The organism is Paraburkholderia sp. GAS33 (assembly GCF_050436645.1).
Taxonomy (GTDB): Bacteria; Pseudomonadota; Gammaproteobacteria; order Burkholderiales; family Burkholderiaceae; genus Paraburkholderia; species Paraburkholderia phenazinium_B.
On the sequence record NZ_JBNDMP010000023.1, the window covers coordinates 1 to 57,671 of the forward strand.

The 57,671-nt window shown below is 63.1% G+C and carries 48 protein-coding genes; 21 read left to right on the plus strand and 27 right to left on the minus strand.

Annotated elements, in window-relative coordinates:
- Positions 1-99 precede the first annotated feature (99 nt).
- On the plus strand, positions 100-429 hold the full coding sequence (locus P3T24_RS37075) for an NAD(P) transhydrogenase subunit alpha (protein WP_074262435.1): 330 nt from the start codon (positions 100-102) through the stop codon (positions 427-429).
- Positions 426-1,880, plus strand: coding sequence for an NAD(P)(+) transhydrogenase (Re/Si-specific) subunit beta (locus tag P3T24_RS37080; protein WP_074262434.1), 1,455 nt, complete (start codon positions 426-428; stop codon positions 1,878-1,880). Before P3T24_RS37075 ends, P3T24_RS37080 begins: the two co-directional genes overlap by 4 nt.
- Positions 1,881-1,925: 45 nt before the next feature.
- On the opposite strand, the gene P3T24_RS37085 is transcribed toward P3T24_RS37080, so the two are convergent.
- From P3T24_RS37085 to P3T24_RS37120, 8 genes are all read right to left on the minus strand, one after another.
- Positions 1,926-2,612, minus strand: coding sequence for a helix-turn-helix transcriptional regulator (locus tag P3T24_RS37085; RefSeq protein WP_074262433.1), 687 nt, complete (start codon positions 2,610-2,612; stop codon positions 1,926-1,928).
- Positions 2,613-2,794: 182 nt separating this feature from the next.
- A complete protein-coding gene (locus tag P3T24_RS37090) occupies positions 2,795-3,181 on the minus strand; it encodes a VOC family protein (RefSeq protein ID WP_074262432.1) in 387 nt (128 codons plus the stop codon).
- A gap of 140 nt (positions 3,182-3,321) precedes the next feature.
- On the minus strand, positions 3,322-4,608 hold the full coding sequence (locus P3T24_RS37095; RefSeq protein ID WP_429441705.1) for a THUMP domain-containing class I SAM-dependent RNA methyltransferase: 1,287 nt from the start codon (positions 4,606-4,608) through the stop codon (positions 3,322-3,324).
- A 71-nt stretch (positions 4,609-4,679) separates the two neighbouring features.
- Positions 4,680-6,791 (minus strand): site-specific recombinase, encoded by a 2,112-nt coding sequence (locus P3T24_RS37100; RefSeq protein WP_429441706.1) that lies wholly within the window; start codon positions 6,789-6,791, stop codon positions 4,680-4,682.
- Between the two features lie 148 nt (positions 6,792-6,939).
- Complete coding sequence (locus P3T24_RS37105; RefSeq protein ID WP_429441707.1) at positions 6,940-7,710, minus strand: PqiC family protein; 771 nt, start codon at positions 7,708-7,710, stop codon at positions 6,940-6,942.
- Positions 7,707-9,365: an intermembrane transport protein PqiB gene (locus P3T24_RS37110; protein WP_074262428.1), complete on the minus strand. Its 1,659-nt coding sequence runs from the start codon at positions 9,363-9,365 to the stop codon at positions 7,707-7,709. Before P3T24_RS37110 ends, P3T24_RS37105 begins: the two co-directional genes overlap by 4 nt.
- Entirely contained in the window at positions 9,362-10,069 is a 708-nt protein-coding gene (locus tag P3T24_RS37115) for a paraquat-inducible protein A (RefSeq protein WP_429286578.1), read from the minus strand. The genes P3T24_RS37110 and P3T24_RS37115 overlap by 4 nt, the downstream gene beginning before the upstream one ends.
- A gap of 6 nt (positions 10,070-10,075) precedes the next feature.
- Positions 10,076-10,783 carry a paraquat-inducible protein A gene (locus P3T24_RS37120; protein ID WP_074262426.1) on the minus strand — a complete coding sequence of 236 codons (708 nt, stop codon included), beginning with the start codon at positions 10,781-10,783 and terminating at the stop codon, positions 10,076-10,078.
- A 413-nt stretch (positions 10,784-11,196) separates the two neighbouring features.
- On the opposite strand from P3T24_RS37120, the gene P3T24_RS37125 reads away from it, so the two are divergent.
- Both P3T24_RS37125 and P3T24_RS37130 read left to right on the plus strand, forming a co-directional pair.
- The gene (locus P3T24_RS37125) at positions 11,197-11,757 is read left to right on the plus strand and encodes a cytochrome b (RefSeq protein ID WP_074262425.1); all 561 of its coding nucleotides are present in this window, start codon (positions 11,197-11,199) and stop codon (positions 11,755-11,757) included.
- An 8-nt stretch (positions 11,758-11,765) separates the two neighbouring features.
- Positions 11,766-12,329: a YceI family protein gene (locus P3T24_RS37130; protein WP_074262424.1), complete on the plus strand. Its 564-nt coding sequence runs from the start codon at positions 11,766-11,768 to the stop codon at positions 12,327-12,329.
- 128 nt (positions 12,330-12,457) lie between these two features.
- Here the strand turns inward: P3T24_RS37130 and secF are convergent, their stop codons facing one another.
- From secF to queA, 5 genes are all read right to left on the minus strand, one after another.
- The gene (secF, locus tag P3T24_RS37135; RefSeq protein WP_074262423.1) at positions 12,458-13,408 is read right to left on the minus strand and encodes a protein translocase subunit SecF; all 951 of its coding nucleotides are present in this window, start codon (positions 13,406-13,408) and stop codon (positions 12,458-12,460) included.
- A gap of 18 nt (positions 13,409-13,426) precedes the next feature.
- A complete protein-coding gene (gene secD / locus P3T24_RS37140) occupies positions 13,427-15,472 on the minus strand; it encodes a protein translocase subunit SecD (protein ID WP_074262422.1) in 2,046 nt (681 codons plus the stop codon).
- A 145-nt stretch (positions 15,473-15,617) separates the two neighbouring features.
- A complete protein-coding gene (yajC, locus tag P3T24_RS37145) occupies positions 15,618-15,941 on the minus strand; it encodes a preprotein translocase subunit YajC (protein WP_074262421.1) in 324 nt (107 codons plus the stop codon).
- A 289-nt stretch (positions 15,942-16,230) separates the two neighbouring features.
- Positions 16,231-17,466, minus strand: coding sequence for a tRNA guanosine(34) transglycosylase Tgt (gene tgt, locus P3T24_RS37150; protein ID WP_429441708.1), 1,236 nt, complete (start codon positions 17,464-17,466; stop codon positions 16,231-16,233).
- 173 nt (positions 17,467-17,639) lie between these two features.
- Positions 17,640-18,689, minus strand: a complete 1,050-nt coding sequence (queA, locus tag P3T24_RS37155; RefSeq protein WP_074262419.1) for a tRNA preQ1(34) S-adenosylmethionine ribosyltransferase-isomerase QueA — start codon at positions 18,687-18,689, stop codon at positions 17,640-17,642.
- Between the two features lie 155 nt (positions 18,690-18,844).
- Here queA and recG point away from each other — a divergent pair, with 155 nt between their 5' ends.
- The 8 genes from recG to ubiA all read left to right on the plus strand — a co-directional run bounded on the left by recG (position 18,845) and on the right by ubiA (position 26,633).
- A complete protein-coding gene (recG, locus tag P3T24_RS37160) occupies positions 18,845-21,136 on the plus strand; it encodes an ATP-dependent DNA helicase RecG (protein WP_429441709.1) in 2,292 nt (763 codons plus the stop codon).
- A 146-nt stretch (positions 21,137-21,282) separates the two neighbouring features.
- Positions 21,283-22,242: a LysR substrate-binding domain-containing protein gene (locus P3T24_RS37165; RefSeq protein WP_074265836.1), complete on the plus strand. Its 960-nt coding sequence runs from the start codon at positions 21,283-21,285 to the stop codon at positions 22,240-22,242.
- A gap of 181 nt (positions 22,243-22,423) precedes the next feature.
- Positions 22,424-22,561 carry a hypothetical protein gene (locus P3T24_RS37170; protein ID WP_167379403.1) on the plus strand — a complete coding sequence of 46 codons (138 nt, stop codon included), beginning with the start codon at positions 22,424-22,426 and terminating at the stop codon, positions 22,559-22,561.
- A gap of 100 nt (positions 22,562-22,661) precedes the next feature.
- On the plus strand, positions 22,662-24,113 hold the full coding sequence (locus P3T24_RS37175) for a catalase (protein ID WP_429441711.1): 1,452 nt from the start codon (positions 22,662-22,664) through the stop codon (positions 24,111-24,113).
- A 147-nt stretch (positions 24,114-24,260) separates the two neighbouring features.
- Complete coding sequence (locus tag P3T24_RS37180) at positions 24,261-24,419, plus strand: hypothetical protein (protein ID WP_167379402.1); 159 nt, start codon at positions 24,261-24,263, stop codon at positions 24,417-24,419.
- Between the two features lie 67 nt (positions 24,420-24,486).
- Complete coding sequence (dps, locus tag P3T24_RS37185) at positions 24,487-24,972, plus strand: DNA starvation/stationary phase protection protein Dps (protein WP_074265834.1); 486 nt, start codon at positions 24,487-24,489, stop codon at positions 24,970-24,972.
- A gap of 127 nt (positions 24,973-25,099) precedes the next feature.
- A complete protein-coding gene (locus P3T24_RS37190; RefSeq protein ID WP_074265833.1) occupies positions 25,100-25,588 on the plus strand; it encodes a Dps family protein in 489 nt (162 codons plus the stop codon).
- Positions 25,589-25,769: 181 nt separating this feature from the next.
- Positions 25,770-26,633, plus strand: coding sequence for a 4-hydroxybenzoate octaprenyltransferase (gene ubiA / locus P3T24_RS37195; RefSeq protein ID WP_074265832.1), 864 nt, complete (start codon positions 25,770-25,772; stop codon positions 26,631-26,633).
- Between the two features lie 132 nt (positions 26,634-26,765).
- Here ubiA and proC read toward each other — a convergent pair whose 3' ends face one another.
- The 6 genes from proC to P3T24_RS37225 all read right to left on the minus strand — a co-directional run bounded on the left by proC (position 26,766) and on the right by P3T24_RS37225 (position 33,898).
- Positions 26,766-27,581 (minus strand): pyrroline-5-carboxylate reductase, encoded by an 816-nt coding sequence (gene proC, locus P3T24_RS37200; RefSeq protein ID WP_074265831.1) that lies wholly within the window; start codon positions 27,579-27,581, stop codon positions 26,766-26,768.
- 16 nt (positions 27,582-27,597) lie between these two features.
- Complete coding sequence (locus P3T24_RS37205; protein WP_074265830.1) at positions 27,598-28,296, minus strand: YggS family pyridoxal phosphate-dependent enzyme; 699 nt, start codon at positions 28,294-28,296, stop codon at positions 27,598-27,600.
- Between the two features lie 74 nt (positions 28,297-28,370).
- Positions 28,371-29,597, minus strand: a complete 1,227-nt coding sequence (gene glcF / locus P3T24_RS37210; RefSeq protein WP_074265829.1) for a glycolate oxidase subunit GlcF — start codon at positions 29,595-29,597, stop codon at positions 28,371-28,373.
- Positions 29,598-29,604: 7 nt separating this feature from the next.
- Positions 29,605-30,693, minus strand: coding sequence for a glycolate oxidase subunit GlcE (gene glcE, locus P3T24_RS37215; protein ID WP_074265828.1), 1,089 nt, complete (start codon positions 30,691-30,693; stop codon positions 29,605-29,607).
- 194 nt (positions 30,694-30,887) lie between these two features.
- Positions 30,888-32,381, minus strand: a complete 1,494-nt coding sequence (locus P3T24_RS37220; RefSeq protein WP_074265827.1) for an FAD-linked oxidase C-terminal domain-containing protein — start codon at positions 32,379-32,381, stop codon at positions 30,888-30,890.
- Between the two features lie 101 nt (positions 32,382-32,482).
- The gene (locus P3T24_RS37225; protein WP_074265826.1) at positions 32,483-33,898 is read right to left on the minus strand and encodes an FAD-binding oxidoreductase; all 1,416 of its coding nucleotides are present in this window, start codon (positions 33,896-33,898) and stop codon (positions 32,483-32,485) included.
- A gap of 184 nt (positions 33,899-34,082) precedes the next feature.
- Between P3T24_RS37225 and P3T24_RS37230 the strand changes: the two genes are divergently transcribed.
- Complete coding sequence (locus P3T24_RS37230) at positions 34,083-34,637, plus strand: cob(I)yrinic acid a,c-diamide adenosyltransferase (protein ID WP_074265825.1); 555 nt, start codon at positions 34,083-34,085, stop codon at positions 34,635-34,637.
- Between the two features lie 59 nt (positions 34,638-34,696).
- Here P3T24_RS37230 and P3T24_RS37235 read toward each other — a convergent pair whose 3' ends face one another.
- From P3T24_RS37235 to P3T24_RS37260, 6 genes are all read right to left on the minus strand, one after another.
- Positions 34,697-35,029, minus strand: coding sequence for a helix-turn-helix domain-containing protein (locus P3T24_RS37235; protein WP_074265824.1), 333 nt, complete (start codon positions 35,027-35,029; stop codon positions 34,697-34,699).
- Positions 35,026-35,370, minus strand: coding sequence for a type II toxin-antitoxin system RelE/ParE family toxin (locus P3T24_RS37240; protein ID WP_074265823.1), 345 nt, complete (start codon positions 35,368-35,370; stop codon positions 35,026-35,028). Before P3T24_RS37240 ends, P3T24_RS37235 begins: the two co-directional genes overlap by 4 nt.
- Positions 35,371-35,603: 233 nt before the next feature.
- Complete coding sequence (aroG, locus tag P3T24_RS37245) at positions 35,604-36,677, minus strand: 3-deoxy-7-phosphoheptulonate synthase AroG (RefSeq protein WP_074265822.1); 1,074 nt, start codon at positions 36,675-36,677, stop codon at positions 35,604-35,606.
- Positions 36,678-36,996: 319 nt separating this feature from the next.
- Positions 36,997-38,463 (minus strand): metalloprotease TldD, encoded by a 1,467-nt coding sequence (tldD, locus tag P3T24_RS37250; protein WP_074265821.1) that lies wholly within the window; start codon positions 38,461-38,463, stop codon positions 36,997-36,999.
- A gap of 97 nt (positions 38,464-38,560) precedes the next feature.
- Positions 38,561-39,403 (minus strand): carbon-nitrogen hydrolase family protein, encoded by an 843-nt coding sequence (locus tag P3T24_RS37255; protein WP_074265820.1) that lies wholly within the window; start codon positions 39,401-39,403, stop codon positions 38,561-38,563.
- 128 nt (positions 39,404-39,531) lie between these two features.
- Positions 39,532-43,725: a YhdP family protein gene (locus P3T24_RS37260; protein ID WP_074265819.1), complete on the minus strand. Its 4,194-nt coding sequence runs from the start codon at positions 43,723-43,725 to the stop codon at positions 39,532-39,534.
- A 175-nt stretch (positions 43,726-43,900) separates the two neighbouring features.
- Here P3T24_RS37260 and glnE point away from each other — a divergent pair, with 175 nt between their 5' ends.
- Positions 43,901-46,693, plus strand: a complete 2,793-nt coding sequence (glnE, locus tag P3T24_RS37265) for a bifunctional [glutamate--ammonia ligase]-adenylyl-L-tyrosine phosphorylase/[glutamate--ammonia-ligase] adenylyltransferase (protein WP_429441716.1) — start codon at positions 43,901-43,903, stop codon at positions 46,691-46,693.
- Between the two features lie 33 nt (positions 46,694-46,726).
- Here the strand turns inward: glnE and recN are convergent, their stop codons facing one another.
- A complete protein-coding gene (gene recN, locus P3T24_RS37270; protein ID WP_074265817.1) occupies positions 46,727-48,424 on the minus strand; it encodes a DNA repair protein RecN in 1,698 nt (565 codons plus the stop codon).
- 101 nt (positions 48,425-48,525) lie between these two features.
- Positions 48,526-49,428, minus strand: a complete 903-nt coding sequence (locus P3T24_RS37275; RefSeq protein WP_074265816.1) for an NAD kinase — start codon at positions 49,426-49,428, stop codon at positions 48,526-48,528.
- 308 nt (positions 49,429-49,736) lie between these two features.
- Here P3T24_RS37275 and hrcA point away from each other — a divergent pair, with 308 nt between their 5' ends.
- The 7 genes from hrcA (at position 49,737) to dnaJ (ending at position 57,646) form a co-directional block, all read left to right on the plus strand.
- Positions 49,737-50,756 carry a heat-inducible transcriptional repressor HrcA gene (hrcA, locus tag P3T24_RS37280; RefSeq protein ID WP_074265815.1) on the plus strand — a complete coding sequence of 340 codons (1,020 nt, stop codon included), beginning with the start codon at positions 49,737-49,739 and terminating at the stop codon, positions 50,754-50,756.
- Between the two features lie 212 nt (positions 50,757-50,968).
- Positions 50,969-52,039: a ferrochelatase gene (hemH, locus tag P3T24_RS37285; protein ID WP_074265814.1), complete on the plus strand. Its 1,071-nt coding sequence runs from the start codon at positions 50,969-50,971 to the stop codon at positions 52,037-52,039.
- An 81-nt stretch (positions 52,040-52,120) separates the two neighbouring features.
- A complete protein-coding gene (locus P3T24_RS37290; protein ID WP_074265813.1) occupies positions 52,121-52,528 on the plus strand; it encodes an RNA-binding S4 domain-containing protein in 408 nt (135 codons plus the stop codon).
- A gap of 472 nt (positions 52,529-53,000) precedes the next feature.
- A complete protein-coding gene (grpE, locus tag P3T24_RS37295; RefSeq protein ID WP_074266210.1) occupies positions 53,001-53,579 on the plus strand; it encodes a nucleotide exchange factor GrpE in 579 nt (192 codons plus the stop codon).
- Between the two features lie 56 nt (positions 53,580-53,635).
- Positions 53,636-54,061 (plus strand): thioredoxin family protein, encoded by a 426-nt coding sequence (locus P3T24_RS37300; RefSeq protein ID WP_074265812.1) that lies wholly within the window; start codon positions 53,636-53,638, stop codon positions 54,059-54,061.
- Positions 54,062-54,276: 215 nt separating this feature from the next.
- A complete protein-coding gene (dnaK, locus tag P3T24_RS37305; RefSeq protein ID WP_074265811.1) occupies positions 54,277-56,238 on the plus strand; it encodes a molecular chaperone DnaK in 1,962 nt (653 codons plus the stop codon).
- A gap of 268 nt (positions 56,239-56,506) precedes the next feature.
- Positions 56,507-57,646: a molecular chaperone DnaJ gene (dnaJ, locus tag P3T24_RS37310; protein WP_074265810.1), complete on the plus strand. Its 1,140-nt coding sequence runs from the start codon at positions 56,507-56,509 to the stop codon at positions 57,644-57,646.
- Positions 57,647-57,671 lie beyond the last annotated feature (25 nt).

Consider the following 57,671-nt stretch of genomic DNA (forward strand, 5'->3'; position numbering starts at 1 on the left):
GAAGGCGCACTCAACATCGATCTCGCGGACGACATCGTCGCGGCCACGCTGCTGGCCCGTGACGGCGAAGTCACGCGCAAGGCATAACTGGAGCCGGCGATGGAAGTCATCAACCATACGGTCATCAACCTGATCATCTTCATCCTGGCGATCTACGTGGGCTACCACGTGGTCTGGAACGTCACACCGGCACTGCATACGCCGCTGATGGCCGTGACCAACGCGATTTCCGCGATCGTCATTGTGGGCGCGATGCTTGCGGCCGGCCTGACGGTGGGCGGCACAGGCAAGTTCTTCGGGACCCTGGCGGTCGGGCTGGCAGCGGTCAACGTGTTCGGCGGCTTCCTCGTCACCAGGCGAATGCTGGAGATGTTCAAGAAGAAAGAGCCGAAGAAGCTCCCCGCAGCGGCAAAGGAGAAGGCGCAATGAGTCTGAACGTCGTCACGCTGCTTTATCTGGTTGCTTCGGTCTGCTTCATTCAGGCGCTCAAAGGGCTCTCGAATCCGAAGACCGCGCGCATCGGCAATACGTTCGGTATGGCCGGGATGGCGATCGCGATCCTCACCACCATCGCGTTGATCCTCAAGCAGGCGGCCGGACTCGGCTCGAATCTCGGGCTGGGCCTCGGACTGCTGTTCGCGGCGCTGGTGGTAGGCGGCGCGATCGGAGCGTTCGTCGCCGCGCGCGTCGAGATGACCAAGATGCCCGAACTGGTCGCCGCCATGCACTCGCTGATCGGTCTCGCTGCCGTGTGCATTGCCTATGCGGTCGTCTCGGAGCCATCGGCGTTCGGCCTCGTCGATCCGGACAATCCGATCCCGGGGTTTCTGCCGTACGGCAACCGGATTGAGCTCTTTATCGGCACCTTCGTCGGGGCGATCACGTTCTCCGGTTCAGTGATCGCGTTCGGCAAGCTCTCGGGCAAATACAAGTTCCGCCTGTTTCAGGGCGCGCCGGTGGTGTATCCGGGTCAGCATCTGATCAACCTGATGCTGGCGATCGGCATGATCGGCTTCGGCGTAATCTTCTTTCTGACGCAAGCGTGGCTGCCGTTCATCATCATGACGCTGATCGCGTTCGCGCTGGGCGTGCTGATCATCATCCCGATCGGCGGCGCGGATATGCCGGTGGTCGTGTCGATGCTCAACTCGTATTCGGGCTGGGCGGCGGCGGGCATCGGGTTCTCGCTGAATAACCCGATGCTGATCATCGCAGGCTCGCTGGTGGGGTCGTCCGGTGCGATCCTGTCGTACATCATGTGTCACGCGATGAACCGCTCGTTCTTCAATGTGCTGCTGGGCGGCTTTGGCGCGGAGGCGGGCGCGGCGGCTGCGGGCGGAGCCCAGGAACAGCGGCCGGTCAAGTCGGGTTCGGCCGAGGATGCGTCGTTCATGCTGGGCAACGCTGAAACCGTGGTGATCGTGCCGGGGTATGGTCTGGCGGTGGCACGGGCGCAGCATGCGCTGAAAGAACTTACGGACAAGCTGACCGAAAAGGGCATTGATGTGCGGTACGCGATCCACCCGGTGGCGGGCCGCATGCCGGGGCACATGAACGTGCTGCTCGCTGAAGCCGAAGTCTCCTACGACATGGTCTACGAGATGGATGACATCAACAGCGAGTTCGGCCAAGTGGACGTGGTGCTGGTGCTCGGCGCGAACGACGTGGTGAATCCGGCGGCGAAGAACGATCCGAAGTCGCCGATTGCGGGCATGCCGATTATCGAGGCGTACAAGGCGCGTACGGTGATCGTCAACAAGCGTTCGATGGCGGCCGGTTATGCGGGTCTCGACAACGACCTCTTCTACATGGACAAGACCATGATGGTCTTCGGCGATGCGAAGAAGGTGATCGAGGATATGGTGAAGTCGGTGGAGTGAGGTTGTGGCCGCAACGGTATGCGGCCTTGAACTCTGTCGCTGCAGTTAGCGCTGTTTCACCTCGACGTGCCTCAGAAAATCCGCGAGCCGTCTGCCCTCCATATCGGGGAACGGCTCGACTACCTGCAGTTCGCGAATCTCTTCGACGTCGAAATTGCGGAAGTCTCCGCGCAACTCACACCACGCGCCGATGGTCCAGCGCGCACCCCAATAAAAGAGGCCGAGCGGCCAGACGCGCCGCTCGGTTTGCGCGCCTTTGCGATCGCGATACGCAAAACTCACGATCCGGTTGCGGTCGATGGCCAGATGCAGCGCATCGACCTTCTCCGCGAATTCACCCTTGATGTGAAACGAAGGCGCAAAGATCGGCAGCCGGTCGAGCGTCGCGCGCTTGTCAGCGGGCATGGTCGAGGCGATCTTCGCCAGCGCGCCGCGGGCGCCCTTGGCGAAGCTCGCACCACCCCATGTTTCGAGCATGCGTGCGCCGGCGGCGAGCGCAGCGAGTTCGTCGACGGTGAAGGTGAGCGGCGGCAAGCTCGCCGAGCGGTTCAGGCGGTAGCCGATTCCCGCTTCCCCTTCGATCGGCACGCCTGAGAGCTGCAGATCGCGCACGTCCCGGTAGACCGTGCGCGGCGAGATATGCAGCCAGTCCGCGAGCTGTTGCGCGGTAGTCAGACGCCGGCCGCGGAGCAGCTCGGCGATCTGGAACAGGCGGTCGGCGCGGCGCGTCATCGTGGGCGTCTTGTCGTGTTGTAGTAGGGGCGGGGGTGTTGCGATCGCTTCACCCGAAACGGAGTGGCCCGCGTCACGGGGGTTGCGAACCGGCGGCCCGCAAACGGGCATTCCCGAGATCATAGCGCCGCGTGACGCTCATGCGGTGCTGCGTGGCCGTCACCCCTGCGCGGGCCAATCGGTCAACCGTTCTTCGGCGAATGCAGCCCGATGCGGTTACCTTCGGTATCGGTAAAGAACCCGATATAGCCGATATCCTGCGGCAGATCGATGACCGGCCCTTGCACCTTGCCGCCGGCCTTCTCGACGCGGCCCAGCACGGTGTCGACATTCGGCTGCGCGTTCAGGTAAACGACGACGCCATCGCCGGAGGGCCTGGCGTTGGGGCTCTGGATGATACAGCCGCCGGTGGACGGCTCGGTGTACTGGAAAATGCCGATCGGCTCGCCGCCGAAATTTTCACGCCGCAGCGTCGTGCCGAGCGTAGTCTCGTAGAAACGTGCGGCGCGCTCGAAATCGGTGACCGGAATTTCGAACCAGGAAATGACGTGGGATGCGGCTGCTGACATGACACTCTCCTTGGCATGACCCGAAGGCCCATGTGATGCGCCGGATGGCGTGATCAGGAGTGTGCGGCGGGGCTACTGACAGCGTTCTGTCAGTAGCAATTGGCTGGCTGCGAAATTCTTTCCGGCGTTGACTTGCTGGCTCAAGCCGCCGGCGTATCGTTCGCCGGACGTTGCCTGACGCTGCCCGCGATCAGATCGAAGCGAAACAGCCTGCATTCAAGCGCGCCGTTGAAAAGCGGCGTCTTGGTCGATTCGCGCAACCGCAGTTGTCCCGGCAGCTTACGATCCGACGTCAGAATGAACGCGTGCCATCCGGTGAAACGCTGCTTGAGCGCGTCGCCGAGCGACTTGAAGAATTCGCTGTCCGGTGCTTCTTCCTGAGCGCGGCGAAAGCTGTCGTCATCGCGGCTTTCACGGCCCGTCTCACGAAGTTCGCCACGCGCGTTGCGGCCACGCACTTCGATCCGCTCGCCGTACGGCGGATTGGCCACCAGAATGCCCGGCTCCGACGACGGCGGGGTCATGCCGCGTGCGTCGACCTGCTTGAGCGAGACCGACGACAGACCGGCGCGCTCGAAGTTGGCGCGCGCCTTGACCAGCATGTCACCGGAAATGTCGCTGCCGAAGATCTGCAGATCGGTGCGCGACGTGCGGGCGGCGCGCTTCGCATCCAGTGCCGCGGCTTTCAACGCCTGCCACGCTTTCGCGTCGTACTGCTTGAGATTCTCGAAACCGAAGCGCCGCTCCGCGCCCGGCGCGATATTCAGCGCCACTTGCGCAGCTTCCGCGAGGAACGTGCCGCTGCCGCACATCGGGTCGTACAGCGGTGTGCCGGCGGTCCAGCCAGTCAGGCGCAGGATGCCCGCCGCGAGGTTCTCGCGCAGCGGCGCAGCACCCTTGTCGAGTCGCCAGCCGCGCTTGAAAAGCGGCTCGCCGGACGTATCGAGATACAAGGTGCAATCGGTCGCGGTGAGGAACGCAAACACGCGCACGTCGGGCGCGCTGGTGTCGATGTTCGGACGCGCGCCGCTCACGTCGCGCAGGCGGTCGCAGATTGCATCCTTGACGCGCAGCGTGGTGAATTCGAGGCTACGCAGCGGCGATTTGATGGCCGTGACGTCGACGCGTAGCGTCTCCTGGGCGGAAAACCACTGTTCCCAGCGCTGCTCGAGCGCGAGGTCGTAGATGTCCTGCTCGCTGCGATACGGACGATGCGCGATCTTCAGCAGCACACGGCTCGCGATGCGCGAATGCAGATTGGCCGCCATACCGGCCGCCCAGCCGCCGCGGAAATGCACGCCGCCCGGCACCTGCGCGCCCGCAGTGAACGGTGCTCCGTTCAGATGGCGCGAGGCGATTTCGGCGAGTTCGGCCGCGAGCGCGGCTTCGAGGCCGCGAGGGCAGGGGATGAAAAAATCGAAGGACATTGAAGTTGCCGGGAGGCGTTGAATAAGGCGCTATTGTACGCGGTCGGGGTGTGCTTCCCGCGCGCTGGCGTTCAATGCCCTTCGCGTGATGCGCTGACCGGCCACACCAGATCCAGCGGCCGGTGGAACACCCGGCGCCAGATCGCGCCGCGCAACGAGCGCACATAGTTGCGCCGCAGATCGCGCGAACGCACGGCCATATGAAACGCGAGCGCAAAACTGACGGCCACGTTCAGGATTGCCATGCTGAACGTGCCGGCGATGGCCCACCAGAACTCCGGCAGGTCCAGCGCGCCCTTGCCGAGCACACCGAGTGCGACGCCGATCGAACCCGAACTCAAGGTGACGTGCCGGACTTCGAAGGTGAAAGCGAAGGCGGTGAGGATGGCAGGTACGAGACCAAGCATCAGGCCCAAGGTGATATTGCCCACCACGCCGGCGACGTTGGAGCGGCAGAACCTCGCCAGCCGGGCAGCGCCAGCGACGCCAAGCGTCATTCGCAGGCGGCGGTTGTAGGTCAGCGCGTCCGCGACCCGGTGCAGCACGAACCAGTTGTCGGCCCAGCCCGCGAGCAGGCTCGACGACCACAGCAGCACGCCCGTCAGCGCCGCATAGAGCGGCGTAGGTCCGAGCAGCGAGAACGAATGCAGCGTGGCGTGGGCTTTTTCCGGCGAGATGATGTTCGTATTAAAGACGGCGTGCCACAGCAACTGCACGCCCAGCGACACGGGAAACACCAGCATCACGTTGCCGAGCACGGCGGCAGCCTGGGTGCGGATGAGCGCGACTACCGAGGTCACGAAACTGTTTACCCCTTCAGGTGTACCTGCGCCGTCGAGTTCGCGGGCGATGGTCGGCGCTGTCATGGCCGGCTGCTTGGTGGCGAGCGAGAAATGCAGGAAGTGCATCAGCAGGAAGCTCGCCGCATAGTTGATGCCGGCCAGCAAGCCTTCCAGCATTGCATGCAGATGCAAGCCGGTGATCGCAAACTTGACGCACACCGTCACCACGGTGACGAGGCCGCCGCCTGCCGCCATGCGCAGCATCTTCAGATATTCGGCGCGATCGCGGGCAATGTAATGCTCGCCGGTATCCGCGCTATATTCGACCACCTTGCGCGCCAGCAACGAGAAATTGCTGCGCATCAGATGGGCGATGCTCTGACTCGCGTGATTTGCATTGACCAGTTCGGCGACGAGGCGCGAGCCGGCGTGCAGGTCGTCCGACGCCATCCAGGCGTCCAGCAGATGTTCTGCGCGCTGGATGCGCATACGCATGCGCTCGACCTGAAACACGATGTCGACGCTCACGCCGTTGCGGTACAGGTGGGTAAAGACGTTATCGGTGGCGATACGGCAGTCGTCGAGCAGCACACGCAGATAGTTGACCTCGTGCAGCAATTTGCCCGGCTCTGCGCCGCCTTCAGGCGCCTGATGGGCGGCCTCGACCGCCAGCATGGCTCGTGTGAGCCGGTAGAACGGCTGCTTTTCCATGGCGACGCGCACGTCGGCGTCGCCCAGACGGCTGCGCACCGTTTGCGACAGCCCGGTGGAGCTGATCTGGCAGGTCAGGTTGTGCAGCGCCGCTAGCAGATCGAGCGAGAACGGCGCCGCGTTTCGCTGGTCGCTCGCCTCCTGCCCATAGACGAAAAGCTCGCGGATACGCGTGAGCAGGTCGGTAGGTAGCGCGGCAATCCATTCGGCATCGCGCGCTGACGTGAACATCAACGTGAAGATCGCTGTCAGGTCACGGCGGTTCGGTGCTGGCGGGATCAGCGACGACTCGAAGCGCTCGAACAGGGCGCCGAAAAATGCCGAGTGCACCGGCATGCCGGCATCGCACAGTAGCGAGATGCCGTCGCTTTCGCGCAGCAGCGCGCGCAGAATCCCCGCGACGTTCGCTTTCCACGCCGGGTTGCGATCCAGCACATGCAGCAGATAGCGCAAGCGTGCGTGTTCGCGTACCCGGCGCACGTCGTCTTCGGTCGGGTCCTGCGTGACTGGAGGCACGACCGGCTGCACGCTTCCGTCGCGATGAATCCAGTGAGCCACCTCGATCAGCCATTCGCTGCGGTCCGCATACGGCGCGTTCTGGTCGGCAATCGCCAGCAGCGCATCGAGTTGATGGCCGCTGTTGCGCGACGCGCGCCATTTCTTGACGAAGGTTTTGAGAGAGCGAAACATGGATTGTCAGATGTGTGGCAAGGCGCACTCTTGTGGGCCGAAGCACTCAGGATCGCTAAATACAGAGGATCCCGCAAGCTGGCCGGATGGGATAGTGCGTAGGCTCGCGGGCGACGGTGGAGTTCGCCGCGCGAGCTTCAGGAGCCGGTCAGCCGGTCGTGCGGTTGCCCGCGCCGGCGCTGTCGAGCGCAGCGCTTGGGCCGGTGGGCAACGGGCACGGCACCGTCGGCGGCGTCATGCGCGCTTGCGTGCCGGATGCGCCTTTTGCGGCGGTGCTCGTCGGCATCCGCGGCGCGGCAGCAGCCAAGGCCTTGATGCCGGCGGCGATCTGCGTAGAGATCTGTTGCACGGCCTGCCGATGACCGTCGACCAGCGCGTCATAGCTGCCCGTCACGGGCTCGTTGACGACGCTGCGGCACGTCATGATGGCTTCGCTGCGCACCGCGCGCACGCTCCACACGGCATCGATCAAGGCATGCGAACCCGGCCACGATTCGAACCGTTGCACGTTCACACTGACGCGATAGACCGGCGTACCTTCCGGATACGGCGTGCCATACACATCGATCGTGCCCAGTTGCTGCGTGAGGTCGGTCGACAGCGCGCGGCGAACCTCGTCACCGGGCAACGAGGCCCAACGTTCCTGCTCGAGCACCTGCACCTGGGTCGGGCCAGTCTGAACCACGAGCTGGTTTTTCGCGACCTGGGACGGTACGTCGACCGGCGCTACTTCGATCAGCAGTGAAGGAGCCGAAATCGTGCTCGCGGTGCTTGGCGCGCCATTGGCACCCAGCGTGTAGAAGTGGCTGGGCGGCGACGACGAGCATGCCGCTACCGCCAGCAGTCCGGCACAGGCACCGAGGCACGCGGTGGCGCGGGCAAGCCCGCGCGGCGAACGGGGGAGCCGGGCAAACATCATGGTTTATCTCCTGGTTTTCCGCGCAACAGCGATTCCGGATGGCGTTCCAGATAGTCCGACAGCGCATTCAACGACTGCAGCGTGCGGGTCAATTCCTGCAGCGCCTGATGGACGTCCGATTGCAGCGGCGAGTCCTGCTGCAGCGTCGCCTCGGCCGACCCGAAGGTCTGCTTGGCGGCGGCCAGCGTGTCGCGCGCTTGCGGCACCACCTCGGTATTCAGGCGCGTGAACAACTGGTCGGCGTTCTTTAGCGCGCTGTTCAGGTTGTCGCCGATCTGGTCGAACGGCACCTGATCGAGTTTCTTGGCGATATCGGCCACTTGCACCTGCAACTCGTCGAGCGTATTCGGAATCGTCGGCAGCTCGAGCGGATCGCTATTGACGTCGACTGTAGCCGGCGGCGCCTTCGGGAAGATGTCGAGCGCGACGTACAGCTGACTGGTAATCAGGTTGCCCGTGCGCAGCTGGCCGCGCAGGCCGTGTTGCACCAGACTCTTCAGCAACTGCTGACCGGCCACGCTACCCGGCTCCGGCGCCGTCTCGCGGAAGCGCTTGCCGAGGCGGTCGGGGTACAGGTTCATCGTCACCGGCATGGTGAAGTTGTTGGTCTTCGGGTCGTAGTCGATGCCGATGTTGGTCACCTGACCGAGCTCGATGCCGCGGAAATCGACCGTCGCCCCCACAGACAGCCCGCGCAGCGACTGGTTGAAGGTCATCACCACCCGCAGCGGCACGCCGTCCGGCTCGCGCATGGCGTCCGCTTCGTCGGAACCCAGGCGGAACGTCATGTTGTTCGGCGCCTGCGCTCCGACCGGTTGCCCCGGTGGCGACTGGAACGACAGGCCGCCGACCAGCACGGTCGCAAGCGACTGCGTGTTCAGCTTGAAGCCGCCCGAGTCGAGCCGCAGATCGACGCCGCTCGCATGCCACCAGCGCGTGTTGATCCCGACGTACTGATCATACGGCGCGGCAACGAACACCTGCATGGTCACGCCGGTGCCGTCCTTGTCGAGCGAGAAGCCCACCACCTGGCCGACCTGCACGCGCCGGTAGAAGATCGGCGAGCCGATATCGATCGAGCCGAGCGAGTCGCCATGCAACGTGAACTGATGGCCCTTCTGCCCACCGGTAATTGGCGGGGGCGTTTCAAGGCCGACGAAGTCCTTCTGCGTATCCTGCGAATGACCGGCGTCCACGCCGATGTACGCGCCGGAGAGCAGCGTGCTCAGACCCGAGACGCCGCTCGCGCCGACCCGCGGACGCACCACCCAGAAGCGGCTGTCCTTGACGGCAAAGTTCTCGGCTTCCTTGGTCAACTGGACCTGAATCAGCACGTGTGAAAGGTCTTTCGAGAGCGTGATGGCCTTTACGAGGCCAACGTCGACGTCCTTGTACTTGACCTGGGTCTTGCCCGGCTCGAGCCCTTCGGCATCGTTGAAGCTGATAGTGATCTGCGGCCCTTTCTCGGTCACGGACTTGATCACGAGCGCGACGCCGATCAGTGCGGCGATCAGCGGAATCACCCAGACCAGCGACGGCAACCAGTGGCTGCGCGGCTCGATCTCGGGATCGGGCAGGTTGGGTGGGAGCGTGGGTCCGTTCGAATCGTTGCGCGGCGCGCTGGGAGCGGGCGTCGGTCCTTGCGGGCTAGTCATGTTTGGTCCTGAGTTTGTTGGGTTCCGCTTTTTGCATCTTTGGCGCGGCGGGCGCGCTTCGCATTCTTTGCACTTTCTGAGTTGTCCGCGCCTTCCACGTTGTCCCAGATGAGCCGTGGATCGAACTGCATCGATGCCAGCATCGTCAGAATCACCACCGAGCCGAACGCGATCGCGCCGGGCCCCGCCGTGATCACGGCGAGCGACTTGAATCGCACCAGCGCAACCGTCAGCGTGACCACGAACACGTCGAGCATCGACCAGCGGCCGATGCGCTCCACGATCCGGTACAGCTTCACGCGTTGCGTGGGGCGCCAGCGTGAGCGGCGCTGAGCCGTAATGCAGAGCAGCACGAGGATCGTGAGTTTCAGCATCGGCACCATGATGCTGGCGATAAACACAATGACGGCCAGCGGCCAGTCGCCCGAGGTCCAGAAGTAGACGACGCCGCTCATGATCGTGTCGTCTTCCGAGCCAAGCAACGAGGAGGTGTGCATCACCGGCAACAGATTCGCCGGAATATACAGCAATGCGGCTGCGATCAGTAGTGCCCATGTGCGCATCAGACTGTCCGGATTGCGCCGGTGCAGTACCGCGCCGCAGCGCGCGCAGTGCTGTTTCGTGATCGAGCGGATGCGTGGTGCCACGCTGCCGCACGCGTGGCAGGAAACCAGGCCCGCGCGGCGCGCGGTAATGTAATTCATCGTGCGTTATCCCTGATGGGGCGCGGCGGACTGGCTGTCCACGTTCGCCGTGACCGCAGCTGCCGCGCTGTCGGCAGCCGTGCGCGGCATGGGACGCGCACGCCTTGCGTTCAGCTCGTCGGCGAGATCCCACAAGGTGCGCGGATCGAACGTGACGACCACGGCGAACATCAAGGTCAGCACTCCGAAGGCGAACAGCGCCGCTTCGGGGATCACGCGGGCGAGGCTCACCATCTTGACGATGGTGATCAGCACGCCAAGCATGAACACTTCGATCATGCCCCACGGCCGCACGAACTGGATGGCCCGCAGCACCTGGTTAAAGCCCGGCGCCACGAAGCCCGAGCGGATCGGGATCAGCACGTAGAGGAGCGCGACCAGCTCGGTGAGCGGAAACAGCGTGGTCGCGCAGAACACCATGACCGCGACGATCTGCATGTCCTCGTTCCACAACGCGACGAGCGCGCCGAACAGCGTGGTTTGCGAGGTAATGCCGTTGGCGTCCAGTTCGACGATCGGATAGCCCTGGGCGATCAGAAACGTGATCAGCGCGGCGAGCGTCATGGCGCAGATGGCGTCCAGCCGCCGCGAGATGCCGCGATAGAGCGTCGCGCCGCAACGCGGGCAGCGCGCCACCGTCCGGCTGCCGAGCAGACGCGGTTTGGTGAAAAGGGTATCGCACTCGTGGCACGCGATCAGGTTGTCATGTTCCATACGGCAGAAGGGCAAAACGACATGAGCGGGAGCGTGCATCGAAGGCTTGCACGGTATGGACTGGCGAAAGAATGGCGAAAGCCTGGAGCAATAGTACCAAAGGCGCTCGCTCGTGCGTAACAGGGCTGCTTGTGCGACGTCCGTCAGGCAAAACGGCAGCACCGCGCAGCATACCCTGACAGCTGTCGGACATTTTCCGGCCCCAATTGTTCAATCCTTCTTGTTAAGCTGTATTTGACGCCGCATAGCCCCGTGCGGAACTTGCCAGCCGGCTTTTTCGGCTTGGAGTAGCATGGCGGCCTTGGCGTGCTTCGCTGTTGTCTGCCGACACCTGGCAGCCGCGTTCTGCGCAGTTCGCATAGGGGGACTCCACCCTCGTGCGCCGCTAACCTTTCAGCTTGCGTTGAGCTTTCATGGCACCCAAACCTAACTTCGGCTCCCGCGATTCGTACACGCGAACAGCCATCGCGCTTCACTGGCTGATTGCGTTGCTGATTGTGTGCGGCTTCGCGCTCGGTTGGGTGATGACCGATATCCCCGGCTTCACGCCTACGAAGCTGCGCTATTTTTCCTGGCACAAGTGGATTGGCGTGACGGTGTTCGGGCTTTCGGTGCTGCGCATCCTTTGGCGCGCCACCCATGATGCGCCGCCGTTGCCGCGCCGGATATCGTCGTGGCAACGGGGCGCGGCCCATCTCGTGCATCTGCTGCTGTACGTGCTGATCATCGCGATTCCGGTCTCCGGCTATCTGTACAGCTCCGCGGCCAATGTGCCGGTGGTGTATCTGGGGCTCGTGCCGCTGCCGCGCCTGATTGCGCCCGATCCCGTGCTCAAGGTGTTGCTGAAAAATATCCACATCACGCTCAACTACACGCTGCTCGTCCTGTTCGTGCTGCATGTGGCGGCGGCGCTCAAACATCAGTGGCTCGATCGCGACGGCCTGCTGTCGCGCATGATCCCTTTCCTCAAATAAGGAGCGACATGAAGGTTTCGTTTTATCGCTACATGTTGGCGGCGTTTGCTGCCGCGTCCCTCAGTGCGGCGGGCAGCGCGCTGGCCCAGGTCGACATCGCGAAGAGCACGCTCACCGCGACCTCAAAACAGATGAACGTGCCGGTGGAAGGCAAGTTCGGCAAGTTCAGTGCGGACGTGAAGTTCGACCCGGCGAAGCCGGCCGAAGGCAGCGCGCAGTTCAGCGTCGACGTGAGCAGCTACGATCTGGGTGACGAAAGCTACAACGAGCAGGTGCGCGGCAAGGAATGGTTCGATGCGAAGACGTTCCCGCAGGCGACCTTTGTCTCGAGCGCAATCGCGCCGGCAGGCGGCAACCAGTTCAAGGTGACTGGCAAGCTGACCATCAAGGGTAAATCGCAGACCATGGTCGTGCCTGTGACCGTCACGCAGCAGGGCGGGAGCGAGGCGTTCGATGGGGCGCTGACGATCCAGCGTTCACAGTTCGATATCGGTACCGGCGAGTGGAAGGACACCTCGGTGGTGGCCGACGACGTCGTCATCAGGTTTCATATCGTCGCAGCGCGTAAGTAAGGCGTACTGCGCATCAGCATTGCCGGCAGGCACGCGGACTAGAACGCTCGCACCAAACGACGGCGGTAAACAACAAAGGCCGGTTCCACTGAACCGGCCTTTGCGTTTGTTCCCGACTGTCTCGAACTTCAGACTTGTGCGCCTGCGTTCGGGTCGCTCGGGTCGTGACGTTCCTTCTTTTCCTTGATCAGGTCGTCGCGCTTCACGCCGAGCCACATCGCCAGCGCTGCCGCAACGAACACCGACGAATAGATACCGAACAGAATACCGACCGTCAGCGCCAGAGCGAAGTAGTGCAGCGTTGGACCGCCGAACAGGAACATCGACAGCACCATCATCTGCGTACAGCCGTGGGTGATGATGGTCCGCGACATCGTGCTGGTAATGGCGTGGTTGATGACCTCGATGACCGTCATCTTGCGTTCGCGGCGGAAGGTTTCGCGAATCCGGTCGAAGATAACCACCGACTCGTTCACCGAGTAACCGAGCACCGCAAGCACGGCAGCCAGCACCGACAGCGAGAACTCCCACTGGAAGAACGCGAAGAAACCGAGAATGATCACCACGTCGTGCAGGTTGGCGATCACGCCGGCCACGGCGTACTTCCATTCGAAGCGGAACGACAGGTAGATCACGATGCCGGCCACCACGCAGGCGAGCGCGAGCAGACCGTTGGTGACCAGTTCCTTGCCGACCTGCGGGCCGACGAACTCGACGCGCTGCAACTGCACCTGGGCATCTTCACCCTTCAATGCGCCCATCACCTGATCGCTCTGCTGGGCCGAGGTGAGGCCGGCCTTGACCGGCAGACGGATCAGCACATCACGCGAAGTGCCGAAGTTCTGCACCTGAGCGTCCGGATAGCCGAGTTTGGCGAGTGTGCCGCGCACCGGTTCGAGCGGCACCGTGGTCGGATACTGCACTTCGATGACCGTACCGCCGGTGAACTCCACCGACAGATGCAGCCCGCGATGCAGCAGGAAGAACACGGCAGCAATAAACGTCAGCAGCGAGATCGCGTTGAACACCAACGCCCGCTGCATGAGCGGTAGATCTTTGCGAATGCGGAAAAATTCCATGGTCTTGTTCTCCGGGACTCAGCGGGATGAACCCGGTTTCTGCGGCGTGTTGCCGGGGGCATTGCGACGGCGCACCGTCGGCTTGCCGGCGCGGGCCTGAGCCTGGGCCGCGGCCTTCGGCTTGGCGGCTGCTGCGGTGATGGCCCGTCCTGTGTCGGTTTCGGCATCTTCACTGCCGAGATACGCGGCAGCGGCGGCGCCTTCGACCGCTGCCGGCCTCCACACCTGGCCAATGGCCAGCGACTTCAGCTTCTTCTTGCCGCCGTACCAGAGGTTCACGAGACCGCGCGAGAAGAACACGGCAGAGAACATCGACGTCAGGATGCCGATACAGTGCACGATCGCGAAGCCGCGCACCGGACCCGAGCCGAACGCGAGCAGCGCCAGACCGGCGATCAGCGTGGTTACGTTCGAGTCGAGAATGGTCGCCCATGCATGCGCGTAACCGTTCTGGATGGCCAGCTGCGCCGGCGCGCCGTGACGCAGCTCTTCACGCACGCGCTCGTTGATCAGCACGTTCGCGTCAATGGCCATACCGAGCGCCAGCGCGATAGCCGCGATACCCGGCAAGGTCAGGGTGGCCTGCAGCATCGACAGCACCGCGATCAGCAGCAACAGGTTGACCGACAGGCCAATGATCGAGACCACGCCGAACAGCATGTAGTACGCAATCATGAAGACGGCGATGGCCGTAAAGCCCCAGATCACCGAGTGGAAGCCCTTCTTGATGTTATCGGCGCCGAGGCTCGGGCCGATCGTGCGTTCTTCGATGATGTCCATCGGCGCTGCCAGCGAACCGGCGCGCAGTAGCAGCGCGAGGTCGGCGGCAGCTTGCGGGGTCGGCTGGCCAGTGATCTGGAAGCGGTCGCCCAGTTCGGACTGGATCGTCGCGACCGTCAACACCTGGCCCTTGCCCTTTTCGAACAGCACCATCGCCATCGGCTTGCCGATGTTGTCGCGCGAGACGCTCGCGACGGCCCGGCCGCCGGCCGAGTCGAGACGGATGTTGACCGACGGACGCTGGTGTTCGTCAAAGCCTGCCGAAGCGTCGATGATGCGGTCGCCAGTGAAGATCACCTGCTTCCTCAACATGACCGGCGCCTGGTTGCCTTCGGTGAACAGTTCGTCGCCCGGCGGCACGGCGTCACCCGGATTCGGGTGCAGGTCGTTCGGATCGGCGAGACGCGCTTCGAGCGTCGCCGTGCGGCCGATGATGTCCTTCGCCTTCGCCGTGTCCTGCACGCCTGGCAGTTCGACCACGATGCGGTCGGCGCCTTGCTGCTGGATCACCGGTTCGGCCACGCCAAGTTCGTTGACCCGGTTATGCAGTGTCGTGATGTTCTGCTTGAGCGCCGCGTCTTCGACCGTCTTCTGCACGGCCGGCGTAAACGTGCCGACCAGCTGATAGCTGCCGTCAGGCGCCGTCTGCGTTTCCCACTGGAGCTCGCTGATGCTGCGCGAAAGCTGTTTGCTCGCCGCGTCCGCCGTGTCCTTGTCGGCGAAATTGATCACCACGGTCTGGTTGACGCGATTCACGCCGCCATCGCGGATGTTGTTGTCACGCAGCAGCGTGCGCGCGTCGGAGGCGTCCGAGTCGAGCTTCTTGTTCAGCGCGCCCGCCATGTCCACCTGCAGCAGGAAGTGCACACCGCCGCGCAGGTCGAGGCCGAGGTACATCGGCAACGCGTGCAGGGCAGTCAGCCAGCGCGGCGACGCGCTTTGCAGGTTCAGGGCGACGACAAAATTCGGATCGTTCGGATCGCTGTTCAGCGTCTTCGACAGCAGGTCCTTCACGCGCAACTGCGTGTCGGTATCCGACAGACGCACGCGAATATTCGCGTTGCTCGACGAGTTGTCGTACGTCACGTCGGAAGCGGCGATCTGATTGGCGGCCAGCGTGGCTTCGATTTGCGACAGTGTCGACGAATCGAGCTTGACCGTTGCCTTGCCGCTCAGCACCTGCACCGCCGGCGCTTCGCCGAAGAAATTGGGCAATGTGTAGATGAGGCCGATGGCAAGCGCCACGACCATCACGACATATTTCCAGAGGGGGTAACGATTCATGGAGTGGTCCAACGGGAAAGTTGGCTCGTAAGCGATGCGTCCGGCGATGGGCGCGGAAGGCGCAGCGTACCTGTTGGCATGGATGGCATGACAGGCATGCTGGCTTCAGTTTCGCGAGGCCGCGCCGGACGCGAGAGAGCAGGCCTTACAGCGACTTGATCGTGCCCTTCGGGAGAATCGTCGTGACCGATGCTTTTTGCACGGTGATTTCCGTGCCTTCGGCGATTTCGACGCCGACGTACGCGTCGCTAACCTTGGTCACCTTGCCGACGATGCCACCGTTCGTGACCACTTCATCGCCCTTGGCCATAGCGGCGAGCATGTTGCGATGTTCCTTCTGGCGCTTCATTTGAGGGCGAATCATGATGAAGTACAGCACGCCAAACATCAGGATCAGCGGCAGGAAGCTCATCAGGCTTGATTCTGCACCGCCTGAGCCTTGAGCGAAGGCGTTGGAAAAAAACGACACGTTGGTCTCTCCGTTATAACGAACAAAAAAATCAGCCGATTATTCTACCACCGGCATTTGGTACGACGGCACGGCAAATGAGCTTTCCGATCAAGCTGTTAAAGGCTTCTTTGGGCCGTCGCGAAATGGAATTGTAATGTTCAGGTCTCGCGCCGACGGTTTCTTCGGGGGAATCCGTCGGCGGGCGCTATTGTGCGCCTTCCTTGGTTACTTGCTTGCGTCCGCATCTTCTTTTTTGAGTTCGGGCGCCGTCAGCGAAATCTTTCAGCGGGGCTTTTGTAGAAACCCTCTAGGCGGCCTGTTCGACACCCCGTGCCCGGTTTTCGTGGAAGCGCGTGCGGAACGCCTCGAACGTCTGAGTCTCGATTGATTCGCGGATCTCGCTCATCAGTTCGAGGTAGTAGTGCAGATTGTGGATCGTGTTGAGTTGCGCGCCAAGAATTTCACCAACGCGATGCAGATGGTGCAGGTAGCCACGGGTGAAATTCCGGCAGGTATAGCAGCCGCAGGTTTCGTCGAGCGGGCGCAGGGAGTTCTTGTGCGTCGCGTTGCGGATCTTGACGTCGCCGAAGCGGGTGAAGAGCCAGCCGTTGCGCGCATTGCGGGTCGGCATCACGCAGTCGAACATGTCGACGCCGGCTGCCACGCCCGCTACCAGGTCTTCCGGCGTGCCTACGCCCATCAGATAGTGCGGCTTGTGGGCCGGCAGCTTCGGGCCGATGTGGTTGAGCACGCGCATCATGTCTTCCTTCGGCTCGCCCACCGACAGGCCGCCGATCGCGTAGCCATGGAAGTCCATCTCGGCGAGACCTGCCAGCGATTCGTCGCGCAGATCCTCGAACATGCCGCCCTGGATGATCCCGAACAACGCGTTCGGATTGCCCAGCCCGTTGAATTCGTTGATCGAACGCTGGGCCCAGCGCATCGACATGCGCATCGAGTCGGCGGCGTCCTTGCGCGAAGTCGGGATGTTGTTGGTGGCGTAGGGCGTGCATTCGTCGAACTGCATGACGATGTCCGAGTTCAGCACCTTCTGGATCTGCATCGACACTTCGGGCGACAGAAACAGCTTGTCGCCGTTGATCGGTGAGGCGAACGTGACGCCATCTTCGGTAATCTTGCGCAGATCACCCAATGAAAACACCTGGAAGCCGCCGGAGTCAGTGAGGATGGGCCGGTTCCAGCCCATGAAGCGGTGCAGGCCGCCGTGCGCGCCGATCGTTTCGAGTCCCGGCCGCAGCCACAGGTGGAAGGTGTTGCCGAGGATGATCTGCGCATGCATCTCTTCGAGTTCGCGCGGCTGGACTGCCTTCACGGTGCCGTAGGTGCCCACCGGCATGAAGATCGGTGTTTCGACCACGCCGTGATTGAGCGTCAAGCGGCCGCGGCGCGCCTGGCCATCGGTGTTGAGCAGCTCGAATTTGAGGCCGTTGTCGGGACGTTCGGCGGAGTTGCCGTCGTGATTGGCGCAGCTTGGACAATTGGCGCTCGAGGCGCCGGTATCGTGGTTATGACCTTCGGTCATGAGAACTCCTGTGCCACCGGAGAACAGTCCGGCGCATGACATGAACGCCGCCGGGCTAGCCCCGACGGCTGGGTAAAGAAATCAAGGTGCGGCAGACTACCCCGAGCGAGGCGCGCGCGCAACGCTACCGGACGGCATATCGTCATGCGGACGCGTAACTACAGGGGCTCAGCTCAGCCGTCTTTGCGCGTGAGCAGCATCGCGTCGCCGTAACTGAAGAACCGGTAGCGCTCTTCAATGGCATGCCGGTACGCGGAACGGATCGTCTCGATGCCCGCAAACGCCGACACCAGCATCAACAGCGTCGATTTCGGCAAATGGAAGTTCGTCACCAGCCGGTCGACCACGCGAAACCTGTAGCCCGGCGTGATGAAAATATCGGTTTCGGCGGCAGTCGCGGCAAGTGGTCGGCCGGCGGTTTCGGCGTCGCGCGCGGCGGCTTCGAGCGCGCGCATCGACGTCGTGCCTACTGCGATCACCTTGTTGCCGCGGGCTTTGGTCGCGGCGATCCGGTCCACCAGCGTTTGCGGCAACTGGTACCACTCGCTGTGCATCTTGTGCTCGGAGATGTTCTCCACCCGCACCGGCTGGAACGTGCCGGCGCCGACGTGCAACGTGAGCGTCGCGCGTTCCACGCCGCGCTCGTCGAGCCGCGCCAGCAGCGCGTCATCGAAGTGCAGCCCCGCGGTCGGCGCAGCCACCGCTCCCGGATTCTGCGCGAACACCGTCTGATAACGGGTTTCGTCAGTCGCGTCGGGATCGTGCTCGATGTAGGGCGGCAGCGGCAGCCGGCCGAACTGTTCGATCAGCGTCAGGCAGTCTTCGGGAAAGTGCAGGGTGTAGAACGGCTCAACGCGCTCGCCGACGGTCACGTCGAAGGCATCCGCCAGACGCAGCGTCGTGCCGGGCGCCGGGCTCTTGCTGGCGCGGACCTGCGCGAGCGCGGTGCGCTCGCCGGTCAGCCGCTCGACCAGCACTTCGATCTTGCCGCCACTGGCCTTTTGGCCGAGGAAGCGCGCCTTCAGGACTTTGGTATCGTTGAACACCAGCAGGTCGCCTGGCGCGATGCATTCAGGCAGCTCCGCGAAGCGGCGGTCGGTGAAACGCGCCGGCGTGGCGAAGCCGTCCACTTCAAGCAGACGGCTCGCGCTGCGCTCTGGCAACGCCGTTTGCGCGATGAGTTCGGGTGGCAGGTCGAAATCGAAATCGGAAAGCGTGAACATGCGGACTGGCTGGAAGCAGGACGTGAACGAAACTGAATTGGGCCGAAGCCGGTCGGATTTGCACCGAAGCCTCGCGGCCTGCGGCTATGATTGCGGGACGCCGCAGCGGCGTCGCGAAACCTTTGAAAGCCGATATTGTACTTGCGAAGCAACCCATGCCTTTGTCCGACCGCCGTTTGCCCTCCGCTACCGACGAAGTGAGCGTCGAGCCGAAGCGCCCCGCCGCTCGTGGCAAGGGGGGCGAACTGCTCAACCCTGGGCCGTCGCAGGAAGCCAGATCGGTGAAGGCGGTCAAAGCGCCTAAAGAGACGAGCGCATCCGGCGAGGCCAAAGCGCCCAAGGGAGCGAAGGCACCCAAGGCGGCAGAGAAGCCCGCTCCGGCGCTTGCCAAAACCGCTGACAAGCTCGCCAAGCTCGGGCTCACGAGCGACATCAATCTGGTCCTGCATCTGCCCATGCGCTACGAGGACGAGACCTCGTTGACGCCGATCGCGCACCTGCTGCCGGGTGGCATGGCGCAGACCGAAGGCGTGGTGTTCGATAACGAAATCGCCTATCGCCCGCGCCGCCAGTTGCTGGTCAAACTACGCGACGACACCGGCGACGAACTGGTGCTCCGCTTTCTGAATTTCTATGGCTCGCAGGTCAAGCAGATGGCGATCGGCGCACGCCTGCGGGTGCGTGGCGACGTCCGTGGCGGTTTCTTCGGCATGGAGATGGTGCATCCGGCCGTGCGCGTCGTCGATGAAGACACGCCTTTGCCGCAAGCGCTCACGCCGGTGTATCCGAGCACGGCGGGCGTCAGCCAGGCCTATCTGCGCAAGGCGATCGACAACGCGCTGTCGCGCGCGGCACTACCGGAATTGCTGCCCGAGGCCGTCGCCAGGACTTATCTGGACCCGCTTGGCGTGCCGCCACTGATGCAGGCGGTGCGCATGCTGCATCACCCCGGCGTCGACTCGGACGAAACCGCCCTGATGGACGGTACGCATCCGGCATGGGTACGCATCAAGTTCGAGGAACTGCTCGCCCAGCAGATGTCCCTGAAGCGCGCGCACGATGAGCGCCGCACGCGCGCGGCGCCTGGCATGCCACGACGAACTGCGGACGATCCAGCCTCACTGGTGGCGCGGCTCCTGAAAGCGCTGCCGTTTTCGCTGACCGGCGCCCAGCAGCGCGTGGGCGGTGAAATCGCACTGGATCTGACGCAGCCACATCCCATGCAACGTCTGCTGCAGGGCGACGTGGGCAGCGGCAAGACCGTCGTCGCCGCGCTTGCCGCCGCGCAGGCCATCGACGCCGGCTATCAGGCCGCCTTGATGGCGCCGACCGAAATCCTCGCCGAACAGCACGCACGCAAGCTGCGCGGCTGGCTGGAGCCGCTTGGCGTGAGCGTCGCGTGGCTGGCCGGCAGTCTGAAAACCAGGGAGAAGCGCGCAGCCATCGAGGCCGCGGCGCTCGGCACCGCGCAACTGGTGATCGGCACGCACGCGATTATTCAGGATGCGGTGGAGTTCGCGCGACTTGGACTCGTGATCGTCGACGAACAGCACCGTTTCGGTGTGGCGCAGCGCCTCGCGTTACGCGCCAAGGCGCGCAACGCAGCGGAAGGCGCCCGCGATTTTCAGCCGCATCAGTTGATGATGTCCGCCACGCCGATTCCGCGCACGCTGGCCATGACCTATTACGCGGACCTCGACGTCTCGACCATCGACGAACTCCCGCCCGGCCGAACCCCGATTCTGACGAAGCTCATTTCCGACGCGCGTCGCGAAGAAGTGATTGGCCGCGTGCGCGAGGCGGCGCTGACCGGACGCCAGGTCTACTGGGTCTGTCCGCTGATCGAGGAAAGCGAGACGCTGCAATTGCAGACGGCCGTCGAAACCTACGAAACGCTGGTCGCCGCGCTGCCGGAACTGAACGTCGGCCTCGTGCATGGCCGGCTTGCCCCGGCGGAGAAAGCCGAGGTGATGGACGCTTTCACTCGCAACGAAGTGCAATTGCTGGTCGCGACAACCGTGATCGAAGTGGGCGTAGATGTGCCAAATGCGTCGCTGATGGTGATCGAGCATGCCGAGCGCTTCGGCCTCGCGCAATTGCACCAGTTGCGCGGCCGCGTTGGGCGCGGCAGTGCGGCTTCCGTCTGCGTGCTGCTTTACACCGGACCGCTGTCGATCACCGCACGCGCCCGTTTGCAGACCATGCGCGAGACGACCGATGGCTTCGAGATCGCCCGCCGCGACCTGGAAATCCGTGGCCCAGGTGAATTTCTCGGCGCGCGCCAGTCAGGCGCGGCGATGCTGCGCTTTGCCGATCTGGAGCAGGACGGCTGGCTGATCGAACCCGCTCGCGAGGCGGCGGCCCATCTGCTGGAAAAGTATCCGGACGTGGTCACCCAGCACCTGGCGCGCTGGCTCGGGGCGCGTGAGCAATACCTCAAAGCCTGAGCCGGCGTCCGTTTGCGGGTTTTGAACAGCGCGGCGTTACGGTCGGTAACGTTTCCGGGCATTCCCTGTGCTGGGGGAGGTTGGCGAATTGGCCCCATAGGTGTATAACTGAAACCTATCGAATTCATCGCACTGATTGGTCCCCAATGACGCTCACTGAATTGAAATACATCGTCGCGGTTGCCCGCGAGCGGCACTTCGGCCGCGCGGCAGAGGCGTGTTTCGTCAGCCAGCCGACGCTGTCGGTAGCGATCAAGAAGCTCGAAGACGAACTGAATGTGCAGATTTTCGAGCGTGGCACGAGTGAAGTGAGCGTGACGCCGATCGGCGAGCAGATCGTCACCCAGGCGCAGCGCGTCCTCGAACAGACGCTCGCTATCAAGGAAATCGCCAAGCAGGGCAAAGATCCGCTGGTCGGACCGCTGCGCCTCGGCGTTATCTACACGATCGGGCCGTACCTGTTGCCCACACTCGTCAAGCAGATGATCAAGCGCGTTCCGCAGATGCCGTTGATGCTGCAGGAGAACTACACGCTCAAGTTGATCGAACTGCTCAAGCAGGGAGAGATCGACGTCGCGATCATGGCGCTGCCGTTCCCCGAAACCGGCTTGATGCTGCGCCCGCTTTACGACGAGCCGTTCGTCGTCGCGCTGCCGTCCGGCCATGCGTGGGAGCATCGCAAGAAAATCGATCCGGACGATCTCAAGCAGGAAACCATGCTGCTGCTCGGCAGCGGCCATTGTTTCCGCGATCACGTGCTGGGCGTGTGCCCCGAGCTGATGCGCTTCTCACAGAACGCGGACGGCATCCAGAAGACTTTCGAAGGCTCGTCGCTCGAGACGATCCGTCATATGGTGGCGAGCGGCGTCGGCATTACGGTTTTGCCGCGCATGTCGGTGCAGGAAGTGAAGCCGCACGCAGGCGGCATCGATTCCGGCCTGCTCAGCTACGTGGCTTTTGACGAACCCGTGCCGGATCGCCGCGTGGTGCTGGCCTGGCGGAAAAGCTTTACCCGCATGCCCGCCATCGATGCAATCTGCGACGCTATCAACGCCTGCGATCTGGCCGGTGTGAGCAAACTCGAACTTCCCGTCGCGGTGAATTGAGCGTTTCAAGGCAGGCCCAGCGCGATCAGGTGCCCCGGGGCCTGCCCGTATCAAAGGCCGATAGCGTCGGCCCCTATCGAATAGATAAAATTAATCAAATATTACTTTTCGATAGCATAGGTATAGTTTCCTCCATGGGTCGCCCGATTCCGATCGCGACCAACACGATATGGAGGAAATCATGACGCAGCCCCAAGCGCAGCAGCCCCAGCAAGTTTCCACCCAAAGCGCCACACCGGCGAGCCGCTTCGCCATGTCAGCGAATAGCGTGCGCACCGTCGCAGTCTCGTTGCTGGTCGACCGCGCGCTGAGTGCGTAAGACGTCGTCCGGTCGGGCGAGCTGTGCTGCGCAAAAAAACGGCGCACGGCCCACAGCCCTGTTTCCAGCCGTACAAAAAAACTCTCATCAGGAATACACGATGTCCGAAAGCAAACTTACCTCGGCAGCCGGCGCATCTGTCGCCGACAACCAGAATTCGATGACGGCCGGCGCCCGCGGCCCCGTGGTGTTGCAAGACGTTTGGCTGCTCGAAAAGCTGGCGCACTTCGACCGCGAAGTGATCCCTGAGCGCCGTGTGCACGCGAAAGGCTCGGGCGCGTTCGGCACGCTGAAGGTTACGCACGACATTTCGCGCTTCACGAAGGCGAACGTGTTCGCGCAGGTCGGCAAGGAAACCCCGCTCTTCATGCGCTTTTCGACGGTAGCTGGCGAGCGCGGCGCCGCCGACGCCGAACGCGATGTGCGCGGCTTCTCGATCAAGTTCTACACGGAAGAGGGCAACTGGGACATTGTTGGCAACAACACGCCCGTGTTCTTCATCCGCGATCCGCTCAAGTTTCCGGACTTCATTCACACGCAAAAGCGCGATCCGTACACAAACATGCGCAGCAACGTGGCGGCGTGGGACTTCTGGTCGCGTCATCCGGAATCGTTGCATCAGGTGACGATCCTGATGAGCGATCGCGGTATTCCGCAGAACTACCGTCAGATGCACGGCTTCGGTTCGCACACGTTCTCGTTCATCAACGCGAACGATGAGCGCTTCTGGGTGAAGTTCCACTTCAAGTCGATGCAGGGTATCGAAAACTACACCGACGCCGAAGCGGCGCAAGTCGTTGCGCAAGACCGTGAAAGCGCACAGCGCGATCTGATCGACAACATCGATAACGGCAACTTTCCGAAATGGCGTTTCTGCATTCAGGTGATGCCGGAAGCCGATGCGCTCACGTATCGCTACAACCCGTTCGATATCACCAAGGTGTGGCCGTACAAGGACTATCCGCTGATCGATGTCGGCACGATCGAGCTGAACCGCAACGCGCAGAACTACTTTGCCGATGTGGAGCAGGCCGCCTTCACGCCGGCCAACGTGGTGCCGGGCATCGGCTTCTCTCCGGACCGTTTGCTGCAGGGGCGTCTGTTTTCGTACGGCGATACCCAGCGTTACCGGCTCGGGATCAATCACCACCAGATCCCGGTGAACGCGTCGCGCGTGCAGCGTCAGCATTCGTTCCATCGTGACGGCGCGATGCGTACTGACGGGAACCTCGGTAGCACAGCGAACTACGAGCCGAATCGCTTCGGCGATTTCGCGCAGGACCGCAACGCGTCCGAACCGCCGCTTGCTGCGGGTGCCGTGGACCGTTACGACCATCGTGAGGACGAGGACTACTACAGCCAGCCGGCTGCACTGTTCCGCCTGTTCGATGCGGCGCAACGCGAACGCTTCTTCGGCAACATCGCGCGCCATATCAATGGCGTGCCGCAGGAGATCCTTGCGCGGCAGCTTGAGCATTTCCGCCGGATCGATCCGGCGTACGCAGAAGGGGTGATCGCCGCGTTGGCGACGCTCAATGAGAAAGCGAAGTAAGCATCGAACGAAGTATCACTGCGCCGGCGAATGAGGCCGGTGGGTGCAGCGGGCTCGGGCGGTCAAGTCAATACCGCCTGGGCCTTATCCGATAGTCACGGTGGGCGCATGGGCGTCTTGCCAGTTCGAAGTCGAAGGGGAACGGACATGGTTCATATGTTAAGCATCGGCAGCGCACGGCTCGCACGTGACGCACGGATTGTCTTTGGCGGCAACTTCTCGCGCAAGCTGATTGGTCTTGCCATCCTGACGAGCGGTTACGCGCTGATTGCATCGCACGCGCTGCAACACCTGTCGGGTCACTAGGACTGACTGGCGGAGCGCTGTTGCGCGCACGCAGCTTTACTCCTGAACTTTTTATATGGAGGTTGTCATGTCACTTCATTCCACCCGCAATACGTTGGCCGAAGCGATTCGGCGCAAGTCTGTCGATCTGCTCGGTCAGTCGCTCGTCACCGCGATTGACGTGCAACGGCAGGCTAAGCAGGCACACTGGAACGTGAAGGGTCCGAATTTCATCGCGCTGCATCTGCTGTTCGACGAGGTTCACACGGCCGCTATCGAGTGGGCCGATCTGAGCGCCGAGCGCCTGGTTGCACTTGGTGGTACGGCCGATGGCCGGGTCCAACACGTGGCCGATAAAACGCAGCTCGAGTCGTATCCGCTGGAGTTGACGGATGGCACCGACCACGTTCGCCAAATCTCGGCGGCGCTTGCGAAATACGGGCAGCAAACCGTAGCAGCGATCAACGAGTCAGGTGATGCTGGAGACCCGTCGACCTCCGATCTGTTCACGGAAATTTCGCGCGCAGTCGATGATTATCTGTGGAAGGTCGAAGCCCACAACTACGCAAAGTAGCGTGAGCGAGGTGCATAGGGTCTGCACATTTGTACGATAAACTGGCGGACGTTCGCAGATACATGGTTAGCGCGTGAGCGCGCCATGCGCTGCCTGCTGTTTCGTATCACTCTTTACAGGAGTCGTCATGGCCAAAAAAGAAACCGTACAACACATCAATATCGGCATTAGCGACAAGGATCGCAAGAAGATCGCGGACGGCCTGTCGCATCTGCTGGCGGACACGTACACGCTGTACCTGAAGACCCACAATTTTCACTGGAACGTCACGGGTCCGATGTTCAACACGCTGCACCTCATGTTCGAGACGCAATACACCGAACTGGCGCTGGCTGTCGATCTGATCGCTGAGCGGATCCGTGCGCTGGGCGTGCATGCGCCGGGCAGCTACAAGGAATTCGCGAAGCTGTCGTCGATTCCGGAGGCGGATGGCGTGCCGGCAGCGGAAGAGATGATCCGTCAGCTGGTGGAAGGCCAGGAAGCCGTGGTGCGTACCGCGCGCGGGATTTTCCCGGCAACCGAAGCGGCCAACGACGAACCGACCGCCGACCTGTTGACGCAGCGCATGCAGACGCACGAAAAGACCGCGTGGATGCTGCGCGCGATGCTGGCGTAAGCGGTCAGCGTATCTGAAGTACCGGGCCTCCCCGAATCGCATTCGTGGGAGGCTTTATTTTTTGTGGCCCGGATATACAAGGGCATTGGGACGCGCTGGCGCACGGCGGCGGCGTTCTGCGGCTTCCCTCGCGCACATACCTTAAAATGTCGTCACTGCCCGCACTTGACGACGCCCGCCCATGTTCGCCCGACTCCCTTTGTATCTGCGCCTCGTCCGCATGGACAAGCCAATCGGCAGCCTGCTGCTGCTGTGGCCGACGCTCAACGCGCTGTGGATCGCGTCGGACGGGCACCCGCCGCTGTCGCTGCTGGTGATTTTCGCGCTCGGCACGGTGTTGATGCGCTCGGCTGGCTGCGCTATCAATGACTACGCGGACCGCGATTTCGACCGCTATGTGAAGCGTACCGAGAACCGTCCCATCACCTCGGGCAAGATCAAGGCGTGGGAGGCCATCGTGCTCGCGGTTGTGCTCGCGCTTCTGTCGTTTCTTCTGATCTTGCCGCTCAATACGCTGACCAAGGAACTGTCGGTGGCGGCGCTGTTCGTCGCGGGTTCGTATCCGTTCACCAAGCGTTTCTTCGCGATCCCGCAGGCGTATCTGGGCATTGCGTTCGGCTTCGGCATTCCGATGGCGTTTGCCGCCGTGCAGGATCACGTACCGATGCTTGCCTGGCTGATGCTGCTGGCCAATGTGTTCTGGTCGGTGGCGTATGACACCGAATACGCGATGGTCGACCGCGACGACGACATCAAGATCGGCATCCGCACTTCGGCGCTGACCTTCGGCCGCTACGACGTTTTCGCGATCATGCTGTGCTATGCGCTGACACTCGGGATTTATATCCGGATTGGTCTCACGCTCGGTTTTGGCTGGTTGTACTGGCTCGGCTGGGTGGCTGCCGCGGGCTGCGCTGTCTACCACTACACGCTGATTCGCAACCGTGACCGCATGGCGTGCTTTGCCGCCTTCCGCCATAACAACTGGCTGGGCGGGGCGCTGTTCGCGGGGATTGCCGCGCACTACGCCGCGGCCTCGTTCTGAGCGCTCTTAACCTGGCGCTTCGCCGCGCCAACGCACGCCGAAGGGGACTTCCTGCGGCGCGAAGGACCTGCGGCGCCGCAGTGTTTTCGTAAGAACCCGGCGCGGGTCGGCGCGGCCAGCAGCAACGCCGCTTTATTGCTTGCCGAACTCGTCGCCCATTTCCTTGGCGCGTGCATCGGCCGCCAGCACGCCGCGCACAATCGCATCCTTGATCCCACTTGCCTCAAACGAAACGAGCGCCGCTGCAGTGGTGCCGCCTTTTGACGTCACCCGTTCGCGCAACACGCTGGGTGGCTCGTCTGACTGAGCCGCCAGTTGCGCCGCACCTGTGAACGTCGCAACAGCCAGCGCGCGGCCTTGCGCTTCGTCCATGCCGAGCTGGCGCGCGGCTTCCTGCAGCGCTTCGATGAAGTAGAACACGTAGGCCGGGCCGCTGCCCGAGATGGCGGTTACGGCGTCGATCTTCGCTTCATCGTCGAACCAGACGGTCTGGCCCACGGCGCCTAACACTTGAGTCGCCAGTGCACGATCCGCAGCGTCGACGCTGCCAGTCGCCGAAAGACCCGCCACACCCATGCCGATCAGCGCCGGCGTATTGGGCATCACACGCACAATGCGTTGATGGCCGTTGAGCCAGCTCGACATATCGGCGGTGCGAATCCCGGCAGCGATGCTGATGACCACCTGCGTCGCGCCCAGATGCGGCGCCAGTCCTTCCGCTACGACCTTGAGAACCTGCGGCTTCACGGCCAGCACGATCGCGTCGAACGGCGCGAGCGCGGCATCCGCGGCTGCGCCCGTGCGAATACCGAATTGCTGCTCGTTGCGCTTGCGCGCTTCTTCGTTGGGGTCGATCGCGTAAAGGTCGGTCGGCGCGACGCCGTGCCTGATCAGACCGCCGATGATTGCAGCGGCCATATTGCCGCCGCCGATGAAGGCAATTTTCATGATGTTCCGGGATGGTTCAGTGAGAGTAGTCGCGCGCGCCGAAAATTGCGGTACCGACGCGCACGATCGTTGCACCTTCGAGCACTGCGGCTTCGAGATCGCTCGACATGCCCATCGACAGCGTGTCCAGTTCGAGCCCATCGGCGCGTAGCTGCTCGAAGAGTTCACGCAACTGCCGATGCGGTACCCGTTGAGCGTCGATGGTTTCGGCGGGCTCGGGAATCGACATCAGACCGCGCAGGCGCAGTTGCGGCAGCGCGGCGATAGCGTGTGCGGTTGCTGCAGCTTCCGCCGGTGTCACGCCGGCCTTCGACGCTTCGCCGCTCACGTTCACCTGCAGACATACGTTCAGCGGCGGCAAATGGGCAGGGCGTTGTTCGGCGAGCCGTTGCGCAATTTTCAGGCGATCGACCGAATGCACCCAATCGAAATTTTCCGCGACCGGGCGCGTCTTGTTCGATTGCAGCGGCCCGATGAAATGCCATTCGAGCGAAGCGCGCAGATCGGCCAGCGTTTCGATTTTCGTCAACGCTTCCTGCACATAGTTCTCGCCAAACGCATGCTGTCCGGCCGCACGTGCGGCGCGGACATCTTCGGCGGGAAACGTTTTCGAAACCGCGAGCAGGGTGACCGAGCGCGGGTCGCGTGAGGCGAGTTGCGCGGCGAGAGCAATGCGCTGCTGAACCGCGGCGAGGTTGTGATCGAGATCGGGCATGAGAAGACGTCAGAAGAAATCTGCGCAGAGACGATATACCCGATTATACGGACCCGCGCTCCCCACTTTGCCCGTCACGCGTACAGCATATGCTCGACCAGTTCGATCCAGTGCGCCACCGGCGTCGATGTGCCGCTTTGCAGATGGGCGATACAGCCGACGTTGGCCGATACGATCACCTGTGGCTCCTGAGCCTGCAGCTTTTCCAGTTTCTGGTCGCGCAGCGCGTACGACAGCGCAGGCTGCGTCAACGAATACGTGCCGGCCGAGCCGCAGCATAGATGGCTGTCGGCCGGCAGGCGCACTTCGATGCCGAGCGCAGTAAGGAGGTGTTCGACCTTGCCGCGCAACTGCTGACCGTGCTGCAGTGTGCAGGGCGGGTGGAACGCTACGGTATGCACGGAGCGGCGGCGCGTCACCGCGACCAGCGCTTCCTCGAACTCAGGCAGAACTTCGGAGATATCACGCGTCATTTCCGTGATGCGCTGTGCTTTCCCGGCATACGCCGGATCGTCGCGCAGCAGATGTCCGTATTCCTTGACGGTCGCGCCGCAGCCGGAGGCGTTCATCACGATGGCCTCCGCGCCTTCTTCGACATGCGGCCACCAGGCGTCGATATTGGCGCGGATATCGTCGAGTGCTTCGTCGTTGTAGCCGAGATGCAGACGGATCGCGCCACAGCAGCCGGCTTCCGGGGCCACGATCGTCTCTACACCGAGCGCATCCAGCACGCGTGCCGTGGCAATGTTGACGTTCGGCATCATCGATGGCTGCACACATCCTGCGAGCATCAGCATCTTGCGCGCGTGCTTCCTCGCCGGCCATTCGAGCGGCCGCTGGCGCGCCGGCACCTTGTCGCGCAGCTTCTTGGGCAGGAACGCGCGCACGTGCTGGCCGAGCCGCATGGCCGGCGTGAACAGTGCGCTATTCGGCACGACGCTCGCCAGCACGCGCCGCAACATCCGTTGACCGAAGGGCCTCGTCACCTTTTCTTCCGTGATCTTGCGGCCGATTTCCACCAGCCGTCCGTACTGCACGCCCGACGGACAAGTGGTCTCGCAGTTGCGGCAGGTCAGACAGCGGTCCAGATGCGTTTGCGTACTACGGGTCACCTCCGCGCCTTCGACCATCTGCTTGATCAGATAGATGCGTCCGCGTGGGCCGTCGAGCTCGTCGCCGAGCAACTGGTAGGTGGGGCAGGTGGCCGTGCAGAAACCGCAATGCACACACTTGCGCAGGATCGATTCTGCTTCGATGCCGTCAGCGGTGTCGCGAATGAAGTCGGCGAGGTTGGTTTGCATCGCGCGCTCAGAAGTCGGGGTACAGCCGGCCGCGATTGAAAATGCGGGCTGGGTCGAAAGCGGCCTTCAGGCCACGGTGGATTTTCATTAACGGTGCGGGCAGCGGTGTGAACACTCCGGCGCTGCGGTCATAGTTTTGCCCGGTGCGGAAAATCGTTGCGTGGCCACCGGCCTGTTTGGCGCTGATGCGTACGGTTTGCGCGTCGGTGTCGGTAATCCACCAGCGCTGGCCGCCGCCCCATTCCATCAGCTGGGCGCCGGGTAGTTGCAGCGGCTCTGTAATGGATGGCAGCGCGAGGCGCCAGAGCGCTGCCTTCGGCGCGATGGCCGCGAAGAAGGGATCCGTTTGCTCACGCAGACCAGCCCAGAAACGTTCGGCCTCGACCGCGTCGACGACTTCGCCGCCGAGCGCCGAGCGCGCCGATTTGACCGCCGCTTCGGCGCCGCCGAGGCGCACGGCGAGCGTGCCGTGGCGCCAGGCGCTGGCCGTGATCGGCAGCGGGCGGCCACCCCACTCGTTGAGCTTGCGGACCGCGTCGGTGCCGTTCATGTCGAACTTGAGGGTGGCTTCGGCCTGCTGCAGCGGCAGCACCTTGATCGACAGCTCGAGGATCAGTCCAAGCGTGCCGAGTGAGCCGGCCAGCAGCCGCGACACATCGTAGCCGGCCACGTTCTTCACCACCTGGCCGCCAAAGTGCAGCACCTGGCCCTGACCGTTCATGATGACCGCGCCGAGCACGAAGTCGCGCGGCGCGCCTGTCGATGGACGGCGCGGCCCGGCGATTCCGGCCGCAATGCAGCCGCCGAGGGTGGCGCTGGGGCCAAAATGGGGTGGCTCGAAGGGAAGCATCTGGGCGTGGTCGGCCAGCGCGGCCTCGATCTCCAGCAACGGCGTGCCGGCACGCGCCGTGATGACCAGTTCGGCCGGATCATAGGAAATGATGCCGCGATGCGCGCGCGTGTCGAGGATGTCTCCCTCCAGCGTCTGCCCGTACCAGTCCTTGGTGCCACCGCCGCGAATGCGTAGCGGTCGGCCTTCGGCGGTGGCCGAACGGATACGTTCGGACCATGCGGCGACGGTGTCGTCCTCTTCCATGTTGTCCTGCGTCGTTGTGTTTTGCTCGATTGTACCGGTCGGGGACTGACTGACAACCCGGAGCGGACCCCTAGCGGGTTGTCCGGAGGCGGGGGCCGGAATGGCGAACGAGGCGGCCTGCGGGGAACGCGTTTCCGTGTCCGCTCGCCGCGCCTTCCACGCTTGCCGATGCCACCCGCCGTCTGTCGGAAGCCTTAGAACCGCGGCAGGTCCGGGTGCGGCAGTAACCCGCCGCGAACGTGCATCTTGCCGTATTCGGCGCAGCGTGCCCGCGTCGGGATACCTTTGTCAGGGTTCAGCAAGCCGGGCGGATCGAAAGCCCGCTTGACCGCATGGAACGCATCGCGCTCTTCGGGCGAGAACTGCACGCACATCGAATTGATCTTTTCGATGCCCACGCCATGCTCACCCGTCACGGTCCCGCCCAGTTCGACGCAGGTTTCGAGGATGTCGCTGCCGAACGCTTCGGCCCGGTGCCACTCGTCCATATCGTTGCCGTTGAACAGGATCAGCGGGTGCATGTTGCCGTCGCCGGCATGGAATACGTTCATGCAACGCAACTGATACTTCTTTTCCATTGCTTCGATGCGTGCGAGCAGCGGTCCGATACTGCGGCGCGGCACGGTGCCGTCCATGCAGTAGTAATCGGGCGAGATGCGGCCCGCGGCCGGGAACGCATTCTTGCGTCCGGACCAGAAGCGTAGCCGTTCCTGCTCGGAGCGGGAGATCTGGATGCGCGTCGCGCCCTGTTCGCGCAACACCGCCGTCATGCGGACGATTTCGTCGGCCACTTCTTCAGGCGTGCCGTCCGATTCGCATAGGAGAATCGCCGCAGCGTCCAGATCGTATCCGGCCTTGACGAACTCCTCGACGGCGCGCGTCGCGGGTTTGTCCATCATTTCCAGTCCGGCCGGAATGATGCCCGCTGCAATGATGCCGGCGACTGCATCTCCGCCTTTCACCACGTCGTCGAAACTCGCCATGATGACCTGTGCGGTCTGCGGCTTGGGGATCAGCTTGACGGTGATTTCGGTGACGATGGCGAACATGCCTTCGCTGCCGATCATCACGGCCAGCAGGTCGAGCCCCGGCGCATCGGGGGCGAGCGAGCCGAACTCGACCACTTCGCCTTCCATCGTAACGGCCCGCACGCGCAGCACGTTGTGCACGGTGAGGCCGTACTTGAGGCAATGCACCCCGCCGGAATTTTCCGAGACGTTGCCGCCGATCGTGCAGGCGATCTGCGAGGACGGATCGGGTGCGTAGTAAAGGCCGTAGGGCGCGGCTGCCTCGGAGATTGCAAGATTGCGCACGCCCGGCTGGGCGGTCGCGGTGCGCGCGTACGAGTCTACTTCCACGATCTTGCGGAAGCGCGCCAGCGATACCACCACACCGTGACGGATCGGCATCGCGCCGCCCGACAGCCCCGTGCCCGCGCCGCGCGGGACGATGGGCACGTCGAGCCGGTGGCAGATCTGCACGATTCGCTGCACTTGCGATTCGGTTTCCGGCAACGCCACTGCTAGTGGCAGCCGGCGGTATGCCGCCAGGCCGTCGCACTCGTAGGCGACGGTGTCTTCCTCGCGGTACAGCAGACAATGGGTCGGCAGCACGGCCATCAGTGCCTGCACAACCTCACGTTGGCGCTGCGCGAGCACTTCGGCCGACAGCTCGGCGGGTGCATTCATGGTTCCTCTCCTCGTACTCCGGTGCGCCGGGCGCGCGGCTTTGCCGCGCGAGGTATTACAGGTGCCAGCAGGGGCGGCCTATAGGGTGATCTATCGATGCCCTAAGCGGCCCACGCGAAAATCTTGCCGGGATTCATGAGGTTACGCGGGTCGAGCGCATGCTTGATCGAACGCATGGTATCGACGGCGACCTCACCGTGTTCTTCCAGCAGGAAGCCCATCTTGTGCAAACCGACCCCGTGTTCGCCCGTGCAGGTGCCGTCCATGCGCAATGCGCGCTGCACGATGCGCTGGTTGAGCCGCTCGGCTTCCGCGAGTTCTTCGGGCTTGTTCGGATCGATCAGGATCGCGACGTGGAAATTGCCGTCGCCCACATGGCCGACGATCGGGCAGGGTAGCGGCGAGGCCAACAGGTCCTGCTCCGTTTCGACCACGCATTCCGCGAGCCGCGAGATTGGCACGCAAACGTCAGTGGTGACCGCGCGGCAGCCGGGCTTCAGTTGCAACATTGCGAAGTAGGCGTTGTGCCGGGCGTTCCAGAGACGGCTGCGGTCTTCCGGCCGGGTGGCCCATTCGAAGCCTTCACCGGCGTTTTGCGCGGTGATTTCCTGCACCGTTTCCGCCTGTTCCTTCACGCCGGATTCGGTGCCGTGGAATTCGAAGAAGAGCGTGGGCGCCTCGCGCAGCGTGAGATTCGAATGGCGGTTGATCGAACGGATGGCGAGCGAATCCACGAATTCCACGCGTGCAATCGGCACACCCATCTGGATGGTCTCGATGACGGCACGCACGGCGTCGCCCATCGAAGGAAACGTGCACACCGCCGCCGAGACGGCTTCCGGTTGCGGATAAAGCCGCAAGGTGATTTCGGTAATGACGCCGAGCGTGCCCTCCGAGCCCACAAAAAGGCGCGTCAGGTCATACCCCGCCGACGACTTCCGTGCCCGTGTACCGGTCTTGATGACGCGGCCGTCAGCCAGCACCACGGTGAGGCCGAGCACGTTCTCGCGCATCGTGCCGTAGCGCACGGCGTTCGTACCCGAGGCGCGCGTTGCCGACATACCGCCGATACTGGCATCCGCGCCGGGATCGATCGGGAAAAACAGGCCCGTGTCGCGAAGCGCTTCGTTGAGCTGCTTGCGTGAGATGCCCGGTTCGACGGTGACGGTAAGGTCTTCCGCGTTGATCGACAGGACCTGGTTCATCTCCGACAGATCGATCGACACGCCGCCCTGTACCGCCAGCAGATGCCCTTCCAGCGACGAACCGTTGCCGTAAGGAATGATCGGCACGTCGTGCTGCCCGCATAATCTGACAATGGCCTGCACCTCTTCCGTATTGCGCGCGAAAACCACGGCGTCAGGCAATTGCGGATCGAACGGCGATTCGTCGCGGCCGTGATGGGCGCGCACGGCTTCGGCGATCGAAACGCGCTCGCCAAAGGCGGATTTGAGCGAAGTGAGGAGTTCGGCGGGGAAGGGGCGGCGCAAGGGTGCCGGCGGCGCGGGATGATTCACAAGGGTCTCCTGAAGACGGGCTTGGCGTCTGTAGCTTCTGATTCATTTTACGCCGAACACCGGGCTTTACGCCGAACCGCGGCACCTCGCCGGCTGGCCGAACCTATAATGGCCGCGATATCGGGATCGGCATCGGGCAGGCAGCCACGCGGATGCATCCCACACTGAAAGGACGGCACATATCATGGGTCACCGTTTGAGCAAGATTGCCACCCGGACGGGCGACGACGGCACCACGGGTCTCGGCGACGGCCGCCGTGTCCGCAAGGACGAGGCGCGGATCACAGCCATTGGCGAAGTGGATGAACTGAACTCGAATCTCGGCGTGTTGCTGTGCGAAAACCTGCCTGAGAACGTGCGCCTGGCGCTGACCGCCATCCAGCACGACCTGTTCGATCTGGGCGGCGAACTTTGCATTCCGGGCCACACGATAATCACGGACAAGCATCTTGCCCAGCTCGACGGCTGGCTTGATGACTACAACGCGACGTTACCGCCGCTGAAGGAATTCATCTTGCCTGGCGGCTCGCGTTCAGCGGCGCTTGCGCATGTGTGCCGGACGGTGTGCCGCCGGGCCGAACGCGCCATCGTGGCGCTTGGCCAGAGCGAGGCAATTAATGCCGCGCCTCGTCAATACGTGAACCGCCTGTCCGATCTGCTGTTTGTGCTGGCGCGCGTGTTGAATCGCGTGGATGGCGGCAGCGACGTCCTCTGGCAGCACCAGCGCGGCGCGAAGTAAGCCGCCCGGGTGCAGCGATAAAGACTCGAGGTGCGCGACGACGGCAGGTGCGAAGCGCCTTAGCCGATCTCCAGCGTGACCGGCTTGCCGATCCGGCTCATCATTTCGACCAGCGTATCGATGGTGAATTTGGTGGTCTTCTTGTTGACCACGTCCGACACGCGCGGGCGCGATACCTTCAGGATCTCGGCGGCATCGGCCTGCTTCAGATGGTGTTCGTCGATCCATGTAGACAGTTCGGTCATCAACTGTTCCTTGAGGAGCCGCGTGTCGTTGATTTCCTTTTGCGATACGGCGTGCAGCTGTGCGGCTTCCTCAGCGGGGAAACCCAGCTCGAGGAACAGGTTCGCACCCGGTTTCGTCACATGACGGATTTTGGTGTCGATGGTCATTGATATGTCCTTGTCTCGTTGATCACTGCGCGATAGCGCGCCTCAGCAATACCCCGGTCGTGCCGGCTCGTGACCTCGCTCTGTTTCTGGAAGCAGTGCAGCACATAAATGGCTTCCACGAACTTCGTCACGTACATCACACGGTAAATACCGTTCGCTTCACTGATACGGATTTCACGCGTACCGGAGCCGACGATAGCAAACGGTTTCCAGTCGTCAGGGTCGAGGCCGGCCTGAACTTTACTGAGTTGGAAACCGGCCTTCCGGCGTGCCTCGTCCGGAAAGGCCAATAAATCGTCAAAGCTGGAACCCATCCAGGAAATTTCTTTGTCCCACTGCATGCACGTCCTTAATGTATAAAATTGTATACCAATCCCCCAGAAGCAGCAAGATGCATCTGCTTCCACCATGGGTAGTGACAGTACAAGGACGTGACATAAACGAACATTCAGCCGGATGGCCAGTGCAAAGGCAAACGGCCCACCGACGTACGCCGGTGGGCCGTTTTGGCAGGTGGACGATCGCGCTTGCGACCGTGCTAATGCGCGCAGGCGAGCATGCGGTCGATCTCCCCTTAATTCCCGCTGCCGCGAGCGACGCGGCGCTGCTTGACCGCTTCGGCCAGGCCTTCCAGCACGCCGAGACTTTCGTCCCAACCGATGCAGGCGTCGGTCACGCTCTGGCCGTAGGTTAGTTCGCAGCCTTCTTTCAGGTCCTGGCGGCCAGCCACCAGATGCGATTCCACCATCACGCCGATGATGCGCTCGTCGCCGCCGGCGATCTGGCGGCCAATGTCCGCACACACCGGAATCTGGTTCTCGTGCTTCTTCGAGCTATTGGCGTGGCTTGCGTCGATCATCAGACGCGCCGCGAGGCCAGCCTTGCCGATATCGGCGCAGGCGCCGTTCACGCTGTCGGCATCGTAATTCGGCGTCTTGCCGCCACGCAGAATGATGTGGCAGTCCTCATTGCCGGCCGTCGAGACGATCGCGGAGTGACCGCCCTTCGTCACCGACAGGAAATGATGCGGCTGCGACGCGGCCTTGATGGCGTCGACGGCGATCTTCACGTTGCCGTCGGTGCCGTTCTTGAAGCCCACCGGGCACGACAGGCCGGAGGCCAGTTCGCGATGCACCTGCGACTCGGTCGTGCGCGCGCCGATTGCACCCCACGAGATCAGATCGGCGATGTATTGCGGGCTGATCATGTCGAGGTATTCGGTGCCGGCCGGCAGGCCGAGTTCGTTGATGCGCAGCAGCAGTTCGCGCGCGGTGCGCAGGCCGTCGTTGATCTTGAAGCTGTTGTCCATATGCGGGTCGTTGATGAGACCCTTCCAGCCCACCGTTGTGCGCGGCTTTTCGAAGTACACGCGCATCACGATCTCGAGCTCGCCCGCGAAGCGCTTGCGCTGTTCGACCAGACGTCCCGCGTATTCGAGCGCGGCCTTGGTGTCGTGGATCGAGCACGGTCCGATGATGACGATCAGGCGGTCTTCCATGCCGTGCAGGATGCGGTGCATCGACTGGCGCGAATGGTAGATCAGCTCGGACACCGACTCTTCGCAGGCGAATTCGCGGATCAGATGGGCGGGCGGTGTGAGTTCTTTCAATTCTCGAATTCGGACATCGTCAGTGTTGTGCGGGGGCATGGTGGTTCTCCAGGATTCAATTCGTAGCGTGCGTGTTGTGTTCGCTTGGGGCGAAAAAAAACCGCCAGACTCGCTGGCGGTTTTTCGGGAATTTCGGGTGCCTTACGTGCACTAACACCCCTCTCGATCCGCCAGCGGTCTGAGATGCCAGAAAAAGTAAAAATAAAACTTGGCGGACATGGCGAAGTAAGGTCGTGCGTCAAAAAGGGTGGATGACTTTATAACCCGGGTAGTCTCGATTGACAACCGGTGGGCGCCAAAAATGCGGATTATCCGCATACTTCGTGAAAAATTTGCACGAAGTATGCGTTTTTGACGATCAGGCCGTGCCGCCCACCGTCATCTTCTCGATGCGCAGGGTCGGTTGGCCAACGCCCACCGGCACGCTTTGACCTTCCTTGCCACATACGCCGACACCGGAATCCAGCGCCATATCGTTGCCGATCATGCTGACGAACTTGAGCGATTCCGGGCCGCTGCCGATCAGCGTCGCGCCCTTCACTGGATACGTCACCTTGCCGTCTTCGATCATGTAGGCCTCGGACGCCGAGAATACGAACTTGCCGTTGGTGATGTCGACCTGACCGCCGCCGAAATTCACCGCGTACAGGCCGTTTTTCACCGAGGCAATGATTTCCTGCGGATCCTTGTCGCCGTTCAGCATGTAGGTGTTCGTCATGCGCGGCATCGGCAGGGCTGCGTACGACTCGCGGCGCGCGTTGCCCGTTACCGGCATCTTCATGAGGCGGGCGTTCAGCGTGTCCTGGATATAGCCCTTCAGGATGCCGTCCTCGATCAGCGTGGTGCACTGGGTCGGATTGCCTTCATCGTCGATATTGAGCGAGCCGCGGCGATTCGGCAGCGTGCCGTCGTCGACCACCGTGACGCCCTTGGCCGCGACGCGCTCGCCGATGCGTCCAGCAAACGCCGACGATCCCTTGCGGTTGAAGTCGCCTTCGAGACCGTGGCCGATTGCTTCGTGCAGCAGCACGCCGGGCCAGCCCGGGCCTAGCACGACGGTCATCGCGCCGGCCGGGGCCGGGCGGGCGTCGAGGTTGACCAGCGCAGCGTGCACCGCGTCATCGACGTACTTTGACAACACCGCGTCCGTGAAATAGCCGTAATCGAAGCGGCCACCGCCGCCGCCGCTGCCGATCTCGCGGCGGCCGTTCTGCTCAGCGATCACCGTGACGGAGACACGCACCAGCGGCCGGATGTCCGCGGCGAGCGCGCCGTCGCTGCGCGCCACCAGCACCACGTCGTATTCGCCGGCCAGACCCGCCATCACCTGGGTGATACGCGGATCGCGGCTGCGCGCCATCTGTTCGACGCGTTCGAGCAGCTTGACCTTGGCGGTCGCGTCGAGCGAATGCAGCGGATCGGACGGCAGATACAGGTCGCGTCCGGCAATGCCGGTCAGCGAAGGGGCAACCTTGATCTTCTGCTTGCCGCCGCCGGCCTTGGCGATCGAGCGGGTGGCGAGCGCAGCCTGGCGAATGGCCTCGGGCGACAGATCGTCCGAGTAGGCAAACGCGGTCCGGTCGCCCGAGACGGCGCGTACGCCCACCCCTTGATCGATGCTGAAGCTGCCAGATTTCACGATACCTTCTTCAAGGCTCCAGGCTTCGCTACGGGTGGCCTGGAAATACAGGTCCGCGTAGTCGATGCGGTGCGTGAAGATTTCGGCGAGCGTGCGTGACAGCAGAGCTTCGTCGAGGCCGTAGGGCGTGAGGAGCACGTCCTTGGCAGTGGCGAGATTACGGATACCGGGTTCGATGATGTTCATGCGAAGTGTCTTCTGCTCGATACAAAGGGGTTCGGTTGGCGCACGCGCATCACATACATGGGTGGGCGGCGTCGGACTTTCAATGTCTGGTGCAGCTTTAACTCGTCAGTACGCGGTGACGCCAGGCCGGCAGGCTCTGCCGGACTTCGTCGATGCGTGCCCGTTCGAGATTGCCGGCCACCACGCCGGCACCTTCCTCGCGTACCGCGACGATCTCGCCCCACGGGTCGATCAGCATGCTGTGTCCCCATGTGCGGCGGCCGTTCTCGTGCTTGCCGCCTTGCGCCGCGGCGAGCACGTAACACTGGTTCTCGACGGCGCGGGCGCGCAGCAGCATTTCCCAGTGCGCACGGCCGGTCGTGTAGGTGAAAGCGGACGGCACCACGATCAGCGCGCAATCGCCCAGCCGGCGGTACAACTCCGGGAAACGCAAATCGTAGCAGACCGACAGGCCGACTCTTCCGAACGGCGCCTCGAAGGTGCGGACCTCGGAGCCCGGGCGGATGGTGCGCGCTTCGTCGAACGATTCTTCACCTTTTTCGAAGTTGAACAGGTGAATCTTGTCGTAGCGGGTGACTTCCTCGCCCTTTGGGTTGAACACCAGCGTGGTGTTCAGGACGCGGTTCGCTTCGGGCGCCGTGATCGGCAATGTGCCGCCTATTACCCAGACGCCGTGGCGGCGCGCCGCGTCGGAAAGAAAGCGCTGGATCGGGCCGTCGCCGTAGGGTTCGCGTACGCTGAGCTTGTCGGTATCCTTAAAACCCATGAAACAGAAGTATTCGGGCAGCAGGACCAGTTGCGCGCCGTCGGCAGCGGCCTCGGCAATGAGGCGTTCGGCTTCGGCGAGATTGCGGTCGCGATCCGGCGTGCTCACCATCTGCAATGCGGCGACGCGGAAGGACGGGCTAAGGGAGGGGGGATTGGCGTGTTGTTCGCTCATGAGCGTTTCGAAGACTCCCGGCTGGGCAACGCCGACCGCAGGCGCTGCATACGTCGATCAAGGCTGTACCGCCGCCGCTTCGCCACCGCGGGACCGCTGAACCCGGCGATACGGGCTCGCTGCGGGACTCACTGCGCTTCCACGGTCGAAGCCGGCAGGTCCATCTTACCGCGATCGCCGCGCACCCGCTCGACGTGGGGTTTTGACCACGAACCGGTGATGGCGTAGTCCATTGCGAACGCCTTCGAAATCGACTTCGACAGCGCGAGGTCCGCCACCAGCGCAGCGAGGCCGAACAGCGGATTGATCACCGTGGCCGCCACCACGCCAGCGCCCGCGCTGACGGTCGGCACAATGTGCACGTGCAGGTCCTGGGTCTCCTGCGCGAGATCCACCGAGCCCGCCATCTCGGCGCGGGCCGGCGCGGTCACCATCCTGAAGTTGTCGGTGCGGCCGATGCCGTCGCTGATCTGTCCGGTTCCGGTCACGCTTTCAAACGGCAGACCTTCGCCGATCACGTCCTTGAAATTGAGCGTCGCAAAGCGCGCAAGGCTTTGCAGGCTCAGCACGCCCAGCAGCTTGGCGACGCCCGGATCGACCTTGAGAATCTGGCCATGGCGCATGTCGACGGCCAGGTTGCCGTTCAGCGTCGGATAGTCGATGCGGGTCGGGCCGCCACGCCAGACGACCTTGCCCGACAGCGTGCCGCTGCCGCCCTTGAGCGTGCGCGGTTGGCCGAACTGCTGGAGCAACGCGCCGGCATCCTTGATATCGAGCTTGAAGTCGAACACGGTGCGCTTTGGCGTGTCTTCGTCGGCATTGGCGCCGAGCTGCGTCGAGGTGCGCCAGTTGGCGGTGGCGGTCAGCGTGGCAGCCGGGTTGGTGATGTCGAGCTTGTCCAGCTGCCAGACCGGCACGCCGTCTTCCTGGAAGTTATGCGCGTCGACTTCGAGACTGCCGATGTTGTGGTCGCGCACGATCAGTTCGTTCACCACCAGATCGATCGTCGGCATGTTCTGCGCCGGGGCCGAGATCGCCTGGCCGAGCAGATCGTTTTCGGTGGCAGACGGAATCACCAGGCGGGCGAGACGGGCCTGCAGCGTCCCCGGCGAACCTTTGACGGGGCCGGGCAGCCAGGCCACGTGGCCGGAAACCTGATTCGAGGCGATGTTGGCCTGCCAGTTGCCGTTGTCCCGCGATGCGCCGACGATCACGCTTTCCCAGTGGCGCTTGAGCAGCGTCAACGTGCCGATATGCACGGCAAAGCGGTTGGGCAGGAACTGCGTAAGCGTCGGGTTGGGGGCGCTCGCCGGGGTGCCGGGCGGCGGGGGCGTTTCCTTGCTGCGCATCTGGGTCACCAGGGCGCGCCATTGATCCGCGTCAAACGCGTCGATGTCGACCGCGGCGATCACGCCTTCGCTCGGCAGTTCAGCCGGCTTGTTGACACCGACTGCGCCGACCACCACCTCCGGCGGCTTGCCCGGCGTGTGGCGCAGCAGGTAGGTGGCGGCTATCGGGCCGAACTTGAGGTCGGCGCGTTGCAGGCCGGCGTCGCTTTCCGAGGCGGCGGGCTTGAAGGTGAAATGCAGCGGCATCGGTTGGCCGAGCGGCTTGTTGAACGGCGCGGGGAAGTCGAGCGCGAGGCTGGTCAGGTCGGAGTTGGCCGTGACATTAGGCAGATGCCCTTTGGCTCCCGTTACGTTTACCTCGTAGGGCGCGCTGCCGTTCATGCGCGTGAGCACCTGGGCGGCTGGTCCGTGCAGATTCAGACCGCGTGCTGCGTCGACGGCAATGTGGCCGTTCAGATCAAGCGCGTAAGTGCCGTTGTTCTGCACACCGCCGTTGGCGTGCACGTCACCGCCCATGAACTGGCCGCTCAAGTGATCGAGCTGGGCGGTGTGTTCGGTGAAATGAACCTTGCCGGTCAGTTGCGACAGCGGCGGCACGTTGTCGGTGCTGAGACGGTTGTTCTGGAAGCCGATCGCACCCTCGACGGCGATGTGCGGTTTCGGCGTACGCGGCACTGTCAGCTTCAGTGCCAGCGATGCGGGCCCTTCGGCCTGCACCTTTTCGCCGACATGCTTCGAGAGACTGCCGAGCGAACTCGCGTTGACGTAGTCGAGCATGTCGGCGAGCGGCCCGTGTCCATCGCCGTTGATGACCAGGCTCGATGCCTTGGTGCCCAGATCGTCGATCTTGCCGCTGACCTTGCCGAGCGCGACGCGCTTGTAGTGCGCGCGATCGACGTCGAAGCGCAGCACGTTCTCTTTCAGCGAGAACGTGCCGTCGATACCATCCAGCGGCGGCCACACATTCGGCGTCACGCCGTCTTTCATCATGCGCGGCGGGAAAGGTGACGGGTCGAACTTGCCGCCCTTGAACGGCGCCACGATCTGGAACACGCCGGCAGTTGGGTCGCGCGAGTAGGGGAATTTGGTGAGATCGCCGTGTATCTCGATCACCCCGCCGCGCGAGATGCCGGCTTGCAGCCCGTGACCCAGGTAGGTGCGCAGCTTCTCGGGGATGCTGGTGGGGAGGTAGCGGACGATCCGCGTGACCTGGGCGTGCTCGAACTTCGCCGTCAGGTCGAGTGAGCCGCGACCGTGGCCGGGATTGCTGTAGTTCGCGGTCGCCGAAGCGACCGCATCCGCATTGGCGACGCTCAGTTCCGGGACGGTAATGGCAAACGCCTTGTGGGCTTCACCTGGCGCCGCCGGCTTGACCGTCCAGCTGCCGCGACCCTTCAGGCGGTCGAATCTGAGGCGCGGGTTATCGAAAACACCAGGCAGCGTAAGGGCCACGTTGTTGGTGTCGATGCTCATGGCGCCATGATTTTCGTCGGCGTCGACGCTACCCCACAGATTTTCCACGCCAGGCAAGCCGGCCCGCGGGTGACCCAACGGGGTGAGCCCTGGCGGCGGCTCCTGGGCCGCGACGCTGATGCCCTGCAGGTCCGCCTTGAAGCGGTAGCGCACGATCGGTTCGGCGCCCCCTGCATTACGTTCGCTGGCCGCCTCGCCGGATTCGGGCCTGGCCCGTTCGACCTCGATCAGGTAGTTCGCCACCAGGCCGCGAGGGTCGAAGCGCACCAGTTCATTCAACAGATGTCCCGAGAGCGGGAGCGCGCGACTGAATTCGGCGAGTATGCCGAGATCGACACGGTCGCCGGTCACGCTAAACAACTGGCCGTGCTGTACCGATGCGCGGCGGTAGTGGCCGCTTAAAGTGGTGAGGGCCAGCGTGCGGGTGAGCGGCGTGCCGTCCTCGAGCGGCGGCTGGCCGAGTTCCGCGTGCAGGTGGTTCAGTTGCAGCGTGTAGTCGTCCGGTCCCGTCTCGACTTTCCAGGAAAAGCTCGCGACCGGCACGTCCAGGCGCGGCTGGGTCGGCCGCACGCGCAACGAGATATCGGAGCCGCTCAGCTCGCCGCTCGCCGAGGTCGTCCGGCCTTGGGCGAAGTCGATCCAGATAGCGTTGTCGATCCGGCCCGCGAACGTCTCGATTGGGAAATCCATGTAGTGGGCTAGCGCGGGCAGATCGACCGGGCCGGTCGACACGTAAGCCTGGCCGGTCCAGTTGATCGGCTTGCCGATAGCCGACAAAGGCGCATGTTTGAAGTACACGCGGAAATCGAGCGGGCCATGCAGGACCCGGCCGTCCGGCGGCGCCTGCAGCGCGAGGTGGTGGTTATAGCCGTCGTTGAGAATGGCCAGACGAATGTTCTGCAGCGCAAGTTCAGGTGCATCGTGGCGCGCGTCGTGCCACCTTAGCGTGCCGCCGCGCAGCACAATGGCCTGCTGGCGCAGTAGCCACGAGCTGAAGGTGTCATTGCCGGTATGGGTGCTCGGCGCCACGACGCCGGCGACCGAGAGCGAGCCGTCGCTGCCGCGCTCGATCAGCACGTCAGGCTGATTGACGATCAGGCTCGAGAGGATCGGCTTGAATTGCCACAGCGAACTCCACGAGACCGTGGCGGTGGCATGCGGGATGTTTAGCCCGACCTTGCCTTCGCGGTCCCGGATCATCAGGTTGGTGACGTCGATGCCGGGCTGGAAACCGGTCCAGTGCGGCGCCAGTTTGCCGATAGTGAGTTGCGCGTGGATCTTCTCGGAGACGAGGGTTTCGATGCGCGGCCGGAAAGAATCGACGTACGGCAGCAAGCCGTAACGCAGACCCATGAACAGAGCCGCTGCAATGAAATAAACGACGAGCGCGATCCCCAGCAGCACTCTCAGGGTGTGGCGCAGCACCACGTGGTGGTCGCCGCTCACTGACCTGACTTGTCCGGCTTCCTGTTGCGCGGCGGATTCGTTTCGCTCGGACATGCTGCGGCGGGGATGGGCGTATGGTAGTTTTGCGATCTGACGACGAAATGTAACACACGGGCCAGTCGCGACGAATATCCTTCAAAGCCTGTGCCCATGCCGTCTCGCGACCTGTGCGACGCGGCGCCTGGCTCCGTGATGAGATGGATACAGCAACGAACGATCCACACCCTTGATGACCCAAGCCACACTCCTGAGTTCCAGCTATTCACATTACGCAGCGCGCGCGCTGGCGGCTCGTCCCGAACTGGCCGAACGCATTGCGACCTTGGCTGCAGAACCCGTCACGCGCGAACGGATCGAAGCCCGCTTCGACGATCTGTGCGCGGCGTTGGCGAGTTCCGCCGATGGTTCGTTGACCGAAGAGGGTCTCAAATGCGCGCTTCGTCAGTTACGCACCGAGGTGTTTTGCGCGGTGATGGAGCGAGATCTGGCTGGGCGCGCCGATGTTGCGGAAGTCACCGGAGCCATGACCGATCTGGCCGAAACGACCATCCAGCGGGCGATGGCGGTGCTCTCCGCCGATCTCGAAATGCTCTACGGCGAGCCGCGCGGCCCCGAGGGCGAGCGTCTTGCGCTCGGCGTGGTCGGCATGGGCAAGCTGGGTGGACGCGAGCTGAACGTATCGTCTGACATCGACCTGATCTTCATTTACGAAGAAGACGGCGAGACCGCCGGCGGTCAGCGTCCGCCGATTGCCACACAGGACTTTTTCACGCGTCTCGGCAAACGCCTGATCGCCGCGCTAGCCGAAGTGACCGCCGACGGTTATGTATTTCGCGTCGATATGCGGCTGCGGCCGAACGGCGATTCGGGACCGCTGGTGTGTAGTCTTGGCATGCTCGAAGAGTATTTTTACGTGCAGGGCCGCGAGTGGGAGCGCTACGCCTGGATCAAGGGGCGGCTTGTGTCCGAAGGCAGCAGTGACGCTGCACGCCGCATGCAGAAGCAGCTCGATGCGATCTGCACACCGTTTATCTATCGCCGCTATCTGGACTTCGGCGTGATCAGCGCGATTCGCGCGCTGCATCTGCAGATTCGCCAGGAGGCGCAGCGCCGTGCCTCGATGCGGCCGGACAAGGCCGACGACATCAAGCTTGGCCGTGGCGGCATCCGCGAGATTGAATTTAGCGCCCAGGTGTTCCAGTTGATTCGCGGCGGCCAGGACGCGGGCCTGCGCGTGCGGCCGACGCTCGCCGTGCTGCGCCACGCCGCAACGCATGGTCTGATCGCGCCGGTCGTGTGTGTGGGGCTCTCGCAGGCATATCGGTTCCTGCGCGAACTCGAGCACCGGCTGCAGTATCGCAATGACGCGCAAACGCATGCGATGCCGGTGGATCCGGAAGAGCGCGCGGCGCTGGCCCGTGCGATGGGTTTCGACGATTACGCGGCGCTGATGGCGAAGCTCGACGCGCATCGCGAGATGGTCGAGCAGCAGTTCGACCAGATTTTCGCCGACAAGGTGAACGGCCGCGACGGTTGCGGTGCGCCGGAAGACGGTGCCGCGGTGTGGGTCTGGAGTAGCGCGCTGGCCGACGATAGTGCGGAAGCTGCGTTGCAGGCGCGCATCGCCGAACTGGGAATTCCCGAGCCCGCCGAGCTGCTCGCGCGCCTGCGCGCCGTGTGGAATTCGTCGCGCTACGCGGGGCTTGCGGAGCGTAGCCGGCAGCGCTTCGATATTGTCGCGCAGCGAGCGCTCGAAGCCGCGCGCACGCTGGAGCCGCCCGCGCGGCGTGGCGACACGGTGGCGCGCTTCTTCGACCTGCTCGAGGCCGTTAGCCGGCGCGGCGCGTATCTGGCGCTGTTGACCGAATATCCGCAGGCGTTGCACCGCGTACTGTCGGTGCTGGGCGCCTCGCATTGGGCGGCCGGTTATCTGATCCGCCATCCGCAACTGCTCGACGAACTGCTCGATGACGAAGCGATTGCGAGCCCGTTCGACTGGGCCGAGTTCAAGCGCACGCTGCGCTTGCGCCTTGCCGCGGCGGACGGCGTCGAACAACAGATGGATTTGCTGCGCCATGCGCACCAGGCTGAAGTGTTCCGCATCCTGCTGATCGATCTGGCCGGCAAGCTGAGCGTGGAACACGTGAGCGACCGGCTCTCCGAACTGGCCGATGCCGTGCTCGACGTGACGCTCGAGGCAGTCTGGAAGCAACTGGCCAAACGTCATCGCGAGGTGCCGCGTTTTGCCATCATCGCGTACGGGAAACTGGGCGGTAAGGAACTGGGCTACGCGTCGGACCTCGACCTGATCTTTCTCTACGACGACCCCGACGATGCGGCCGCCGACGTCTATTCCACCTATACGCGGCGTCTGATCACGTGGCTGACCATGGCGACCGGTGCGGGCACGCTGTTCGACGTGGACCTGCGGCTGCGGCCGAACGGCGAATCGGGACTGCTCGTCACCGATCTGGATGCGTTCAGGCGCTACCAGTTACGCGAGGGCGATGCGGCCAATACGGCGTGGGTGTGGGAACACCAGGCGTTGTCGCGGGCACGCTACTGCGCGGGCGATGCCGAGATTGGCGCGAGCTTCGAAGCGATCCGCGAGCAGGTACTGACCACGCCGCGTGAGGCCGGGCCGCTCGCCAAAGAGATTGTCGAGATGCGCGAACGCGTCGAAGCCGGCCATCCAAACCGTACCGAGCTGTTCGATCTGAAGCACGATCGCGGCGGGATGGTGGATATCGAATTCACCGTTCAGTATTGGGTGCTGCTGCACGCCGCGCGTGACCCCGAGCTGATCCGCAATACGGGCAATATCGCGTTGCTGCGTGAGGTGTCGCGCTTTGGGATGATGAGCGAGGAAGAGGCCGAGACGGTTGGCGCGGCTTATCGCACGTATCGCAAGCTGCAGCACAGGTTGAGGCTCGACGGGATGGAGAAGGCGCGCGTCGAGCCGGAGACCGTCGAGGCGGAGCGCGCGGCTGTGCTGGCGTTGTGGAAGCGGGTGTTTGGGTGAGGCGAGGGCGGGGGGCGCTGTCGTAACTGCCGTCTACGCCGCGAGCATTTCCTTCGCGTGCTTGCGGGTGGTGGCGGTGATCTCCAGGCCGCCGAGCATGCGTGCCACTTCCTCGATCCGGCTGGCCTTGTCCAGCGACGTGACGCTGCTGACCGTACCGCCTTTCTTGTCCGATGCCTTGGCCACCTGGAAATGATGGTCGCCGCGCGCTGCCACTTGCGGCAAGTGCGTGACGCACAGCACCTGGCGAGCGCGACCGAGTTGATGCAGCAGACGCCCGACTACTTCGGCGACGCCACCGCCAATACCGGTATCCACTTCGTCGAAGATCAGGGTGGGGGTCGGGCTGGCGGCGCTCGCGATCACAGCGAGCGCGAGGCTGATCCGCGCCAGCTCGCCGCCTGAAGCGACCTTGGCGAGCGGCCGGAGCGGCACGCCGGCGTGCCCGGCAACGCGGAATTCCACCTGTTCGAGGCCATGCGCTCCGCCTTCCGGCAGCGCGACGAGTGCGACCTCGAAACTGCCGCCTTTCATCGACAGTTCCTGCATGCCCGTGGTGACCGCCGAGCCGAGCGCCTTGGCGGCCTTGGCACGTGCTTTGGACAGCTGTTTGGCATCGGCCAGATAGGCTTCCTTTGCTTTGGCCTCGGCAGCGTGCAGGCTGTCCAGATCCGCGGCGGCGTCCAGTGCGGCCAGTTGCGCGCGACGCGCGGCGTGTTCCTCCGGCAGCGTCTGCGGCTGCAGACGGAATTTGCGCGCGGCCGAATGCAAGGCGTCGACACGTCTTTCGATCTGGGCGAGCCGGTCGGGGTCCAGTTCGAGCCTTTGCGCGTAGTGGCTCAGCGAATAGGCAGCTTCCTGCAACTGGATTTCAGCAGGCTCGAGCGCAGCGAGCGCATCGTTTAACGCTGGATCGATTTCCGCCAGGTCGCGCAGCTTCGAGACGATCGATGCCAGATGCGTGATCATCGCCTCGTCCGACTCGGAGAGGGCGTTGAGCGCTCCCTGCACGCCTTCGATCAGGTTGGCCGAATGCGACAGACGGTTGTGTTCTGCGTTGACCTCTTCCCATTCACCCGGCTGCGGGGCGAGCTTGTCGAGTTCGGCCAGTTGCCACGCGAGCCGCTCTCGTTCGAGTTGCAGTTCGCGATCGCGCGTTTTGGCTGTTTCGACCGCTTGCGCCCGGTCGCGCCAGGCGCGCCAGGCGCGGCTCACCGCGGCAGCCTTGTCGACCAATCCTGCGTGCGTATCGAATAGCTCACGCTGCGCATCCGGGCGCATCAGTAACTGGTGGGCGTGCTGTCCGTGAATGTCGACCAGCATTTCGCCGACCTCGCGCAGTTGCGCGAGCGTCGCCGCAGTGCCGTTGATGAAGGCACGCGAGCGGCCGTTCGCATCCACCACACGCCGCAGCATGACGGTCTCGTCGTGCGAACCGGCGCCGTTTGCACCGTGCGTACTATTCGTGCCGCTCGCCGAGCCTAACGCCTGCTCGTCGAGCCACTGATCCACCTGAGCGTGCGTTTCGAATTCCGCGGTGATATCCGCGCGGGCCTCGCCGGTGCGCACGACGCTTGCATCGGCGCGGGCGCCAAGCGCGAGTGCCAGGGCGTCGATCAGGATCGATTTGCCGGCGCCTGTTTCGCCCGAGAAAACCGTGAAGCCGCTGTCGAATTCAAGGTCGAGCGCGGCGACGATGACGAAGTCGCGTATCGAGAGGTGGCGAAGCATGGAGGTCGTCTGGTAGCTTGGGTTACCGGCTGCGGCCAGGTGCTCAGGGTTAGCTCAGGATCGGCGCAGTGTTCGTTCAGGATTCAGGATTCGGGATCGGTTCAGGGCTTGATGTCGTCTTCGTGCGACGGGTATTCATTCCAGTGCAGCTTCTTGCGCAACGTCGCGTAATGGCTGTAGCCGACCGGGTGCAGGAGCGGCACGGTATGGCGTGAGCGGCGCACTTCGATCTTGTCGTTGTGTTCGAGCGCGGTAAACGACTGCATGTCGAAGTTGACGTTGACGTCGCGGCCGGAGACGATCTGGATGCTGACCTTTGAGTCGTCCGGCAGCACGATGGGGCGATTCGACAATGCGTGCGGCGCAATCGGCACCAGCACGATGCCTTGCAACTGTGGATGCAGGATTGGCCCGGCTGACGACAACGCGTAGGCGGTCGATCCAGTCGGCGTGGCGACGATCAGTCCGTCCGAGCGCTGGTTGTACATGAAGCGGCCATCCACGGCCACGTGCAGCTCCGCCATTCCCGAGAAACCGCTGCGGTTGACCACCACGTCGTTGAAGGCCAGCGCGTGGTAGATGGGGCTGCCGCCGCGCATGATGCGCGCTTCCAGCAACATGCGTTCCTCGCGCTCGAAATTGCCGCTCAGCATCTGCGGCACGAGTTCCTGCATGGCTGAAATCGGGATGTCGGTGATGAAGCCGACCCGCCCATGGTTGATGCCGATCAGCGGCGTGCGGTACGGCGCAAGCTGGCGGCCGATGCCGAGCATCGTGCCGTCGCCGCCCAGCACCACGGCCACGTCGGCGCGGGCGCCGATTTCCGCGGGGCGCAGGGCGGGGTAGTCGGTAATGCCGATCTCCGCAGCGGTGTCCGCTTCGAACACCACGTCGAAGCCGCGCCTGGCGATGCACGCGGCGAGCGCGGTCAGCGGCTCGCCAATGCCTGGCGTGTTGTTGCGCCCGACGAGCGCGACGGTCTTGAACTGACTGGTAACTTGCATGCCGGCATTACACCATAGGTGAGGGCTGAAAAGAACCGTCCGCGGCCACATGGGTGGCCGGCGCCACGCGGGCGCGCCTGTCGGGCTGCAGGCCCGTGCCGGCCGGCCTGCGCAGGATTATCGGCAGAATGATGAACTCCTCGTGACAGCGGGATGGTATGCGTTGCGTCGAACCCGCAGGTGCGGGTTCGCGCCAGGGGTTGTGCGGGCAAACCGGCACATGCAGCCCATGCCTCGCCAACGAAGGCGTGAACGCTGTTATTGTTAGCGCTCGCGGTCGTCGCGTCATTAAGCTAAACTTTTCCGTCATGCTAGATCCCCGCGCACAAACCCTCCTCAAAACGTTGATCGAGCGATATATCGCTGAAGGTCAACCGGTCGGCTCGCGCACGTTGTCCCGCTACTCCGGTCTGGAGCTGAGCCCGGCGACGATCCGCAACGTGATGTCCGATCTGGAAGAGGCGGGGCTTGTCATCAGCCCGCACACCTCGGCGGGCCGCATTCCAACGCCGCGCGGCTATCGTCTGTTTGTCGACACGATGCTCACAGTCGAGTCCGCGGCGGACGAGGAAGCGGTCACCCGTACCGTCAAGACCACGCTGCAGGCGGGCGAGCCGCAGAAGATCGTTGCAGCGGCGGCGAGCGTGCTGTCCAGCCTGTCGCAGTTTGCCGGCGTGGTGCTGACCCCGAGGCGCAGTCACGTCTTCAAGCAGATCGAGTTCATGCGCCTGTCCGACAAGCGCATCCTGCTCATCATCGTCACGCCCGAAGGCGACGTACAGAACCGCATCATGGCGACGCAACGCGATTTTTCGCCGTCGCAACTGGTGGAAGCGTCCAATTACATCAATGCGCACTTTGCCGGCCTTTCCTTCGACGAAGTGCGCCGGCGCCTGCGCGAAGAGATCGACGAGCTGCGCGGCGACATGACCACGCTGATGCACGCCGCCGTCAAGGCCAGCACAGATGAAGCTGACGCCGGCGAGACCGTGCTGATCTCCGGCGAGCGCAATCTGCTCGAAGTGGCCGACCTGTCTTCGGACATGGCGCGGCTGCGCAAGCTGTTTGATGTATTCGACCAAAAGACCAGCCTCCTTCAGTTGCTCGACGTATCGAGTCACGCCCAGGGCGTGCAAATCTTCATTGGCGGCGAGTCGAATCTCGTGCCGATCGAGGAAATGAGCGTCGTGACCGCGCCGTATGAAGTGAACGGCAAGATCGTCGGTACGCTCGGCGTGATCGGGCCGACGCGCATGGCCTACAACCGTGTGATTCCGATTGTCGACATCACCGCGCGCCTGCTCTCGCTGACGCTCAGCCAACAATAAGCGTCTGCGCCCCGGTACCGCGGCACGTTTCATTGCCTTGCCATTGCCCGCATCTCCGTCGGGCAGGAGCCCGAATTGCATGCTGCAAATGATGCGATGCGGCGCGCGGCTTGCCAATCGGCCGAATGGCCAGGTATCGGCTGCGGACCGCCCCGCTATAATGACTCTCACCTGAACCGATTTCCCGCTGTACGCGGCTAGCCCTGTTGCCTATGCGTTTCGATCTCGAGCGGCCATCGCAACCCGCCACATCTCATCGTGTTGCGGTTTTGCTGATCAATCTGGGCACGCCCGACGCACCGACGCCACGGGCCGTGCGGCGCTACCTCGCGCAGTTTCTGTCCGACCCACGTGTCGTGGAGATTCCCGCGGTCCTCTGGCAGGTGATCTTGCGGCTCCTGATCCTGCCGGTTCGCGGGCGCTCGTCGGCCAAGAAATATGCTGCGGTATGGACACCGGAAGGCTCGCCGTTACGCGTGTTCACGGAGAAGCAGGTGGAAGGTCTGCGGCATCTGCTGCAGTTGAACGGCTACACGGCGATCGTCGACTACGCCATGCGCTACGGCATGCCAGGCATCCCGGACATGCTGAATCAGCTCAAGCTGGCGGGTGCCGAGCGCGTCCTGCTGGTGCCGATGTATCCGCAATACTCGTCGTCGACTACGGCTACGGCATTCGACGCTGCATTCTCGGCGCTCAAACGCATGCGCAACCAGCTGGAAATCCGCACCATCCGCCAATATGCCGATCATCCGGCGTATATCGCGGCGCTGGCGGCGCAGGTACACCAGTACTGGCATGCCCATGGACGCCCGGATTTCGCGGCCGGCGACAAGCTGGTGCTGAGCTTCCATGGCGTTCCCAAACGTACGCTCGATCTCGGTGACCCGTATCACGACCAGTGCCAGCAAACGGGGGCACTGTTGATGCAGGCGCTCGGGCTGACAACGGTGGAGTGCCGCGTCACGTTCCAGTCGCGTTTCGGCAAGGCTGAGTGGTTGCAGCCCTATACCGCGCCGACGCTCAAGGAGCTGGGCGCGGCGGGGGTGCGCCGCGCGGATGTGTTTTGTCCGGGCTTTACTGCCGATTGCCTGGAAACTATTGAGGAAATCGGCATGGAAGTCCGCGACGAGTTCGTCCATGCGGGCGGCAAGGAGTTTTACCGCATTCCTTGCCTGAACGCCTCGCAGGCGTGGATTGCGGCGCTGGGGGAGATCGTCGCCCAGAACCTGCAGGGCTGGCCGGTGCAGGTGGCCTCCGCGCAAGGTACGGTGCCGGCGTGAGACTGGTTGACGGAATCGTTTTCAACGCGCTTGATGCGCAACTTGCGACGCCGCTTCGTACATAGGGCGCCAGACTAGCTGATGAACTACAGGATTTCGACCGAACCCGGCGCGCGCCTGCGCATCGACAAGTGGTTATGGGCAGCGCGTTTCTTCAAGACACGCTCGCTGGCAGCGGATGCCGTTGACAAAGCTCACGTAAGGATTGGCGGTGCTGCAGTCAAGCCGGCCAAGGAGGTGCGGGTCGGCGATCTCGTCGAAATCGAGATCGAACGCATCGTATGGCAGGTGGAAGTACTGGGTGTGTGCGACGTGCGCGGCCCGGCGAGTGTGGCGCAGACGCTTTATGCGGAAACCGAGGAAAGCAAGGTGAAGCGGCAGGTGGAGCAGGAGCGGCGTAAAACGTATCGCGAGCCGGCCGCCGCTTTGCACGGGCGTCCGACCAAGCGCGACCGGCGCACTATCGACAAACTTTCAGGTGGGGATTGAACAGTTGTTCCATCGTCGCGTGCACGCCGCCATATTCGGTCGTGCTGTCGTTGACGGCCCCGGACATGCAGATGGTCGTGGTTCCCGCTACGAGCACCAAGGCGACCACGGATATTGCGAAGGTCAGTTTCACGGTACTCCCCCGAAATGATGCTGGACGAACGCGCGATGAGTTAAGTGAAGTGGTATATACCAGGTTAGGGTAAACGTGCCTTCCCGGGTGGACAGCTGAAGTTTAGGTCAGTCCACGAGGCCGCTCAATCTCTATCTGATTAATGGTTGTAACGAGGCATTTCTGCCGCACTGTTGCGGTGCGAAAAGTTCCTTTTGACCGCTTGAAATCGTGCTTTGAGACCCAAACTCAGTAGGCGATGAGCGGTGGTTTGTGTGGCGTTTCTGCAACGCTCAAGCGGGCCTTTCAGAGCACCACGCGGCCGCCCTTGGCTTTAACTTTTTTACGACTTTCAGCGACATGGAAAACACGCAAGAGAATCCGACGAGCCAGAATCCCACGCCCGCCGAAGAAGCCGCGCGCCAGGCTGCCGAGGCCAACGCAGCTCAGCCGGAAGTCAACCCGGCTGAAGCTGCGCCGGCCGGCGCCGAAGCCGCGTTGGCCGAAGCGCAGACCAAAATCGCCGAGTTGCAGGAGAGCTTTCTGCGTGCCAAGGCCGAGACCGAAAATGTGCGCCGGCGTGCGCAGGAAGATGTCACCAAGGCTCACAAGTTCGCGATCGAGAGCTTTGCCGAGCATCTGCTGCCTGTAGTCGACAGCCTCGAGGCCGCCGTCGCCCACTCGTCCGACGACCTGCAGAAGGTTCGTGAGGGTGTCGAGCTGACGCTGCGCCAGTTGAGCGGTGCGCTTGAGAAAGGCCGCGTCGTGGCGATCAATCCTCCGGCAGGCGAGAAGTTCGACCCGCATCGTCACCAGGCTATTTCGATGGTGCCGGCCGAGCAGGAGCCCAACACCATCGTCTCCGTGCTGCAAAAGGGTTACGTGATCGCCGACCGCGTGCTGCGCCCGGCGCTCGTTACCGTCGCCCAGCCGAAGTAAGCCGAAGTAGACCTCAGGCATCGCTCAGGCGCTCCCGGGCAGGCATCCCCGCTATCATGGCCAACCTTCCCGTCGATTCCACGGCTTTTGCCGTGTTCGAGATGCAGGAATTGAGCGCAGAGTCGTTCGACGCCGCGCTCGAAGCGGTTCGCGATGAGGTGGCGGTGGTGTTCTTCTGGGGACTCGACTGCTTCAACTGCGAAATAGCGAAGAAGGCGATGCTGGCGCAGCCCGACGCGATTCGCGCGCTCGGGCTTAGATGGTTTCACAGCAACGTCTACGAGCACCGTGAGCTGGGCCGCCGTTTCATGCTGCATGGCGTGCCGACGTGGTTCTTCTTTCATCGTGGCAAGCGGCTTGGCCGGGCGACTGGCTGGCACGGCCTCGGGCAGTTCGAGGCGGCGGTGGCAGCCGCCCGGGGGAAGGCTGCCGCAAAGGCCGTTTCAAAGGCGATGGATGGCGTGGCCGGTACTGGCGGTTAGCCGGGGTGGCAACAAGTCGGGCAAATCCCCGGCAACGCCAATCCCGAAGCCGCAGGCGATTGAAAAAAATTAAAGACCGCATTGCATTCAAGGTCTTGAAAACGATGCAGACGCACTTATGTTGAGTGCAGGTTTGAATTGAAGGCGGGTTGCCTTGCCGCCAGATGGGCACAAGGCAACCTACCGCAGCGATCAAAGTCAGGAGATTAGTAAAAATGGGCAAAATCATCGGCATCGACCTCGGCACGACCAACTCGTGCGTGGCGATCATGGAAGGCAATTCGGTCAAGGTGATCGAAAACTCGGAAGGCGCGCGCACCACGCCGTCGATCATCGCTTACATGGAAGACGGCGAGATTCTCGTCGGCGCGCCTGCGAAGCGTCAGTCGGTCACGAACCCGAGGAACACGCTGTACGCGGTCAAGCGCCTGATCGGCCGCCGCTTCGAAGAAAAAGAAGTGCAGAAAGACATCGCGCTGATGCCGTACAAGATCGTCAAGGCCGACAACGGTGACGCCTGGGTCGAAGTGCGCGATCAGAAACTGGCTCCGCCGCAAATCTCGGCTGAAGTCCTGCGCAAGATGAAGAAGACCGCTGAAGACTACCTCGGCGAGCCGGTCACCGAAGCGGTGATCACGGTTCCCGCGTACTTCAACGACAGCCAGCGTCAGGCCACCAAAGATGCGGGCCGCATCGCCGGTCTGGAAGTCAAGCGCATCATCAACGAACCGACCGCAGCTGCGCTCGCGTTCGGCCTCGACAAGAACGAAAAGGGCGACCGCAAGATCGCCGTGTATGACCTGGGCGGCGGCACGTTCGACGTCTCGATCATCGAAATCGCCGACGTTGACGGCGAGAAGCAGTTCGAAGTGCTCTCGACGAACGGCGATACGTTCCTCGGCGGTGAAGACTTCGACCAGCGCATCATCGATTACATCATTGGCGAGTTCAAGAAGGAACAAGGCGTCGACCTGTCGAAGGACGTGCTCGCGCTGCAACGCCTGAAGGAATCAGCTGAAAAGGCCAAGATCGAACTGTCGTCGAGCCAGCAGACCGAAATCAACCTGCCGTACATCACGGCAGACGCGTCGGGTCCGAAGCACTTGAACCTGAAAATTACGCGTGCGAAGCTCGAAGCGCTGGTGGAAGAACTGATCGAACGCACCATCGAGCCGTGCCGTCTGGCTATCAAGGACGCTGGCGTGAAGGTTGGCGAAATCGACGACGTGATTCTGGTCGGCGGTATGACGCGTATGCCGAAGGTGCAGGACAAGGTTAAGGAGTTCTTCGGCAAGGAACCGCGCCGTGACGTGAACCCGGACGAAGCCGTGGCCGTGGGCGCCGCGATTCAAGGTCAGGTTCTGTCGGGTGACCGTAAGGACGTTCTGCTGCTCGACGTGACCCCGCTGTCGCTCGGCATCGAAACGCTCGGCGGCGTGATGACGAAGATGATCAACAAGAACACCACGATCCCGACGAAGCACGCACAGGTGTATTCGACGGCCGACGACAACCAGGGTGCCGTCACGATCAAGGTGTTCCAGGGCGAACGCGAAATGGCAGCCGGCAACAAGCTGCTGGGCGAGTTCAACCTCGAAGGTATTCCGCCTGCACCGCGCGGCGTGCCGCAGATCGAAGTGAGCTTCGACATCGACGCGAACGGTATTCTGCACGTCGGCGCGAAAGACAAGGCGACCGGCAAGGAAAACCGCATCGTCATCAAGGCGAACTCGGGTCTATCTGAAGCCGAGATCGAAAAGATGGTGAAGGACGCCGAAGCAAACGCGGAAGAAGATCACAAGCTGCGCGAACTGGCCGATGCCCGCAACCAGGGCGACGCACTGGTCCACAGCACGAAGAAGGCGCTCACCGAATACGGCGACAAGCTGGAAGCGGCTGAGAAGGAAAAGATCGAAGCAGCGCTGAAGGACCTCGAAGACACGCTGAAGAGCGGCTCGAGCGACAAGGCGGCGATCGAAGCCAAGATCGAAGTCGTGGCAACGGCCTCGCAAAAGCTCGGTGAGAAGATGTACGCCGACATGCAGGCCGAGCAAGGTGCAGCAAGCGCAGCGGCCGGTGCCGCGGGCGCAGCGCCGGGTGGTGCCTCGGCCGGTGGTGCAAGCCAGCCGGAAGACGACGTGGTCGACGCCGAGTTCAAGGAAGTCAAGAAGGACTAAAGCCAGGTCGCCGTCTGACCGTAAAGCCGCACACAGCAATGTGTGCGGGTCGGCTGCAAAACGGTTTGTGTCCGTCTGTGGGGGCATAAACCTGCAAAGCGGTTATCGCGCCTGGTGAGCCTTTTTGGGCTCTCCGGGCACATTTGTTTTATGGAGGGCGTTGCTCAATTCGTGCAAACGAGGGGCGAGCAACGGCCGGACGAGTCGTAAGACTCCAGCATTCAAGAGGAGCCGCCGTGCCTTGCTGCGCGGCGGGCGTTGAACCGATATGGCGAAACGGGATTACTACGAGGTTCTGGGCGTCGCAAAGAACGCGAGCGACGACGAAATCAAGAAGGCTTATCGCAAGCTGGCGATGAAGCATCACCCCGACCGCAATCCGGGCAACAAGGATGCGGAAGAGCATTTCAAAGAGGTGAAGGAAGCCTATGAAATGCTGTCGGACTCGCAGAAGCGTGGGGCGTACGACCAGTATGGCCATGCAGGCGTCGACCCGAATATGGGCGGCGCCGGCGCGCAGGGCTTCGGCGGATTTGCCGATGCATTCGGCGATATTTTCGGCGACATCTTCGGCCAGGCGGCCGGTGGCGCTGCGCGCGGCGGCGGCCGTGGCGGTCCGCAGGTGTACCGCGGTGCCGATCTGCGTTACAGCATGGAAATCACGCTGGAACAGGCCGCGCACGGCTACGACACGCAGATCCGGGTGCCGAGCTGGGTGTCGTGTGAAGTCTGTCACGGTTCGGGCGCGAAGCCCGGTACCAAGCCGGAAACCTGCCCCACCTGTAACGGCGCGGGTTCGGTCCGGATGTCGCAGGGCTTTTTCAGCATTCAGCAGACTTGCCCGAAGTGCCACGGCACGGGTAGCCACATTCCCGATCCGTGTGTGAATTGCCACGGCGCTGGCAAGGTCAAGGAAACCAAGACGCTGGAAGTGAAGATTCCGGCGGGTATCGACGACGGCATGCGGATCCGCTCGGCCGGTAACGGCGAGCCGGGTATCAATGGCGGTCCGTCGGGCGATCTGTACGTCGAAATCCATATCAAGCAGCACTCGGTGTTCGAGCGCGACGGCGACGATCTGCATTGCCAGATGCCGATTCCGTTCACAACGGCGGCACTTGGCGGTGAAATCGAAGTGCCGACGCTGGCGGGCCGCGCGAGCTTTACGGTGCCCGAAGGCACCCAGTCGGGCAAGACCTTCCGTCTGCGCGGCAAGGGCATCAAGGGGTTGCGTTCGAGCATTGCAGGCGATCTGTATGTGCACGTGCAGGTCGAGACGCCGGTCAAGCTCACCGAGCCGCAGCGCGAGCTGCTCCAGCAGTTCGAGAAGTCGCTGGTCGAGGGCGGTGCGCGTCACAGCCCGCAAAGCAAGAGCTGGTTCGATCGTGTGAAGAGCTTCTTCGATTAATGGAAGTTTGAAGTTGGTGGCGGGC

Excerpts from the sequence above, each read along its gene's own strand:
- P3T24_RS37120 (WP_074262426.1), bottom strand. The coding sequence starts at position 10,783 with ATGGAACATGACAACCTGATCGCGTGCCACGAGTGCGATACCCTTTTC.
- P3T24_RS37170 (WP_167379403.1), top strand. The coding sequence starts at position 22,424 with ATGACGCAGCCCCAAGCGCAGCAGCCCCAGCAAGTTTCCACCCAAAGC.
- P3T24_RS37275 (WP_074265816.1), bottom strand. The coding sequence starts at position 49,428 with ATGCAAGTTACCAGTCAGTTCAAGACCGTCGCGCTCGTCGGGCGCAAC.
- dnaK (WP_074265811.1), top strand. The coding sequence starts at position 54,277 with ATGGGCAAAATCATCGGCATCGACCTCGGCACGACCAACTCGTGCGTG.
- glcF (WP_074265829.1), bottom strand. The coding sequence starts at position 29,597 with ATGCAAACCAACCTCGCCGACTTCATTCGCGACACCGCTGACGGCATC.
- hemH (WP_074265814.1), top strand. The coding sequence starts at position 50,969 with ATGCGTTTCGATCTCGAGCGGCCATCGCAACCCGCCACATCTCATCGT.
- P3T24_RS37260 (WP_074265819.1), bottom strand. The coding sequence starts at position 43,725 with ATGTCCGAGCGAAACGAATCCGCCGCGCAACAGGAAGCCGGACAAGTC.
- P3T24_RS37130 (WP_074262424.1), top strand. The coding sequence starts at position 11,766 with ATGAAGGTTTCGTTTTATCGCTACATGTTGGCGGCGTTTGCTGCCGCG.
- secF (WP_074262423.1), bottom strand. The coding sequence starts at position 13,408 with ATGGAATTTTTCCGCATTCGCAAAGATCTACCGCTCATGCAGCGGGCG.
- P3T24_RS37075 (WP_074262435.1), top strand. The coding sequence starts at position 100 with ATGGAAGTCATCAACCATACGGTCATCAACCTGATCATCTTCATCCTG.
- recN (WP_074265817.1), bottom strand. The coding sequence starts at position 48,424 with ATGCTTCGCCACCTCTCGATACGCGACTTCGTCATCGTCGCCGCGCTC.
- P3T24_RS37110 (WP_074262428.1), bottom strand. The coding sequence starts at position 9,365 with ATGACTAGCCCGCAAGGACCGACGCCCGCTCCCAGCGCGCCGCGCAAC.
- P3T24_RS37105 (WP_429441707.1), bottom strand. The coding sequence starts at position 7,710 with ATGATGTTTGCCCGGCTCCCCCGTTCGCCGCGCGGGCTTGCCCGCGCC.
- grpE (WP_074266210.1), top strand. The coding sequence starts at position 53,001 with ATGGAAAACACGCAAGAGAATCCGACGAGCCAGAATCCCACGCCCGCC.
- P3T24_RS37180 (WP_167379402.1), top strand. The coding sequence starts at position 24,261 with ATGGTTCATATGTTAAGCATCGGCAGCGCACGGCTCGCACGTGACGCA.
- P3T24_RS37230 (WP_074265825.1), top strand. The coding sequence starts at position 34,083 with ATGGGTCACCGTTTGAGCAAGATTGCCACCCGGACGGGCGACGACGGC.
- queA (WP_074262419.1), bottom strand. The coding sequence starts at position 18,689 with ATGTTCACGCTTTCCGATTTCGATTTCGACCTGCCACCCGAACTCATC.
- dnaJ (WP_074265810.1), top strand. The coding sequence starts at position 56,507 with ATGGCGAAACGGGATTACTACGAGGTTCTGGGCGTCGCAAAGAACGCG.
- secD (WP_074262422.1), bottom strand. The coding sequence starts at position 15,472 with ATGAATCGTTACCCCCTCTGGAAATATGTCGTGATGGTCGTGGCGCTT.
- P3T24_RS37085 (WP_074262433.1), bottom strand. The coding sequence starts at position 2,612 with ATGACGCGCCGCGCCGACCGCCTGTTCCAGATCGCCGAGCTGCTCCGC.
- P3T24_RS37205 (WP_074265830.1), bottom strand. The coding sequence starts at position 28,296 with ATGCCCGATCTCGATCACAACCTCGCCGCGGTTCAGCAGCGCATTGCT.
- P3T24_RS37080 (WP_074262434.1), top strand. The coding sequence starts at position 426 with ATGAGTCTGAACGTCGTCACGCTGCTTTATCTGGTTGCTTCGGTCTGC.
- hrcA (WP_074265815.1), top strand. The coding sequence starts at position 49,737 with ATGCTAGATCCCCGCGCACAAACCCTCCTCAAAACGTTGATCGAGCGA.
- P3T24_RS37300 (WP_074265812.1), top strand. The coding sequence starts at position 53,636 with ATGGCCAACCTTCCCGTCGATTCCACGGCTTTTGCCGTGTTCGAGATG.
- glcE (WP_074265828.1), bottom strand. The coding sequence starts at position 30,693 with ATGGAAGAGGACGACACCGTCGCCGCATGGTCCGAACGTATCCGTTCG.
- aroG (WP_074265822.1), bottom strand. The coding sequence starts at position 36,677 with ATGCCCCCGCACAACACTGACGATGTCCGAATTCGAGAATTGAAAGAA.
- P3T24_RS37165 (WP_074265836.1), top strand. The coding sequence starts at position 21,283 with ATGACGCTCACTGAATTGAAATACATCGTCGCGGTTGCCCGCGAGCGG.
- P3T24_RS37235 (WP_074265824.1), bottom strand. The coding sequence starts at position 35,029 with ATGACCATCGACACCAAAATCCGTCATGTGACGAAACCGGGTGCGAAC.
- dps (WP_074265834.1), top strand. The coding sequence starts at position 24,487 with ATGTCACTTCATTCCACCCGCAATACGTTGGCCGAAGCGATTCGGCGC.
- recG (WP_429441709.1), top strand. The coding sequence starts at position 18,845 with ATGCCTTTGTCCGACCGCCGTTTGCCCTCCGCTACCGACGAAGTGAGC.
- tgt (WP_429441708.1), bottom strand. The coding sequence starts at position 17,466 with ATGACCGAAGGTCATAACCACGATACCGGCGCCTCGAGCGCCAATTGT.
- P3T24_RS37255 (WP_074265820.1), bottom strand. The coding sequence starts at position 39,403 with ATGAGCGAACAACACGCCAATCCCCCCTCCCTTAGCCCGTCCTTCCGC.
- P3T24_RS37115 (WP_429286578.1), bottom strand. The coding sequence starts at position 10,069 with ATGAATTACATTACCGCGCGCCGCGCGGGCCTGGTTTCCTGCCACGCG.
- proC (WP_074265831.1), bottom strand. The coding sequence starts at position 27,581 with ATGAAAATTGCCTTCATCGGCGGCGGCAATATGGCCGCTGCAATCATC.
- P3T24_RS37125 (WP_074262425.1), top strand. The coding sequence starts at position 11,197 with ATGGCACCCAAACCTAACTTCGGCTCCCGCGATTCGTACACGCGAACA.
- P3T24_RS37095 (WP_429441705.1), bottom strand. The coding sequence starts at position 4,608 with ATGTCCTTCGATTTTTTCATCCCCTGCCCTCGCGGCCTCGAAGCCGCG.
- ubiA (WP_074265832.1), top strand. The coding sequence starts at position 25,770 with ATGTTCGCCCGACTCCCTTTGTATCTGCGCCTCGTCCGCATGGACAAG.
- P3T24_RS37100 (WP_429441706.1), bottom strand. The coding sequence starts at position 6,791 with ATGTTTCGCTCTCTCAAAACCTTCGTCAAGAAATGGCGCGCGTCGCGC.
- P3T24_RS37175 (WP_429441711.1), top strand. The coding sequence starts at position 22,662 with ATGTCCGAAAGCAAACTTACCTCGGCAGCCGGCGCATCTGTCGCCGAC.
- P3T24_RS37090 (WP_074262432.1), bottom strand. The coding sequence starts at position 3,181 with ATGTCAGCAGCCGCATCCCACGTCATTTCCTGGTTCGAAATTCCGGTC.
- P3T24_RS37220 (WP_074265827.1), bottom strand. The coding sequence starts at position 32,381 with ATGAATGCACCCGCCGAGCTGTCGGCCGAAGTGCTCGCGCAGCGCCAA.
- P3T24_RS37290 (WP_074265813.1), top strand. The coding sequence starts at position 52,121 with ATGAACTACAGGATTTCGACCGAACCCGGCGCGCGCCTGCGCATCGAC.
- glnE (WP_429441716.1), top strand. The coding sequence starts at position 43,901 with ATGACCCAAGCCACACTCCTGAGTTCCAGCTATTCACATTACGCAGCG.
- P3T24_RS37190 (WP_074265833.1), top strand. The coding sequence starts at position 25,100 with ATGGCCAAAAAAGAAACCGTACAACACATCAATATCGGCATTAGCGAC.
- tldD (WP_074265821.1), bottom strand. The coding sequence starts at position 38,463 with ATGAACATCATCGAACCCGGTATCCGTAATCTCGCCACTGCCAAGGAC.
- P3T24_RS37240 (WP_074265823.1), bottom strand. The coding sequence starts at position 35,370 with ATGCAGTGGGACAAAGAAATTTCCTGGATGGGTTCCAGCTTTGACGAT.